This window comes from Bacteroides sp. D1 (genome assembly GCF_000157095.2).
GTDB lineage: Bacteria > Bacteroidota > Bacteroidia > Bacteroidales > Bacteroidaceae > Bacteroides > Bacteroides xylanisolvens.
The window spans coordinates 11,954-69,624 of the sequence record NZ_JH114343.1; the positions used below are offsets into that span (position 1 = coordinate 11,954).

Below are 57,671 nucleotides of genomic sequence, written 5' to 3' on the forward strand. Positions count from 1 at the left end.
AAAGGGATGGTAGATTTACTCTTTATCCCACCCAGAATATGTGGACTTTTATTCTACTAGACCAAATTGATGGTAGAATGTGGCAGGTTCAATGGTCAATGAAGGAAGATTCTCGATTTGTCATTCAGATATAAAATAAAAGCTCCAGACCACTAATAAGTTTGGAGCTTTATTCTTGTCCTGTTCTGTCATATTGGTAGATTCTTATTCAAAGGTAAATACCATCTTGCCAAGTTCATACCCACTAACAGTTTTTCCATCTATCTTCCTGCTTGCCTTCTCCACATTGTAAAGAGTACAATTCTCTATCAGAGTAGCTTTGGGGGATAATTTGATTCCCAATCTGCCAAATTCATCCTTCAACTTGCCTTTCAAGTCCTGATTGCTGATAAAGCCAGGCTGATATATAGCCAAGAAAACTTTATCAACTTGTTTCTTGTCCTCTACAGCTTTTAGCATCTTCTCCCTGTTCCATCTAAGAGTATTCATTTCAGATTCCTTCAAATACCTTTTGATTAGTGGAAATTCTGGATATTCCTGTTCATAAGATTCAGAAGGGGAATCCAGATAATCTTTTAGTAATTGCTCATAACTGACAGTCATAGCCTTTGCCAGTTTTATGTTGAAATCCTTCCATTTATTCTGGTTGGTAAGCTCAAATTTTTCTGATTGCATAAAACTGTCCCTGATGCTGATTCCATCCTTGTATGTCTTCCTTAGTGCCTGCTTATAAATGAAGGATTGTTTTTTCAGATTGTTATATACCATCCTGCCATTAATGATGGAGACTAGTTCAGTGTCTAAGTTCATCCTCTTAATATAGGTCTGTCTCTCTTCCTTATCCAACTTGCTCCATCCGCTTAGCAACTTGTCAGCTTCCTTCTCTTTATCCTGCATCACCATTTCAAACTCTTCATCGCTCATAACATTCTTATTGGTGGAGAACAGATGGACTATCACATTCCTAAAGATATTCTGGTATTCGTCATTGATTCTGATTCTGCCTGCTATCTGTTCCATAGTAGTACTTATATCCACCAAAGTCTGTGTTCTGTATGCGTCACTGGCTACTATTATCAGCCCGTTATTGGTGAAAAGGTTGCATCCCTGAAAGCATTTCTTTGTAAAGAAATTAATCTTCTTATTGGGACTACTGACTGATTCAATCTGGTATTCGCCCAACAGTTTGTTATTTCTAATCCTGTCAGCACAGCATATCTTCACATCATCTGGATTCAGCTTCAACGTATCTGCTATCTGCTTGATACTAGTCACAGAATTGATGAAAATATATAGTTCTTCCACTTTGCTGACATTGCCGTTTATGTCTGGGAGTGATATGCCTTCATCCAAAAATATCTGTATGAATCTAGCCAGTCCTTTGGTTAATTGCGTGACCTTATATCTGATAGGGGTTATTTTCGTCACTCCATTCCATTGGACTTTGTAATGTGGAAGCCGTTTCAGGAAATCTATCTCAAAGTCAAGGTCAATTGGAGTGGCAGACAAAAAAGAATAATACTTGAACTTCTGTATTTCTTCCATCAAGCCATTAATTGCATCATATCTGAAATCCATGTCTTCCAAGATTAAATGGTATTCATCTATCAATACCTTCCACCCTTCTGTACCGCTCAACCATCCAATTAATTTGGGCAGACTGTCATAGGTCACGGCTATCTTATATGTGGTATTGTTTTTGATATATTTCCTGAACTGGTATTCTCTTATACCACCATAACATTTGAATACTTCATACCTGTTATTCTTATCTGCTGCTATGCTATCTACCAAGTCTTTGAACGGACATACGATAATATAGTTACTACTGCAATTTGCAGCCACATAAGTACCACCTACATCTGTCTTTGTCTTGTTTACGATTCCAAAAGGAATACCGTCTTTAAATCTTTCTAATTCACCCAAATATCGGGCATTGCCACCATTAATGATTTCTTGTTTCATTGTGTTTAGATTAGCTTTGATTTATAAAATTGCAATCTGTGTATTTAAAATATCTGACTTTAGATTAAGTTTAAGTAGGGTTATTTTTTTCTTCCTATATAGGGACGCTTTGAAGAAAAACTCGTCCATAAGAATAAAATAATAAGCGTATTACTACGCCTATTACTTTACAGTTGACTTAGCATAGTCAAGCAATCTAAATGTTATGTCTTGTATTATATAGTTTATGGCGGAAGCGTCTTTTAAAACTTTAGTTTAAAAGTTTTATGAAGAAAATACCTCTTATTATGTTAGCTTGGCGACAGGTTTGGAACTAAAAAATCATTCCTGTTCTGATTTATGATGCGGCAGGTAGATTGTGTATGTCTTGCCTTGAACCATTTTGCGCTTTTTGATGTATCGGTCAGTAGCCCAAAGCCCGACGTGAAGCCTTGTGTCCTTAATACCGTGCTCCAGTGCTATTTTACGAATGTCTGCGTAGGTCAGTTCTTTCATTTGAAGTAGATTTAGGTTTGTAGTGGTGAATCTGGGGGATGAGAAACTCGGTCATTTCTGACTTTCAATCACGTTGCAAAGGTATAAAGTCCCGACAGCATCACCAAACAACAAGTCGAAATTGTGGAATATTTGAGTTGAGGATGCGATAAAGCAAAAATTCTCCCCTTAACCGTAGCTGTTCGGGGAGAATATGATGTTCAGGCTTACCAGAAGCCTTGATTTCCTAAAAAGCTCGTCAGCCCTGATTCCTTTTATCCAATAAGGCTGTAGTGATTTCTTTTATATTGGTGAATCTTTCCTTATCCAACAAGCCTATTTCCAATGCCTTATTGATAAACTGCATAATTGCATCCTTACTGATACCAATCTTGACACACTTGATAATCATTTCTCTAAAACTGTCATACAAATCAGACTGCTTCCAGACAGATAACTGTTTCACATATTGTTTTGCCACATCTGAATCAGAAGTGGAAGATTGGGAGAATTTTTCTATCTCGCTTATAAGAGACGTGATTTCATTGTCATAACTACACAGTTTCCCATTTTTCAAATGACCTACCTGTGATTGTAGTTCAGCAGCCTTATTGATTTTAGACGCAAAAAATTGAGTGTCCAACAGAGTATCGAAGGTGATATTATTAGTCACATCATTCATAGGCTTCGCTTCATTGAGAGAATATGTTTCCACCTTGCCCATATTGAAAATGCCATTATTTAAACTTTTGAAAGCATTAGAGACTTTCTTTGCTTTATCTTTACTGTTTAAATGAGAATAAACTTTGTCTATCATTTTTGTATCTTCATGTCCTGTCGCTATAATAACAGTTTCCTTGGGGATGCCTTTTCTACACAATATTGTGATAAAAGTATGCCTTGCTGTATGTGTATGCAGTAATTTATAAAGAGGTTGGGTTTGTTTAATCCCGTTTTCTTCATAAGTGATAGGCTCATCTAATCCTGCTTGTTCTGCTACTTCTTTTAAGGCTTCATTGACAATGGACTTTCTTTCTTTATAATATAATAATTCTTTATTCTCATATTTGGATATAATTTCTTTGGCTAATGGCAATAGTGGAATTATAGCTCTGGCTTTTGTCTTTTGTTGTATAATGGAGATGGTTCCTGCTTCTTCGTCCATTTCATTATCTCCATTAAAGAATTTTTGCATATCTCCAATTCGTTGCCCAACTAAACATTGTAGTATGAATAAGTCTCTGATTTCTGTGTATTTCTTTATTTGTCTTTCTGTTCCTGTTATGATATGCTTGTAGAATTTATTCAGTTGCTCTTCTGTTAATGAAACTTTTTTGTTGTCTGCTAATTCTTTGTTGGATTTATCTTTCACGAACTCAAAACTGTTTAAATTGCTGTCAGACCATTTGAAAGGAATATCCAGTCTTTTATCTGCTATTCCTAGTAAATTAAAAATAGTTCCTTTAATTATGTTACGCAAAGTGTTATGAGGATGTAATGGATTTTCTTTTATGATTTGCTTTTGGTAGCGATTAATGGTATCTAAATTCATGCTCTCCCATGTATTGGGGATTTCATTCTCTTTGAGAAAACGCTCGAATTTGTCTATGTTAGAACGATATTGTTTCTTGCTGCTTTCTGCACAAGTCTTTGCTTCTATAATTTGTTTCATTATAAAAGTTGCGGGTTTCTGTAATTCTTTCTTCATCCTATCTTTATATATGTGTTGTTTTAATAGTTTCATACTTTCTCCAATCTCGTCTGGATGCATACAAAGATAATGCTTAAATTCGATGAAATATTCTTTTAGTTTTGTGATTTTCTTGTTCACTATAGTGTTATTTATATTATCTAACTCTGATAGGCGTACGCTGATATATGCTTCTTGTCTTTTTTCATTCCAGTGGTCTGGATATATCTTTACCCCTGTAGATAGTTTAACCTGTTTGTTGTTTATTCTGCATACTAAATAGAGATTGGTTGGCTTCTCGCTACGTGGTTTTCTTAAATTGAAACGAGCTTGCATCTCATTAATAAAAATCTGCCTTTCCATAATCTTGTTCTTTAAAGTTGTTCTTTAATTCGGTTCTTTGAATGTGTTCTTTTAAGGCAATTCTTTCTGATAAGTATTAATTAGTCCCCCTTCATTAAATATTCTGGTACACAGTTTGCGCATTTTGAATAAAAACCGTATATTTGCACGCAATAATTTTTAAACGCATAGCCCTATGTCATTTATTGCTGATAAGATTGTAATGGATGGGTTAACTTACGACGACGTATTGTTGATCCCCGCTTATTCTGAAGTTTTACCGCGCACTGTCGATCTCTCGACTAAGTTTTCAAAAAACATTGAGTTAAAAATTCCTTTTGTGACGGCTGCCATGGATACGGTTACCGAAGCGAAAATGGCTATTGCCATTGCTCGTGAGGGTGGTATCGGCGTGATTCACAAAAATATGTCTATCGAAGAACAGGCAAGACAAGTTGCTATTGTAAAACGTGCCGAAAATGGTATGATTTATGATCCCGTAACTATTAAAAGAGGTTCTACTGTGCAGGATGCACTGGACATCATGGCGGAATACAAAATCGGTGGTATCCCTGTGGTAGATGATGAAGGTTATTTGGTGGGTATTGTTACTAACAGAGATTTGCGTTTCGAAAGAGACATGGCTAAACATATTGATCTTGTCATGACTCCGAAAGAAAGATTGGTAACTACAAACCAGTCTACTGATCTGGAATCTGCTGCACAGATTCTTCAGAAACATAAGATCGAGAAACTTCCGATTGTCGGAATGGACGGAAAGTTGATCGGTCTTGTTACTTATAAAGATATTACAAAAGCAAAAGATAAACCGATGGCTTGTAAAGATGCCAAAGGTCGTTTGCGTGTAGCTGCCGGTGTAGGTGTGACTGCCGATACGCTGGATCGTATGCAGGCATTGGTAGATGCCGGTGCGGATGCAATTGTGATTGATACGGCTCACGGACACTCTATGTTTGTGATTGAAAAACTGAAAGAAGCTAAGCAACGCTTCCCGAACATTGATATCGTAGTGGGTAATATTGCTACCGGAGAAGCTGCAAAAGCGTTGGTAGAAGCAGGAGCGGATGCAGTGAAAGTCGGTATCGGTCCGGGTTCTATCTGTACCACTCGTGTGGTTGCCGGTGTAGGTGTTCCACAGTTGTCTGCTGTCTATGATGTAGCAAAAGCCTTGAAGGGTACAGGTATTCCTTTGATTGCCGATGGTGGTTTGCGCTATTCGGGCGATGTAGTGAAAGCGTTGGCTGCCGGTGGATATTGTGTAATGATCGGATCGTTGGTTGCCGGAACAGAAGAGTCTCCGGGCGACACAATCATTTTCAATGGACGTAAATTTAAATCCTATCGTGGTATGGGATCGTTGGAAGCGATGGAGAACGGTTCGAAAGACCGTTACTTCCAGAGCGGAACTGCTGATGTGAAGAAGCTGGTTCCGGAAGGAATTGCTGCCCGTGTTCCTTATAAAGGTACACTTTTCGAGGTTGTCTATCAGTTGTCAGGTGGTTTGCGTGCAGGTATGGGATACTGCGGTGCTGCCAATATTGATAAACTTCATGATGCTAAGTTTACCCGCATTACCAATGCAGGTGTAATGGAAAGCCATCCGCACGACGTGACGATTACTAGTGAATCGCCTAACTATAGCCGTCCGGAATAATAGATAGATACGGTGAACTATTAACGGTGAACGGTGAACAGGCTGTGTTGTCAGCAAGGTGTTCACTGCTCACCGTTTGTTGTTTATCTGTTATTGCCTCTGTGATGTTTGTTGTTTATTGTTTGGAAAATAAAAAATGATGATGAAAAGAAGCCTGTTGTTGGGATGTATTTCTCTCTTTGTTGTCGCGGTCTTTGCGCAAGAAGATCCGGTATTGATGCGTGTTAACGGAAGAGAGGTACTCCGTTCGGAATTTGAAAATGCATACCGCCGTTATGCAGAACGCTCAAATGCCCGGCTTTCACCAAAAGAGTATGCGGCACTTTTCGCTCAATCAAAGTTGAAGGTGGAAGCAGCCAGGGCTGCCGGGCTTGATACGACTACAGTTTTCCGTAAACAACACGAGAAATGTTGGACAGAATTGGTAGAATCTTATCTGATTGACAAACAAGTGATGGATAGTTGTGCCCGTGTCTTGTATCAGAAGATGGGACTGAAAGCACGTAGCGGCCGGGTGCAAGTCATGCAAATATTTAAACGTTTACCGCAGACGGTGACTTCCCGTCATTTGGAAGAAGAAAAAGCCCGGATGGATTCTATATACCGGGTGATACAGAATCAGCCGGATTTGAATTTTAACCGTTTGGTGGAAATCTATTCGGATGATAAGCAGAGTAGATGGATAGAAGGTCTGGAGACAACGAGTGAATTTGAGGATGTCGCTTTCTCTTTGGCGAAAGGTACGGTATCACAGCCATTCTTCACTCCTGAAGGGATTCATATCTTGAAAGTGATTGACCGGGAGGAAGCATTTGCTTATGAAGATGTCAGTGGTAGGTTGATAGAGCGGTTACGGCGTAAGGAAATTTTAGACAAAGGCACGGCAGCGATGCTCGACCGATTAAAAAGGTCATGGCAGTATACCCCGAATCAGGCAGCAATGGAAGAACTGTTAACGAAAGGCCGGACAGAACAAAATCTCTTTACGATTGATGGACAGGCATATACCGGAGCTATGTTCACGCAGTTTGCCTCTTCTCATCCTCAAGCTGCCAAACGCCAGTTGGAAGGGTTTATAGCTAAATCATTATTGGATTATGAAAGTCGGAATATAGATAAAAAGCATCCGGAAATTCGTATTGCCTTGCGGGAATCTGACGAAAACTATTTGGTAAAAGAGATCACACGGCAGAAAATAGAGTTGCCTGCCATTAATGACCGGGCCGGATTGGCTACCTATTTTAAATTTCATTCGTCGGATTATCGGTGGGAGAGTCCCCGGTATAGAGGAGTCGTGCTTCATTGCGTTGATAAAAAGACGGCAAAGCAAGCTAAAAAAATGCTGAAGAAAGTGCCGGAAAAAGAGTGGGTGGACCAGCTTCGGCAAACTTTTAATACATCCGGGACGGAAAAGATACAGGTTGAACAAGGTATTTTTGCCGACGGAGACAATAAATATATAGATAAACTGGTCTTTAAGAAGGGTGGTTTCGAACCCGTGATGTCTTATCCTTTTACCATTGTGGTAGGCGAAAAAATGAAAGGACCGGATGATTATCGGGAAGTAATTGAACAGGTGCGAAAGGATTATCGAAGCTATCTTGACACGTGCTGGGCGCGGGAATTGAGGGAGTTTGGTAAGGTTGAAATAAACCAAGAGGTTTTAAAAACAGTTAATAATAACTGATGTAACCGATTATTCACTATCTTCGTACCTTAAATAAGTAGATTTTAGTTGCCAATGCGAATATTAGTCCTCTTACTGATTACCCTTCTTGGTTGTGGAGCGTGCAAGGAACAGCGCGACCACAAAGGAAAGACTCCTTTGGTAGAGGTGGACGGTAACTTTTTATATAAAGAAGATTTGATGTCCGTGCTTCCGGTCGGATTGTCAGAAGATGATAGTATTCTCTTCACCGAACATTATATTCGTAGTTGGGCGGAAGAGATTTTATTATATGAGAAAGCTGCGAACAATATTCCCGATAATGTGGATGTAGACAAACTAGTGGAGAATTATCGGAAAGCGTTGATTATGCATACTTATCAGCAGGAGTTGATAAACCAGAAGCTGTCGAATGATATTTCCGAACAAGAGATCGCAGAATATTACGGAAAAAACAAAGAACTGTTTAAGCTGGAAACCCCGTTGATTAAGGGATTGTTTATCAAAGTGCCGTTGACGGCTCCCCAGCTGAACAATGTGCGCAGGTGGTATAAGTCGGAAAAACAGGATGCTGTCGAGAGCCTGGAAAAATATAGCTTGCAGAATGCAGTGAAATACGAATACTTCTATGACAAATGGGTGTCCGTGACTGATGTACTGGATATGATTCCATTAAAAGTAGAGGCACCGGAAGAGTACGTAGACAAACACCGTCAGGTAGAATTGAAAGATACGGCCTATTATTATTTCCTGAATGTGAGCGATTATCGCGGAATTGGTGAAGAGAAACCGTATGAGTTTGCCCGTTCGGAAGTGAAAGACTTACTGGTTAATCAGAAACGGGTGAGCTTTATGGAACAGGTAAAGAACGACTTGTATCAGCAGGCAGTAAGTAAGAAGAAGATTATATATAATTATTAAATACAAAGAATGAAGAAGTTTGTGAACTTTAGATTTGTTGTTACCCTTGTCCTGGCAATATTTGCTAATGTGGCAACCTATGCACAAGATAATGTGGTTGATGAAGTAGTTTGGGTAGTAGGTGACGAAGCTATTTTGAAATCAGATGTAGAAGAGGCCCGTATGGATGCCTTGTATAATGGACGCAGATTTGACGGCGATCCTTATTGTGTAATTCCTGAAGAGATTGCTGTGCAGAAGTTGTTCCTGCATCAGGCAAAGTTGGACAGTATCGAGGTTTCCGAAGCGGAAATCATCCAGCGTGTGGATATGATGACCAACATGTACATCCAGCAGATCGGTTCCAGAGAGAAGATGGAGGAGTATTTCAATAAAACTTCCACCCAGATTCGTGAGACGCTGCGTGATAATGCACGTGACGGATTGACCGTTCAGAAGATGCAGCAGAAACTGGTAGGAGAAATCAAAGTGACTCCGGCAGAAGTACGCCGTTACTTCAAAGACCTTCCACAAGATAGTATTCCTTACATTCCGACACAGGTAGAAGTGCAGATCATTACTTTACAACCGAAAATTCCTATCTCGGAGATTGAGGATGTAAAAAAGACGTTGCGTGATTATACGGATCGTGTGACAAAAGGAGAAATTGACTTCTCTACATTGGCGCGTTTGTATTCGGAAGACAAGGCATCTGCTATTAAAGGTGGTGAATGTGGATTCATGGGACGTGGTATGATGGACCCTGCTTATGCGAATGTAGCGTTCAGTTTGCAAGATCCGAAGAAAGTTTCTAAGATTGTGGAGTCGGAATTTGGTTTCCACATTATCCAGTTGATTGAAAAACGTGGTGACCGTGTCAACACTCGCCATATTTTGTTACGTCCGAAAGTATCGGAAAAAGAACTGACCGAGGCTTGTGCCCGTCTGGATTCTATTGCCGATGATATTCGTGCCAACAAATTTACATTTGATGATGCGGCTGCCGTTATCTCACAGGATAAAGATACTCGTAACAACCATGGTATTATGGTGAACATCAATGAAAATTCAGGTGTGACTACTTCTAAGTTCCAGATGCAGGATCTTCCTCAAGACGTTGCTAAGGTAGTGGATAAGATGAATGTAGGCGAAATTTCCAAAGCCTTTACAATGATTAATGAGAAGGATGGAAAAGAAGTATGTGCTATCGTGAAGTTGAAAGCAAAAATCAACGGTCATAAAGCAACCATTGCAGAAGACTATCAGGACTTGAAAGAAATTGTGATGGACAAACGCCGTGAAGAGATGTTGCAGAAATGGATTCTGGACAAACAGAAACATACTTATGTACGCATCAACGAAAACTGGCAGAAGTGTGACTTCAAGTATCCGGGTTGGGTCAAGAAGGACTGATGTAACCTTGCTTTGATTTTATATGCTGAAAACAAATAAGAAAAATAAACAACAAGACAGGCATAGATGGCTCCTTATAGGCTTTCTATGCCTGTTTGGTGTATGTCTTGTAGCACAAGTGAGGCCAACGGGACAGAAACCTGTGACAGGGGATTCAATTAAATCGGCTGCGGATACGTCTAAGTCGGCTTCAAAAGCCAAAACACCGGCAGGCAATAAGAAACAATCGGACAATAAGAAACAACCGGAGAATAAAAAGACCAAAGTTTATCTGCTTCATGCTGATGAAGGTCAGGCGGATAAGTTGGCGCGTCCGGATGTGCAGGTGTTGATTGGTAACGTGAAATTGCGGCATGACAGTATGTATATGTACTGTGACAGTGCACTGATTTTTGAGAAAACCAACTCTGTGGAGGCCTTCAGTAATGTGCGTATGGAACAGGGAGACACTTTGTTCATTTACGGTGATTATCTTTATTATGACGGAATGACGCAAATAGCGCAGCTTCGTGAAAATGTGAAGATGATTAATCGGAACACCACCCTGTTGACAGATAGCTTGAACTACGACCGTCTCTACGACCTCGGATATTATTTCGAGGGAGGAACCTTGATGGATGAAGAGAATGTATTGACTTCCGATTGGGGAGAATACAGTCCTGCAACAAAACAGTCGGTATTCAACCATGATGTGAAGTTGGTAAACCCTAAGTTTGTGTTGACTTCCGATACATTAAGGTATAATACGGAAAGCAAAATCGCAGTTATTCTCGGACCTTCCAATATCGTCAGTGATAATAATCATATCTATTCGGAACGGGGATTTTATAACACAATGACCGAACAAGCCGAACTGTTGGACCGTTCGGTACTGACCAATCAGGGAAAGAAACTGGTAGGCGACAGTCTGTTCTATGACCGTATCATCGGTTATGGCGAGGCGTTCGATAATGTGAAGATGACAGATTCCATTAATAAGAATATGCTGACGGGTGATTATTGTTTCTATAATGAATTGACAGACTCCGCGTTTGCGACGAAACGTGCGGTGGCAATCGACTACTCGCAAGGGCCTGACAGTCTTTTTATGCATGGCGATACATTGCAGTTGGTGTCTTACAACCTGAATACCGATTCCGTTTTCCGGTTGATGAAAGCTTATCACAAGGTACGTATGTATCGTACGGATGTTCAGGGAGTATGTGACTCACTGGTCTATAATTCGAAGGATTCCTGTATGACCATGTATACCGACCCTATTCTTTGGAATGAAGGGCAGCAACTACTTGGCGAGCAGATCAAGATTTATATGAATGACAGCACGATTGATTGGGCGCACATCATCAACCAGGCGTTGACGGTGGAAATGAAAGATTCTATTCATTATAACCAAGTGTCCGGCAAAGAGATGAAAGCCTATTTCATTAATGGAGATATGCGTCATATTGAAGTGATTGGTAATGTGTTGACCGCTTTCTATCCGGAAGAAAAAGACAGTACGATGACCGGATTTAATTGTCTGGAAGGTAGTGTGCTTCATCTTTATATGAAGGATAAGAAGATGGAAAAAGGACTGTTTATCGGTAAATCCAACGGAACGATGTATCCGATGGACCAGATACCGCCTGATAAATTACGTCTTCCCACTTTTGCCTGGTTCGACTATGTCCGTCCGCTGAATAAGGATGATATCTTTAACTGGCGTGGTAAGCGTGCGGGTGATACACTGAAACCGACCACCGACCGGCGACCCAAAACAGAAAAGCGAAACTTAATAAATATGAAGTAGTATGGGAATGTTTAACTCAATGAGAAAGCCCCGTGGCTTTAATCATCAATACATTTATGTAGACGAGCGGAAAGAAAAGCTCGCAAAGATGGAGGAGAACGCCAAACGTGACTTGGGGATGCTTCCGGAAAAGGAATTTAATCCGGAGGATATTCGCGGTAAGTTCATCGAAGGTACTACGCATTTGAAAAGAAGAAAAGCGAGTGGCCGCAAACCGGTCTCTTTCGGAATCATACTGATAATCATTGCTTTCCTTCTTTATCTGTGGCATTATTTGGCGACAGGAAGCTGGAACTTTTAATTATTAATTTACGAAGAATGAGCGATATAATTCATTTGTTACCTGATTCGGTAGCTAACCAGATTGCTGCCGGTGAAGTGATACAACGTCCCGCGTCTGTCATCAAGGAGCTAGTGGAGAATGCGATTGATGCAGATGCACAAAATATACATGTATTGGTGACTGATGCAGGTAAAACCAGCATTCAGGTGATTGATGATGGAAAAGGAATGTCCGAAACGGATGCCCGTCTTTCTTTTGAGCGACATGCCACTTCCAAGATACGTCAAGCGGCGGATCTGTTTGCTTTGCGTACAATGGGATTTCGCGGAGAGGCATTGGCTTCCATCGCTGCTGTGGCACAGGTAGAGTTAAAGACACGTCCGGAATCGGAAGAGTTGGGCACGAGGCTGGTGATTGCAGGTTCTCAAGTGGAAAGTCAGGAAGCTGTGTCCTGTTCTAAAGGAAGTAACTTCTCTGTAAAGAACCTATTCTTTAATGTACCTGCCCGTCGTAAATTTCTAAAGGCTAATTCAACGGAATTGAGTAACATCCTTGCCGAATTTGAACGGATCGCTTTGGTGCATCCGGAGGTTGCCTTTTCGCTTTATAGTAATGATTCGGAGTTATTTAATCTTCCGGTATCACAATTACGTCAACGTATCCTTGCTATTTTCGGTAAGAAGCTCAATCAGCAGTTACTGAATATAGAGGTCAATACTACCATGGTGAAAATCTCCGGATACGTAGCCAAGCCGGAGACTGCCCGTAAGAAAGGGGCACATCAGTATTTCTTTGTCAACGGGCGTTATATGCGTCATCCTTATTTTCATAAGGCAGTCATGGAGGCTTATGAACAGTTGATTCCCACTGGTGAACAGATTTCCTACTTTATCTATTTTGATGTAGATCCGGCTAATATTGACGTGAATATCCATCCGACAAAGACTGAAATCAAGTTTGAAAATGAACAGGCCATCTGGCAGATACTTTCAGCATCCGTGAAGGAGTCGTTGGGTAAATTCAGTGCGATCCCTTCTATTGATTTTGATACGGAAGACATGCCTGACATTCCGGCATTTGAGGAGAAAATGTCTTCCGAGCCTCCGAAGATACATTATAATACAGATTATAATCCGTTTAAAGTTTCTGCCGGTGGCGGTGGTGGCGGATCGTACAGCCGTTCGAAAGTGGAATGGGAAGATTTGTACGGAGGGCTGACGAAAGCCAGTAAGATGAATAACCCGCAACCGGAACCAGAAATGGATTGGGAAGACTCTTCTATTGGCGGCCAACCCACTTTCGTTGAAGAAAAGATGGAGACGGTCACCTCTGCCGCTTCTTCTACTTTGTATGCCAGTGAACCGGTGATAGAGAAAGGAAATCAGCATTTGCAGTTTAAAGGGCGGTTTATCCTGACTTCAGTTAAATCCGGTTTGATGCTAATCGATCAGCACCGGGCACACATACGGGTGCTTTTTGATCGTTATATGGTACAGATCCAACAGAAACAGGGGGTATCACAAGGCGTCCTGTTCCCGGAAATCTTACAGTTGCCGGCTTCGGAAGCTGCTGTACTGCAAAGTATTATGGATGATTTGTCTGCAGTCGGTTTCGATTTGAGTAATCTGGGAGGCGGTAGCTATGCCATTAATGGTATTCCTTCGGGGATTGAAGGTCTGAATCCGGTGGAACTGGTGCGTAATATGCTGCATACGGCGATGGAAAAAGGAAGTGACGTCAAGGAAGAAATCCAAAGTATTCTGGCATTAACATTGGCTCGCGCGGCGGCTATTGTTTACGGACAGGTGTTGAGTAATGAAGAAATGGTAAGCCTTGTAGACAACCTTTTTGCCTGTCCCTCACCGAATTACACCCCTGATGGGAAAACTGTTTTGACAACAATCAAGGAGGAAGACATCGAAAGATTATTCAAATAAAACAAATAATTTCATCTTTTTCTAAAACCTTTTAGTTCGGTTCGTGTTATTTAAATAGTTCAACAAAGAAAAAGATTTAAATAACCACTTAACTATTAGGTATATGAAAAAGATTCTGATGTTGCTGGCATTTGCCGGCGTTGCGTCTGTCGCTTCTGCGCAGCAGACAATGACTGTAACTGAATACGAAGTGATTCAGGTACAAGATAAATATCAAGTAATAACTAATCCTTTCTGGAGTAACTGGTTCTTCTCTGTAGGAGGCGGCGCCCAGGTGCTATATGGAAACAATGACCATATCGGCAAATTCAGAGACCGTGTTGCTCCTACATTTAACGTGTCTGTCGGCAAATGGGTAACTCCTGGATTCGGACTGCGTTTGCAATACAGCGGATTGCAGGCAAAAGGATTCACTACCAGCGAAACTGCTAATTATGTAGTGGGTGGTCCGAGAGAAGACGGTTCTTACAAACAAAGATGGGACTACATGAACTTGCATGGTGATTTGATGATTAACCTGAACGCACTTTTCGGTGGATATAATCCGAACCGCGTATATGAAATTATCCCTTATATAGGTGCCGGTTGGGCTCATGCTTATTCTCGTCCTCACACTAACTCCGCTACTTTCAATGCAGGTATTATCAACCGCTTCCGTTTGTCGAATGCTGTTGACTTGAATCTGGAGTTGAGTGCAACAGGTCTGGAAGGCAAGTTTGACGGAGAACATGGAGGTAGACCCGATTATGATGGTATCTTAGGTGCTACCCTCGGTGTGACTTATTACTTCCCTACCCGCGGATTCCAACGTCCTACTCCACAGATTATCTCTGAACTCGAATTGAACCAGATGCGTAATCAGATGAATGCAATGGCAGCAGCTAATATGCAATTGCAACAACAGTTGGCAAATGCACAACAACCGGTAGAAGTAGAAGATACTGAAGAAGTTGTTATCACAGATACTAACATTGCTCCGCGTACCGTATTCTTCAAGATCGGTTCTGATAAATTATCTCCGCAAGAAGAAATGAACTTGTCATATCTTGCCAGCAAGATAAAAGAATCTCCGAATGCTACATACACAATCAACGGATATGCTGACTCTGCAACCGGTACTCCTGCTTTCAATCAGAAGTTAAGTTTGGAACGTGCACAGGTTGTTAAAGACTTGTTGGTTAAGAAGTATGGCATCTCTGCCGATAGACTGAAAGTTGCAGCCGGTGGTGGCGTTGACAAATTCGGTCAACCGATTCTGAACCGTGTAGTATTGGTAGAATCTGCACAGTAATAAAAAGTAAAAAAAGCGATTTCAGCATTCAGCGATTCTCTGTAATCGCTTGCTGGAAAGAGATAGCGGCTGAAAGCGAACCTTGAAAAGAGAGGTTCATGCTTTCAGCCGCCTTTTTTATATCTGTTATTTGGGGGTATCTCCTCTGGTATTTTATTTTGTTTTAGTTTATTTGACAGGCTGATAATCTCTGGACTTTCCATAAAATCCTGGGGCCGGCACATAAATAGGTTGACTGGGAATGCCGATATTCTGCGGCTTGCCTTCCTGACGGAGTCGGCGAATATGAATCATGGCTGTGGAACGTACCATCCCCGTGATGCCTTGAAAGTCGGAACGTTGCATAATCTGATGATCGCTGAAATACTCTTTTAGCCGCATGTCTATCTCTATTTCCGATAATTTGGCAGAGTGCTTGACCCGCTTCATTTGCTTTATTTTTATATATCCGACAGATTGTTTCAACTTCTTGTCCGAACGAAACTGTATCGCTTTTAATTTTACTTTTGAATTTCTGCGGGGAGTATCTGCAGAGATCTGTTCTCTGTTCAATCGGATTTGTAATCCGATTGCTTTGAGCATCAGGATTTTCAATCCGAACTATATAAAGTATAGGTGTATTGCGGATTATAAATCCTGATACTCGGAGAACGGCGGATTGCAAATCCGCCGGGACGCCGGGACGCATAATGTTTGGTAACTAGCTAACCTTCCGCTGTTATTTTTTCTAAGTATATGTCCTTCTTTAGCTAAATATCGGCAATGAGACTTTCAAATTAGGATATTTGTCACCCAATTGTTTCAAGAAGTCATTGCCAATGATAATATCCTGTATTGTTTCTTGTGGATCTGTCGGAATCTCCGGGATATTTGTAAATATCAGACAGGAGTAGATAATGAGTTCAACAGGTTTCTCGTCGGTTTGCAATGAAAGTTTGTATGCTTTCACGTTGTTTCCTCTGGCTTGTGCCTGTGCTTGTACTTGTCCCTCCATAGGAATTGCGATGAGACGGGAATTTTCAAGACGCGCCTGATTGAATACAAAATGATTGTCGATTTCTCCATCTGTGTCTGTATCGAATAGGTGCAGATTGTCTCCGCTCAATACCAGATATTTGGGAGTTTGTACGGTATTGAAACGTACAGTTCCTAAAGTGGCCATTCCTTTCAGCTTATCTTTCATCCCGTCTTTGAGTGCGGATGCTACACCATACTCATTGCTGGCATAATTGAAAGCGTCAATTTTTTCTTCTCCCATAGCTTCTTTCAGGAAAGATAAATCAGAGTTTAAGCAGAGTTTTTTATACTGTTCTGCATTTGCAAATTCAGCTTTGAAATCGGTGTTGTTCACTACTTGTGCCTGTTGCGAGTTTTTGTTTTTCATGTAAAACCAGTATCCTAGATATAGAACAATGAAAATGACCGGAATAAAGGTGTAAATAGACATAGTTTGTACTTTTTAATGTTATTAATAATGGTTTGTTTTATACTTCCACGGGTTTCACTTCTTTCTTTTTTCCAGGAATACATCCCCAAATGATAAGGGCAATTATAAGAAGTCCGACAGCTTTACCGCCATAACGGGAATAGAAGCTGACCTTGTTCAACTTCTCTCCATCCAAATTATTTTCTTTTAGGATGGTAGCCAGTTGTTCTTCCGTCAGTTCATAGTAAGTGTCTTCCTTTTCGCAATAGCCGACCAGGCGAGGCTCTTTCTCTATGTATAGAGGGAGAAGGTAAGCGATGTTGAACTCCTGATGGAAAGTTGCCAGATCAATGTAGTTTCCATCGTCTGTTTGGTACTCTTCGGTATCAGGCAAATCTGCTACTTTGGTTAATACTTCGCGGTCGCCGAAAGGGATTTTTAAACCACGTGCGGATACTGTTTGGCAAGATAAGAAAAGAATGCCGCCAAGTGCAAATAGAAATTTAAGGTGCTTCATGCTTCTTGTGTTTAAGTGAATAATTTGTGTGATTTTTATTGATATTGTGGCAAAGATAGGAAAAAGAAGAATAAAAGCCGTATAATTGTTTGAAATTTGTAAGCTCTATTCTTTTTTATAAAATGAGGAGATTTTTTTCCTGATTTAGAGGATTTGTATCCTGATTTATGCAATTGATGTAAAATTGCATTGTTGGGATAATCCAAATAATTTAATAACAATTGATTGGAGCTATTAATAATTATCTATATTTGTGCTATAGAACTCAAATCTGGAATATTATGGACGACTTTAATACCGTATATGCACTACTCGTTTTAGTTATGTTATTTATTTTATTGAGTAGGTTGGACAATCGCTTCGGAAAAATAGAGAAAGAGTTGAATGAGATAAAGAAACGGATGGAAGATTATCTCAAGGTTCAGCAAAATTCTGTTGCTGAAGCCTCCAAGCCGAAAGAGGAAATATCAGAAAAAGAAACAAAAGATATTCCTGTGATGCCTCAAGCGGTAGAGCATGTTAAGGCAGTAAAGACCGGACAACGAGAAGAGGCTGTTCAGGAAAAACACGAACCGGTTGTTGAAGCAGTTGTCCGTGAGACATTGGAAAAGACGCCTGAAAAGACGCTTGAAACAAGAATGGAGGAAGTTTGTGTAGAGGCTGTTCGGAAGGAATCCGCTGAATCTTCGACTGTGCCAGTTGTACCGGTTACTCCGGCTACTCCGGTTGTTCCGGTTGCCCCGACTGTTCCGAAACAAAAGAAGCAGGTGAACTATGAAAAATTCATCGGTGAGAATCTTTTCGGGAAGATTGGTATCCTTATATTTGTAATCGGTGTAGGTTTCTTTGTAAAGTATGCCATTGATAAAAACTGGATTAATGAAACCTTCCGTACCGTGCTTGGTTTCTTGACGGGAGCTGTATTGCTGGCTGTTGCCGAACGGTTGCAAAAGAAATACCGAACCTTCAGTTCGCTGCTTGCGGGTGGTGCTTTCGCTGTGTTCTATCTTACAGTTGCCATTGCTTTCCATTATTATCATATTTTCTCGCAGACTATGGCATTTATCATTCTGATTGGTGTCACAGTGTTTATGTCTATTCTGTCTGTGGTATATAATCGGCGTGAGTTGGCTATCATTTCTCTTGTAGGAGGATTCCTTGCGCCATTCATAGTGAGTAGCGGGGAAGGAAGTTATTTGGTACTGTTCACTTACGTGAGCATATTAAACCTGGGTATGTTCGGACTTTCCATTTATAAAAAGTGGAGTGAACTTCCAATGATTTCATTTGTCTTTACTTGCCTGATAATGGGAATCTTTCTTTTGTTTAACTATACCTCTAGTTCTACGGTTATTTCGAGCCATCTGTTTTGGTTTGCTACTCTGTTCTATTTTATCTTTCTACTTCCGGTGTTCTCTATCCTTCGTGGAGAGAATATGCGGACGATGAGCCGGGGATTAGTATTCGTCATTATAACGAATAATTTTATCTATTTACTTTCAGGAGCCTTATTCTTGCGGAATATGGGATTATCTTTCAAAGCAAGCGGCTTGTTGAGCCTGTTTATCGCACTCGTTAATTTAGGACTGGTGCTTTGGCTCTGGAAGAACCGCAAAGAGTATAAATTTCTGGTTCATACCACACTGGGACTTGTATTGACATTTGTCTCTATCACTATTCCGATTCAACTGGACGGAAACTATATAACCTTGCTTTGGGCATCGGAAATGGTATTGCTGTTGTGGCTCTATGTTAAGTCGAAACTTAGAGTATATGAGTATGCGGCTAAAGTTCTGGTAGGACTCACTTTCGTTTCTTACTTGATGGATGTGTATAGTGTGATGTTTGAACATCATTCCTTAGATACAATTTTTCTGAATAGTTCATTTGCCACCTCTTTGTTTGTGGGATTAGCGACAGGAGCATTTGCTTTATTAATGGAATATTATCATTCCTTCTTCTCTACGGCACGCCGGTTGAAATACAGCTTCTGGAATCCTTTTATGCTTATCGTCTCCGTAATCATACTTTATTATACATTTATGATGGAATTCAATTTGTATTTTGAAGGGGCGACGAGAAGCGGAGCTATGTTCTTGTTTACAGCCATATCCATTTCGAGTGTTTGCTATGCTTTCAGAAAACGATTCCCGATAACGAAACATCTCACTTCTTATATCTTGACTATCGGGGCAAACGTACTTGTATATATTATAAATATATGGGGCGACCAGAGAATATGGACTTCCCCTCCTGTTGTACTACCATGGCTGACAGCTGTGTTCGTAATAGCGAATTTGTATTATGTAGCACGTATGTACTATACATCAATCGGCATAAAATCCCGTTTCACCGTATATCTGAATATTCTTGCCACGCTCCTTTGGCTGACAATGGTACGCTCTTTCCTTTGGCAAGTAGGAGTGGACGATTTCAGTGCCGGGCTGTCACTCTCATTAAGCATTGCCGGGTTCGTCCAAATGGGGTTGGGCATGCGCCTGCATCAGAAACTACTCCGCATGGTGAGCCTTGCGACTTTCGGATTAGTCCTGCTCAAACTCGTCTTTGATGATTTATGGGCTATGCCGACCATTGGCAAGATTATTGTATTTATCATTCTGGGATTGATATTGCTGATACTTTCATTCCTTTATCAGAAATTAAAGGATGTGTTGTTCAAGAATGACGAGGAAGAAACAAACTGAATCTTTGAAAAATATCCGATAAGAAAGGCTGCCTGTTCTACAAAAGAAGGGCAGCCTTTACCTTATAATTATGTTTATTCCCAGACGAAATCTTTTACTCTTGCGAGAAACGTTTCACCTGCTCTTCGATTAATTCCTTATCATCAAAATAATTAATCTTCATCGCCTTCTTCACGTCAGCCAAAGTCTCGGCAGCCGCAGCCCTTGCCACTTCGCAGCCTTGCTGAAGCATCTCGTAGATAGCAGGGATATCCTTGCTGAACTCCTTGCGACGATTGCGAATCGGTTCCAAAGTCTCCTGCATGATGGAATTTAGGAAACGTTTTACTTTCACGTCACCCAATCCGCCGCGTTGATAATGCGCTTTCAGTTCTGCCAGATTCGGATAATCCGGTAAATAACGTTCGAAATGTTCGGGGAGGCAGAAAGCATCTAGGTAAGTAAATACCGTATTACCTTCAATTTTTCCCGGATCTTGTACGCGGAGATGTCCCGGGTCGGTATACATACTCATAATTTTCTTTTGGATTTCTTCCGGTTCTTCCGAAAGGTAGATGCAGTTTCCGAGCGATTTACTCATTTTAGCTTTACCGTCAGTTCCCGGAAGACGCAGACAAGCTGCATTGTCCGGCAACAGGATTTCCGGTTCTACCAATGTCTCACCATATATATAGTTGAAACGGCGAACGATTTCGCGAGCCTGTTCGAGCATCGGTTCCTGGTCTTCACCCACAGGGACAGTTGTTGCGCGGAATGCTGTAATGTCTGCTGCCTGGCTGATAGGATAAGTGAAGAAACCTACGGGAATACTTGCTTCAAAGTTACGCATCTGGATTTCCGATTTCACAGTCGGGTTACGTTGCAGGCGGGATACGCTGACAAGGTCCATATAATAGAAACTAAGTTCGCATAGTTCCGGTATTTGCGACTGGATGAAAATCGTAGCTTTAGTCGGATCAATACCACAAGCCAGATAATCAAGAGCAACTTCGATTACATTCTGACGCACCTTTTCCGGATTGTCTATATTGTCTGTCAATGCCTGTGAATCGGCAATGAAGATAAACATCTTACTATAATCACCTGCGTTTTGCAGGTCAACTCTGCGTTTCAACGAACCTACATAGTGACCGATATGAAGTCTTCCGGTAGGACGGTCGCCCGTCAATATGATTTTTTCTTTTCCCATATTTATTACCTTATTATATAATGGCGACAAAGATAAGGATAAAAACTGAAAGAAACATCAAAATGCAGTTACTTCATGATTTGTGCCTGCTTAAGATAAGAATGTAATCATTAAAAGCCAATGGAAAAACGACTGTTTCATTAACGCGGTAAATTATTTCAGTAAAAAAGTGAACATATCTTTTTGTCATGTGCAAAATATGTCGTTACTTTGCACAAATTTTGAAGTCAACAATGAATCAACAGGAAATTAGAAGCAAGTATTATTTACATTCGGATGTTTTGCACCCGGAAACGGCAGGCTTCTTCTTTTATTTCCAAAAACGATATTTTAGTTCTTTGGTAATGCGTTAATCCTTTTTTGAGGGTAACGCATTTTTTTTATGAACGAACTTAGAAATAACAACTTATTATAACAACAAAAGAAATGGAAAAGGAAATCAAGAAAGTTCTCGTTTTGGGTTCTGGAGCACTCAAAATCGGACAAGCCGGAGAGTTCGACTACTCAGGCTCACAAGCACTGAAAGCTTTGAAAGAAGAAGGTATCAGCTCAGTATTGGTAAACCCGAACATCGCAACCATTCAGACTTCTGAAGGTATTGCCGATAAAGTGTATTTCCTTCCCGTGAATACTTATTTCGTAGAAGAAATTATCAAGAAAGAACGTCCCGATGGTATCCTTTTGGCATTCGGCGGACAGACTGCATTGAACTGTGGTGCTGAACTTTACACACAAGGTGTTCTTGATAAGTATGGAGTAAAGGTACTTGGAACTTCGGTAGAAGCTATCATGTATACAGAAGACCGTGACTTGTTTGTGAAGAAACTGGACGAGATAGAAATGAAGACTCCGGTCAGCCAGGCAGTAGAAAACATGGAAGATGCCATTGCTGCTGCACGCAGAATTGGTTATCCTGTCATGGTGCGTTCTGCTTATGCACTGGGTGGTCTTGGTAGCGGTATCTGTGCCAATGAGGAAGAATTCCTGAAATTGGCAGAGAGCTCATTTGCTTTCTCCAAACAAATTCTGGTAGAAGAGTCTTTGAAAGGCTGGAAAGAAATCGAATTTGAAGTGATCCGTGACGCTAACGACCATTGCTTTACAGTAGCCAGCATGGAAAACTTCGATCCGCTGGGTATTCATACCGGCGAATCAATTGTAGTAGCTCCCACCTGCTCGCTGGATGATAAAGAACTGGCTTTGTTGAAAGAACTTTCTACCAAATGTATCCGTCACCTCGGTATCGTGGGTGAATGTAACATTCAGTATGCTTTCAACTCTGAAACGGATGACTACCGTGTGATTGAAGTAAATGCCCGTTTGAGCCGTTCTTCTGCATTGGCTTCTAAGGCTACCGGTTATCCGTTGGCATTCGTGGCTGCTAAAGTGGCACTTGGTTACACACTCGACCAGATTGGTGAGATGGGAACCCCGAACTCTGCATACGTAGCTCCGCAACTTGACTACTATATCTGTAAAATCCCTCGTTGGGACTTGACGAAGTTTGCCGGTGTATCCCGTGAAATCGGTTCAAGCATGAAATCAGTAGGTGAAATCATGTCTATCGGTCGCTCTTTCGAAGAAATCATCCAGAAAGGCCTTCGTATGATCGGTCAGGGAATGCACGGTTTCGTAGGTAATGACGAACTGCACTTTGATGATCTTGATAAAGAGCTTTCTCGCCCGACTGACTTGCGTGTTTTCGCCATTGCACAAGCAATGGAAGAAGGTTACACCATCGAACGTATCCATGACCTGACAAAGATCGACCCATGGTTCCTTGGCAAACTGAAAAATATCGTAGACTACAAAGCGAAACTGTCTACCTATAATAAGGTGGAAGATATACCTGCCGATGTAATGCGTGAAGCTAAAGTGTTAGGTTTTTCTGACTTCCAGATTGCCCGTTTCGTACTGAATCCAACCGGAAACATGGAGAAAGAAAACCTGGCAGTGCGTGCTCATCGTAAGTCTATGGGTATCCTCCCGGCTGTAAAACGTATTAATACAGTTGCTTCCGAACATCCGGAACTGACTAACTATCTGTATATGACTTATGCAGTGGAAGGCTACGATGTAAACTATTATAAGAATGAAAAATCAGTAGTCGTACTGGGTTCGGGTGCTTACCGTATCGGTAGCTCTGTAGAATTTGACTGGTGCTCGGTGAATGCAGTTCAGACTGCCCGCAAACTGGGTTACAAGTCTATCATGATTAACTACAACCCTGAAACGGTTTCTACTGACTATGATATGTGCGACCGTCTCTACTTCGACGAACTTTCGTTCGAACGTGTACTTGATGTAATCGACCTCGAACAACCTCGTGGTGTGATCGTCTCGGTAGGCGGACAAATCCCGAACAACTTGGCTATGAAACTTTACCGTCAGTCGGTTCCTGTATTGGGTACTTCTCCGATTTCTATCGACCGTGCTGAAAACCGTAACAAGTTCTCTGCTATGCTCGACCAACTGGGTATCGACCAACCGGCTTGGATGGAACTGACCAGTCTTGAAGAAGTGAAGGGATTTGTAGAAAAAGTAGGCTACCCGGTATTGGTTCGTCCTTCTTACGTCCTTTCAGGAGCAGCAATGAATGTTTGCTATGACGATGAAGAATTGGAAAACTTCCTGAAGATGGCTGCCGAAGTTTCTAAAGAATATCCGGTTGTTGTTTCCCAGTTCCTTGAAAATACGAAAGAAATTGAATTTGATGCCGTTGCGCAGAATGGTGAAGTGGTAGAATACGCAATCTCCGAACATGTAGAGTTTGCCGGTGTTCACTCCGGTGATGCTACTTTGGTATTCCCGGCACAGAAGATTTACTTTGCAACAGCTCGTCGCATCAAGAAGATCAGCCGTCAGATTGCTAAAGAACTCAATATCTCCGGTCCGTTCAATATCCAGTTCCTGGCTCGTAACAACGAAGTGAAAGTAATCGAATGTAACTTGCGTGCTTCTCGTAGCTTCCCGTTTGTTTCTAAAGTTCTGAAACGTAACTTTATCGAAACTGCTACCCGCATCATGCTGGATGCTCCATACTCACGTCCGGATAAGTCAGCATTCGATATCGACTGGATTGGTGTAAAAGCTTCTCAATTCTCTTTCTCTCGTCTGCACAAGGCTGACCCGGTATTGGGCGTAGACATGTCTTCTACTGGTGAAGTGGGATGTATCGGTGACGATTTCTCTGAAGCATTGCTGAATTCAATGATTGCTACCGGATTCAAGATTCCTGAAAAAGCTGTGATGTTCTCTTCCGGTGCAATGAAGTCGAAAGTAGATTTGCTGGATGCCAGCCGTATGCTGTTTGCTAAGGGATATCAAATTTACGCAACTGCCGGAACTGCTGCCTTCCTGAACGCTCACGGTGTAGAAACGACTCCAGTTTACTGGCCGGATGAAAAGCCGGGTGCAGAGAACAACGTCATGAAGATGATTGCTGACCATAAGTTTGATTTGATCGTTAACATTCCGAAGAATCACAGCAAGCGTGAGTTGACGAACGGTTATCGTATCCGTCGCGGTGCAATCGATCATAACATTCCGTTGATTACCAATGCTCGTTTGGCAAGCGCCTTTATCGAAGCATTCTGCGAATTGAAACTGAATGATATTCAGATTAAGAGCTGGCAGGAATATAAATAAAAACAGCTTTAGCTGTCTATTAGATAAGGAGAACTCTCTCTTTGGCTTGTCCAAAGGGGGAGTTTCTTTTTTTATTAGTAAATATAGCACATCAGAGTGTGGTCTATATAGGGAGTGTTTTGTTATTAATAAATGATTAAAGTTAATTATTGGTTGAAACTAAGTAGAATCTGTCTATCCATCAGCAAGAGAAGCGATTTATTTTTTATTTTTGTTTCTTGAAAAGATAAAATCAGATAAAACAATGTTAGTACTTCTATCTTGTGCCAAGACTATGAGTGAGACTTCAAAGGTGAAAGTACCTTTGAAGACAGTTCCACAATTTCAAAAAGAAGCTTCCGGGATTGCTTTGCAGATGTCACAGTTTTCGGTGGATGAACTGGAACGCCTGTTGCGTATAAATGCCAGGATGGCGGTGGAGAATTATAAGCGTTATCAGGCTTTTCATGCAGAAGACACATCGGAACTGCCCGCTTTGCTGGCTTATACCGGAATTGTATTCAAGCGACTGAATGCAAAGGATTTCTCGAAAGAAGAATTTGAATATGCGCAGGAACATCTGCGGTTGACTTCTTTCTGTTATGGGTTGTTGAGGCCTTTAGATGTCATTCGTTCCTACCGCTTGGAAGGAGATGTAGTGTTGCCGGAACCGGGTAATCAGACCATGTTCTCTTATTGGAAATCCCGTCTGACGGATGTCTTCATCGAAGATATAAAGAAAGCGGGAGGCATACTCTGCAATCTGGCTAGCGATGAGATGAAAAGTTTGTTCGATTGGAAGCGTGTGGAGAGAGAAGTACGTGTCGTTACTCCCGAATTTCAGGTGTGGAAGAACGGGAAATTAGCTTCGATAGTGATCTATATCAAGATGTCCCGTGGTGAAATGACGCGGTTTATTCTGAAGAACAGAATCGAAAATCCGGAGGATTTGAAAAGCTTCTCCTGGGAAGGATTCGAATTTAACGAATCTCTTTCGGATGAAAAGAAGTTTGTATTTACTAACGGTAAAGAAATATAAAGTATGACGGAAGTAGAAAAGATGCGTAGTAGCCAGTTGGCTGATATGGCTGCGCCGGAATTGCAGGTGCGTTTTGAACATGCCAAGAAGCTGCTGGCGCGTATGCGGGGAATGAGTACTTATGATGAGGGGTATCGGGAATTATTGGAAGAACTGGTACCGGAGATTCCTGAAACTTCAATAATCTGCCCGCCTTTCCATTGCGATCATGGAGACGGAATCAAATTGGGTGAACATGTATTTGTGAATGCCAATTGCACTTTCCTGGATGGAGGATATATCACGATAGGCGCCCATACGCTGGTTGGACCTTGTGTGCAGATTTATACGCCGCATCATCCGATGGATTATCTGGAAAGAAGAGGCTCTAAGGAATATGCTTATCCGGTGACGATTGGCGAAGACTGCTGGATTGGTGGCGGTGCTATTATCTGTCCCGGCGTGACGATTGGCAATCGCTGTGTGATAGGGGCGGGGAGCGTTGTGACGAAAGATATTCCCGACGACAGTGTGGCAGTCGGGAATCCGGCACGTGTTGTTCGCAAACAGGTTGTTTAACGTTTGACCGGAAAAGTTATTTCCCGGATTTAAGCGTTCCTGCGTTACTATCTTTGTTGGGAATTCGTTTTCCTGCAGATTTTATTTTAATTATTAATGATAGAAAAAGAGGCGCGACTATCTTTATTTTGTTCTGTTTATTAGATGAACCGGAAGAAGTGAAAGTGGCAAGAAAAAAGTTTTTATTATTATTTGCTGATAATCAGAGTGTTTCTTTATTTGATAAAAACTTTCTTGAAAAATAATACATGAAATGTTTGCAGAATTCAAAAAATGCCGTACCTTTGCATCGCTTTTGAAACGGAAGTGTACGGGCGTTTAGCTCAGCTGGTTCAGAGCATCTGCCTTACAAGCAGAGGGTCGGCGGTTCGAATCCGTCAACGCCCACACAAAAAACGAAACACTTCCGGCTCATTAACAAGGGCGTTTAGCTCAGCTGGTTCAGAGCATCTGCCTTACAAGCAGAGGGTCGGCGGTTCGAATCCGTCAACGCCCACACCAAAAAGGAAGTCTTACGAAGAAATTCGTGAGACTTTTTTTATTTCTTACCTCTTTTATACAAACTTTCTTTCTCCTTTTATCTTATAACTCAGGAAAAAGAGTTAATTTTGCAGTCTGATAATTATCTAAGAAAACGTATGGAACTTGATGTATTAACGGCCATATCCCCGATTGATGGTCGATATAGAGGCAAAACTAAAGCTTTGGCAGCTTATTTCTCTGAATTTGCACTGATTAAATACCGTGTACAGGTAGAGGTGGAGTATTTTATCACCTTGTGCGAACTTCCTTTGCCGCAATTGAAAGGAATCGATAGTAGCGTGTTTGAAACTTTACGGAATATCTACCGTAACTTCTCCGAAGCAGACGCACAACGCATTAAAGATATCGAAAGTGTAACTAACCACGATGTGAAAGCCGTAGAATACTTCCTGAAAGAAGAGTTTGACAAGATGGGCGGAATGGATGACTATAAAGAGTTTATCCACTTCGGACTGACTTCTCAGGATATTAACAATACGTCTGTTCCTCTTTCTATCAAAGAGGCATTGGAGCAGGTTTATTACCCGTTGATTGAAGAGCTGATTGCACAGTTGAACACCTATGCGACAGAATGGGCTAACATTCCGATGCTTGCCAAAACTCACGGTCAGCCGGCTTCTCCTACCCGTCTGGGTAAAGAAGTGATGGTATTTGTTTACCGTCTCGAACGTCAGTTGGCTATGTTGAAAGCATGTCCGCTTACCGCTAAGTTTGGCGGTGCTACCGGAAACTACAATGCGCATCACGTGGCTTATCCTCAATATGACTGGAAACAATTCGGCAATCGGTTTGTTGCAGAAAAACTGGGACTGGAACGCGAAGAATATACAACGCAGATTTCGAACTATGATAACCTCTCTGCTGTTTTTGATGCTATGAAGCGTATCAATACCATCATGGTGGATATGAATCGTGACTTCTGGCAGTACATCTCTATGGAGTACTTCAAGCAGAAGATCAAAGCCGGAGAAGTGGGCTCGAGCGCTATGCCGCATAAAGTGAATCCGATTGACTTTGAAAATGCAGAAGGTAACCTGGGCATAGCAACGTCTATTCTGGAACATTTGGCTGTGAAGCTTCCTGTTTCCCGTTTGCAGCGTGACTTGACAGACTCAACAGTGTTGCGTAATGTCGGTGTACCTTTCGGTCATATCGTGATTGCCATCCAGAGCTCTTTGAAGGGATTGCGCAAACTGTTATTGAACGAACCGGCTATTTATCGTGATTTGGATAATTGTTGGAGTGTAGTGGCAGAAGCTATTCAGACCATCCTGCGCCGTGAGGCTTATCCGCATCCGTATGAAGCTTTGAAAGCGTTAACCCGCACCAACCAAGCTATTACAGAAAGTTCTATTAAAGAGTTTATCGAAGAATTGAATGTAAGCGAAGATATTAAAAAAGAGTTAAGAGCAATCACTCCCCATACATATACGGGGCTTTAATTGTTTACTTATATAATAAACGTGTTTTTTAAATAGGCCGTGAGGCCAAAGTCTAATTTTATTCGAATAAAAAAATGAGCACAGAAAACGAAGAATGGCGCGAAAATTCTTTCAATGAAGAGAATACAGGTGCCGGCCGTGATGGTAACAGGTCTTACAACAGAGAAGGTGGAGAACGTCCGTATCGCCCTTCTTACAACCGTGAAGGCGGGGATCGTCCGTATCGCCCGCGATTTAATGCCAACAATGAAGGAGGCGAACGCCCGCAGCGTTCGTACGGTGACCGCTCTTATGGCGACCGTCCCCAACGTCCTTCTTACAATCGTGAAGGTGGAGATCGTCCGTATCGTCCTCGCTTCAATAACAATAATGAAGGAGGTGAACGCCCGCAACGTCCTTACAACCGCGAAGGTGGTTCTTATGACCGTCCTCAACGTCCTTCTTACAACCGTGAAGGTGGTGACCGTCCTTACCGTCCCCGCTTCAATAGCGGCGAAGGTGGTGAGCGTCCGTCTTATGGCGACCGTCCTCAACGTCCTTCTTACAACCGTGAAGGTGGCGACCGTCCTTACCGTCCCCGCTTTAATAACGGCGAAGGTGGCGACCGTCCTCAACGTCCTTCTTACAACCGTGAAGGTGGTGACCGTCCGTATCGTCCCCGTTTCAATAACGGCGAAGGTGGCGGCTATCGCAGCAACAACGGCGGTGGAGGTTATCGTCCGAGATATAATAACGACCGTCAAGGAGGATATCGTCCTCGTCCGCGTACCGGCGATTATGATCCGAACGCTAAGTATAGCGTAAAGAAACAGATCGAGTACAAGGAACAGTTCGTTGATCCGAATGAACCGATTCGTCTGAATAAGTTCCTGGCTAACGCAGGTGTTTGCTCCCGTCGTGAGGCTGATGAATTTATCACAGCAGGTGTGGTTTCTGTAAACGGTGAAGTGGTAACGGAATTGGGTACGAAGATCAAACGTTCGGATGTGGTTAAGTTCCACGACGAACCGGTAAGCATCGAACGCAAGGTATACGTATTGCTGAATAAACCGAAAGATACCGTTACTACATCGGACGATCCGCAGGAACGCCGTACAGTAATGGATTTGGTGAAAGGCGCTTGCAACGAACGTATTTATCCGGTAGGACGTCTGGACCGTAACACGACTGGTGTACTGTTACTGACGAATGACGGTGATCTGGCTTCCAAGCTGACACACCCGAAATTCCTGAAGAAGAAAATTTATCATGTTCATCTGGACAAGAACCTGACTAAAGCAGATATGGAGCAGATTGCAGCTGGTATCCAGTTGGAAGATGGCGAAATCCATGCAGATGCGATCAGCTATACAGATGATTTCAAGAAAGACCAGGTAGGTATCGAAATTCACTCCGGTAAGAACCGTATTGTTCGTCGTATTTTCGAATCACTGGGTTATAAAGTAGTAAAACTCGACCGTGTGTTCTTCGCCGGACTGACCAAAAAAGGTCTGCGTCGCGGAGACTGGCGTTACCTGTCGGAAGCAGAAGTAAACTACCTCCGCATGGGTTCGTTTGAGTAATAAGTCAATAAATAACAACTTGACAGAGGACGGGGAAAGAAAGCAGGAAAGAATTCATCCTGCATTTGAAACCTCGTCTTCTTGTATCTAAAAAGAAAAAGTTAAATGGAAAAGATTGGTAGAACAAAAATTGTTGACCTGTTGAAGCGCACAGACATTGGCGCTATGGTCAATGTGAAAGGATGGGTTCGCACCCGTAGAGGTAGCAAACAAGTAAACTTTATCGCACTGAATGACGGTTCTACAATAAATAATTTGCAGATCGTAGTAGATTTGGCTAATTTCGATGAAGAGATGCTGAAATTGATTACTACCGGCGCTTGTATCAGCGTGAACGGAGAAATGGTAGAATCAGTGGGTTCCGGACAGAAAGTGGAAGTACAGGCTCGTGAAATCGAAGTGCTGGGTACTTGCGATAATACATATCCATTACAGAAGAAAGGCCACTCTATGGAATTCTTGCGCGAGATTGCTCACTTGCGTCCGCGTACCAATACATTCGGTGCTGTGTTCCGCATCCGTCACAACATGGCGATTGCTATTCACAAGTTCTTCCATGAAAAGGGCTTCTTCTATTTCCATACGCCGATCATTACGGCTTCCGATTGTGAAGGTGCCGGACAGATGTTCCAAGTGACTACCATGAACCTGTATGACTTGAAGAAAGACGAGAGAGGTTCTATCTCTTATGAAGATGATTTCTTCGGTAAGCAGGCAAGTCTGACTGTTTCCGGTCAGCTGGAAGGTGAGTTGGCGGCTACTGCTTTGGGAGCTATCTACACATTCGGTCCTACGTTCCGTGCCGAAAACTCCAACACTCCCCGCCACTTGGCAGAGTTCTGGATGATTGAGCCGGAAGTGGCTTTCAACGACATTACAGACAACATGGACTTGGCAGAAGAGTTCATCAAATATTGTGTGAAATGGGCGTTGGATAACTGTGCGGATGATGTGAAGTTCCTGAACGATATGTTCGACAAAGGCTTGATTGAACGTCTGCAAGGTGTATTGAAAGATGATTTCGTACGTTTGCCTTATACAGACGGTATCAAGATTCTTGAAGAAGCTGTTGCGAAAGGACATAAGTTCGAATTCCCGGTTTACTGGGGCGTGGACCTGGCTTCCGAACACGAACGTTTCTTAGTGGAAGAACACTTCAAACGTCCGGTGATTCTGACTGACTATCCGAAGGAAATCAAGGCCTTCTATATGAAGCAGAACGAAGACGGTAAGACAGTACGTGCCATGGACGTTCTTTTCCCGAAAATTGGTGAAATTATCGGTGGTTCCGAACGTGAAGCCGACTATAACAAGCTGATGACCCGTATTGAAGAAATGCACATCCCGATGAAGGATATGTGGTGGTATCTGGATACCCGTAAGTTCGGTACTTGTCCTCACTCCGGTTTCGGATTAGGGTTCGAACGTCTGTTATTGTTTGTAACAGGTATGGCGAATATCCGTGACGTGATACCGTTCCCGCGTACACCAAGAAATGCTGATTTCTAATATTTCGGTATATTTATGTAAAACTCGCATAATCTTCAGGTTATGCGAGTTTTTTTATGCTCTGAATTGCTGTATTCTCAAAATAAATCTTTATATTTGGAAATACGCATTCGAGAGTGTTAACTAAAATAATACAACAATGAAAAAGCTCTATTTCTTTACCATGCTTTCAATAATGTTGTTAGCGGTAACAGGTGCGACGGCCCAGAAGAAAACCAAATTCAAAGCGGCCGATTTGAAAGGTATTTGGCAGCTCTGCCATTATGTATCCGAGTCTCCCGATGTTCCGGGAGCGTTGAAACCCAGTAATACATTTAAAGTATTGAGTGATGACGGACAAATTGTTAACTTTACCATTATTCCCGGTGCGGATGCGATTATTACTGGATATGGTACTTATAAACAACTCACGGACGATTCTTATAAGGAAAGTATCGAGAAGAACATTCATCTCCCGATGCTGGATAATCAGGACAATATTTTGGAGTTTGAGATTAAAGACAATGATTATCTCCATCTGAAATATTTTATCAAGAATGATTTGAATGGAAATGAGTTGAACACCTGGTATTATGAAACCTGGAAGAGGGTGGAGATGCCGGCTAAATTTCCGGAAGATATTGTGAGATAGAAGAGCGCGTACTTTTTGGTGGAGGCACGGATTTTGCAAAAGGCTGCATAGTTGTTTGGTTATGCCTGACAACAGCTTATTTGGTAAAATCCGTGCCTGTTTTTCTATAAAAGATAAAAACAAAGCACTTTTGGACAAAATCAAAGTCCGTAGAAATAGAAACAAAAATGAAAAAATAGATTTGCAAAGGGGCTGTCCGCGACTTGCTCTAACTTTGTTGCCAGTAATAGAATACAGTAACAAAATAAAGTGGAACAATGAAAAACAAACTTTTACTGGCGGTAGGGAGTATGGCGCTCCTGACTGCTTGCGATGCTTCAAAAGGAAATGAGATGGCATGGTTTGACCATGCAGTGAAAACATCGGGACATCAGTTGCTCTATATGGCAGAACAATTGAAGAATGAACCGGATACCGCCTGTTTTCCCCGTTCTATTAAAGAAGGAAAGTACAGACTGGAGCACCCCACAGATTGGACGAGTGGTTTCTATCCCGGTTCCATGTGGCTGGCATACGAGTTGACTGGTGATGAGGCTCTCGCAAAAGAGGCGCGTAAATATACGGACCGTCTGCAGGATATGCAATATTATACGGGTAATCATGATTTGGGCTTTATGATGTTTTGCAGTTATGGGCAGGGCATCCGTTTGAAACCGGAGCCAACGGACAGTTTGATTTTGATTCATTCTTCTGAAAGCTTGTGCTCCCGTTTTCGTCCGGAAGTCGGACTGATTCGTTCGTGGGATTTCGGTGAGTGGAGCTATCCGGTGATTATTGATAATATGATGAATCTTGAAATGCTCTTCTGGGCTTCGGAGCAAACCAATAATCCGAAATATCGTGAAATAGCCATCTCTCATGCCGACAAAACGTTGAAGAATCACTTTCGGGAGGACATGACCTCCTACCATGTGGTGAGCTATCTGGCAGATAGCGGTGAGGTAGAGTCGAAAGGAACTTTTCAGGGATATGCCGATTCTTCCGCTTGGGCGCGTGGACAGGCTTGGGGAGTGTATGGTTATACCATGTGTTATCGCTTCACCAAGCAACAGAGCTATCTGGATGCCGCTCATAAAATAGCGCGGTTCATTATCGATCACCGTCCGTCCGAAAATGACTATGTACCTTATTGGGATTATGATGCTCCCAATATTCCGAATGAACCGCGGGATGCTTCTGCAGCTGCCGTAACAGCTTCTGCATTGCTGGAGTTGAGTGGTTATGGCGACAAGAAACAAGGGGAAGAATATTTCCGTTATGCGGAGCATATCCTGAAACAGTTATCCTCTGATGATTATTTGGCCAAGGAAGGAGAAAATCATGGCTTCATCCTGTTACATTCGGTTGGCAGTTTCCCGCACGACAGTGAAATTGATACTCCGCTCAATTATGCTGATTATTATTATCTGGAAGCCTTGAAACGTTATAAAGATCTGAAAGAAAAATCAGAAAATCCGTCTTACTAACTTGAAGAGAAACCGTAAAAAATTTAAAGTTCAGGGCAACCGCATCTAAAATATGAATTTATAACTGTCGGACTTTGGCGCAGTTGTCCTGTTTTGAGCCGATGCCGGTCCTTTATATGAGTTAAAAAACGGGATTCATTTATCAGATTGAATTGAAAATACTTATCTTTACGATAAATTCTTCAATATTAGCTCATGAAAGACCGACATTTGCTATTTAGATACCTATTCGGATTAACCGTTTGCATTTTATTTTTTCCTTTGGCTGTATCGGCCGCCGACAGCTTCATCCATTTTAAGCGATTATCCGTGGATGACGGGTTGTCGCAAAATACTGTGCTCGCTCTGACACAAGATCATAATAATAAGCTTTGGGTAGGCACCATAGACGGGTTGAACTGGTATGAAGGTTCCCGTTTCGTTTCGTATTATAAAGCGCCGGATGATACGACCAGTCTGGCAAACAATCATGTCTATTCACTTCATACCGATTCGAAAGGTACGGTATGGGTAGGCACACAGGTCGGTTTATCCCGTTATAATATAGTAGGGAATAATTTTACCAATTATTCGTCACCGGACAATCAGCCGATGCAAGTATTGGCTATCGGAGAACCGGAGGAAGGCGACCGGCTTTTGCTTGCTACCAATATCGGTCTGCTGGTTTTTGATAAAAAGACCGGGCGGATGAAAGTGCAGCCGGAACTTGCCGGAAAAACGATCTATTCTGTTTGCCGGATGAATGACGGTTTCCTGTTGGGTACTTCGGAAGGTGTTTATTTCTATTATGTACGCAACGAAAACGTGACCCGGCTTCTTCTCCAGTTGAAAGGAGAAACCATCTCCGATATGCTCTATGACGACAAAACCGGCAACTGTTGGCTGGCTTCATTGACAAACGGGGTGTATTGTGTGGATAACAACTTTCAAATAAAACATCATTATAACAAGCAAAATACTCCTGCTTATTTCCTTACGAACTCGGTCAGGACATTGTCCGGAGATGATAAAGGAAGGGTTTGGATAGGAACCATGGAAGGTTTGCTTATCCTTGAACCGGAGACGGGAACTTTCCGTATCTGCCGTTTTTCTCCTGAAGATCCGACTACCTTGGGGCATAATTCCATCCGCTCTATCTTGAAAGATAATCAAGGGGGAATGTGGATCGGTACATTTTATGGCGGGCTTAATTATTATCATCCTCTCGCTCCGTCATTCGGGCGCTTGCAACATTCCGCCTGGAGGAATTCGTTAAGTGATAACACGGTGAGCTGTATTGCCGAAGACCCGGATAATGGCAATCTCTGGATTGGCACGAACGACGGCGGATTAAATTATTATAACCGGAAAACCGGAGTCTTTTCATATTACCGGACGGGTACTTCCACCAATGCTTTAAAGTCGGACAATATAAAATGTATATGGACGGACAAGGATGGAAGTGTCTATATCGGCACTCATGGAGGGGGAATGAGTCGTCTGTATCACCGGAGTGGCAGGATAGAAACATATTCCTTTCCCCATTCTACTTCCCTGACTAACAGTTGTTATTCCTTATTGGACGGAACGGATGGAACGCTTTGGGTAGGCGGCATGAGCGGGCTTTACCTTTTCGACAAACAGACCGGCGAACTTTCACAGCATCCGTTGGCTAAAAAGCATAAAAAGTTGGAGAATGTATTGATATATACCTTGTTTCGCGATTCAAAAGGAAGAATCTGGATTGGTACGGAAGAGAGCTTGTTTTTGTATGCCGGCGGGAAACTGGAAGAACTGCATCTTTCCTCTTCGGCTTATCTGCATGGGTTGATACAGGCTTTCTGTGTACAGGAGGATAGCCGTCATGAAATCTGGATCGGTTCTTCCACAGGATTATATTGCTATAAGGAAGGAGCACCGACTGCCTGGAAACACTATACGATGAAAGACGGTTTGCCAAACGATTTTATTTATAATATACTGGAAGATGAACGGGGGCGTTTATGGTTGACAACTAACAAGGGACTGGCTTGCTTCAATACGGAGGAGGGTACTTTCCTCAACTATACGAAGCAGGACGGATTGCCTCACGATCAGTTTAACTATTTCGGAGCTTGCAAAGCGCACGATGGTACATTCTTTCTGGGGTCTCTTGGGGGCGTTGCCTATTTCAAGCCATACGAATTGGGTGATAATCCATATTCCCCGGATGCGGTAGTGACAGGAGCCGTTGTCTTAAATCAGGTGATTACGGATATGAAAAGTGAACGGGTACGTTATTATCAGGACGAGCAAGGGCGGATGCTGGGTATGTCGTTCCCTTCCGATCAGAAACTTTTTAATATCCGGTTTGCCGTTATCAACTATTTGGCTGGCAAACGGAACCAGTTCGTTTACAAATTGGAAGGCTTTGAAACCGAGTGGAACTACTCCCGTCATGTTTCCTTTGCACGGGCAAGTTATTCCAATCTCCCGCCCGGTGAGTATGTATTCAAGGTGAAGGCATGTAACAACAATGGAAAGTGGAGCGAGGCGACCACTGAATTTTTTGTGCATATCATTCCGATGTGGTATCAGACCTGGTGGGCAAAGACACTTTTCATCTTCTTTTCTGTAGGGCTTCTCGTCTTTGTGATCTATTTTTTTATTGCCCGTGCCAAAATGAAGATGCAAGTCCGGATCGAACAGATAGAACGAAACAAGATAGAAGAAATCAGTCAGGAGAAAGTACGTTTTTACATGAATATGTCTCATGAGTTGCGTACTCCGTTGAGTCTGATACTGGCTCCGTTGGAGGAACTCTTGGGGCAGAGCAATCTGAAAGGAACTCCGGTACAGCAGAAGCTGGATTACGTTTATAAGAACGGTCGTAAGTTGTTGCACATTGTCAACCAGTTGCTGGATTTCCGTAAAGCCGAAGCAGGTGCAATGCCTATTCATGTTGCGCAGGTGGATGTAGAAGAACTGTTGCAAGATGCTTTTGCCCTGTTTAAAGAAAATGCGCAGAAGCGTGCTATCAGCTTTCATATAAAATCCGATCTGGAAGGACGATTGTTTCCGGCGGACCGGACGTATGTAGAGACTATCTTGATGAACCTGTTGTCTAACGCCTTTAAGTTTACACCGGACGGTGGAAGTATTTCGCTTTCCTTATGGACAGAGGGAGATACCTATGGCTTCACGGTAAGAGATAGCGGAATCGGTATGTCTCCGGAACAGCTAACCCACATTTTCGAACGTTTCTATCAGGTAGACGGTCAGCGAAAAGGGACGGGTATCGGGCTGTCATTGGTGAAGATGCTGGTAGAAAAGCATCACGGCACTATTACGGTAGCAAGCGAACCTGCTCAATATACCGAATTTAAAGTCACGCTACCTGCTGATATGGCTGCCTTCACGGAGAAAGAGCGTGAATTGCCGGCACATGAAGTCGAAACATCTGCTTCTCTCCGGGAGCTTCCGGTGGCTGATGAATATTTCTCTGGTGATGCGTCGGCTATAGTTGCAGAAGAACTATCGGACGGTGATCAGATAGAAGCCGGCAGTGAGGAAGAGCGTCCTACTATCTTGTTGGTAGATGACAATAAAGAGATGGTGGATTACCTGAAAGATAATTTCCGGCAGAACTATGTGACGCTGACCGCCGGAAACGGCGAAGAAGCATTGGCTATTATGAAAGAGCATCGTGTGGATATTGTCCTTTCCGACGTGATGATGCCGGGTATTGACGGTATCAAACTTTGCCAGCTTATTAAACGAAATCTGCAAACCTGCCATATTCCCGTCCTGCTGTTGTCTGCCAAAGGAAGTGTCGATGCACAGACGGAAGGCATTCAGGCTGGGGCGGATGATTACATTGCCAAACCGTTCTCGATTCATTTATTGAAAGGAAAAATCGCTAATCAACTGAAATCACGCCAGCGGTTGAAACACTATTATTCGAATACGATTGATATAGATACTGCTAAAATGACTTCGAATAATCTGGATGAAGAATTCATGAGCAAAGCTATTCAGGTGGTAGAAGAAAATATCAGTAATGAAGACTTCACCTCTGATGAGTTGGCAAGCCAGCTTTGTATGAGCCGTTCATCACTGTATCTCAAGATGAATTCCATATCCGGTGAACCGCCTGCCAACTTTATCCGGCGCATCCGTTTTAATAAAGCGTGTAAATTGTTGCTTGAAGGGCGCTACTCCATTTCGGAGATTAGCGGAATGGTAGGGTTCGGATCTTCTTCTTACTTCTCTACCAGTTTCAAGAAGTATGTCGGTTGTCTGCCATCGGAGTATGTGAAGCAGCATACAAAGTAATTGTTTTGCGGTTATGCATTTGTTCACCACAGAGGACGCGGAGGAAACAGAGGTGAATCTTGTTCATGCGGGTGCAGAAATGAATGAGAGTTTTTTGTCTACTATAAAGTTGAAAAACATAAAAAAATCTGCCACCTGCAACCAAACGCGTGTAATACACTAGTTAATAAATAGTTGGAACGTGGCAGATACTGTGGCAGATAGGTTGCAGATAAAGTATCTGCAACGCGTTATATAATCAAAGAAAAAGCCTTGATTCCTTTATGCAAAGCTATGGGATAATTGGGGTGACTCTATGGATAATTTGTGGTGTCTCTACGGGGAAACGACAGTATCCTTACGTAGAAACTGTAGTGTCCCGCCTTAGAAACTCTCGTTTCCTGCCGTGGAAACTGTAATTTCTAATGCCGGAAACGACAGTTCCCCGCCTGGAAACGGGAAGTTAATGCATACAATAAACTTTTGCCCTCCTGGAGAATTGGCTTATGCAAGGCTTATACTGTGTTGCAGATACTTTGATCTGCAACCTATCTGCAACAGTATCTGCCACGCTCCAACTGCTTATCAGCTAGCGCATTACACGCGTTTGGTTGCAGGTGGCAGATGTTTTTATGTTTTTTCAACTTTATAGAGGAAGGATTACGCATCAAAATTAGGGTCACCACCGTAAGTCATAAACCAAATTCACCTCTGTGTCCTCCGCGTCCTCTGTGGTGAAAACCTAAACAAGAACTAATAACCTTCATCTTTCTATCAATTCCAGTCATTCCGTTTTGGGGGCTATTTTACCCTTTTACCCTCTTTGTAGCTTCCTGTAACGCTTGTTTTGGACGAATTTTAAGTTGAAATGAACGAAAACAAAGTCCTGTTAGACAGTATCAGAGAAGGAAGAAATGAATTGAAAGTTCCGTTTCGGACAGTTTATCTACATTTGCCTACAGAAAAACCAATCATTTGATATCATGAAAAAAGTATTATTGATTTCATTCGTAATCTTGTCTGTGGCTGCACAGATGACACATGCGCAAAAACAAGCAGTCATCAAGTTGACGGAAACAACGTTGATGCATGAAATGCGTGCCACTCCTTATCCTCTTGATAAAGCGGTGGTAAATGATCGTGCGGTTTCTTTTCAATGGCCGCTCCGTTCGGACATGAACTCGCAGGACAGTCCGTTGGATGGATTCGAACACAAAGTAAAGAAGGTAGATAAAACGAAGATTACCTATCGGTTACGTTATTCGCAGGATGCCGGATTGAAGTCCGGAGTTGTTCAGGTGGAAACTCGTTGGCCGTTCTATAATCCGGAACAACCGCTTGCGCCGGGGGTATGGTACTGGCAGTTCGGTTATGTAGAAAACGGACAAGTGACTTGGGGAAGCACACAGCAAGTCACCGTAGAAGATCGTTCGGGCAAATTCTGTCCGCCTTCATTGAAAACAGTGTTGGCAAAACTACCTGCCGACCATCCGCGTGTGTGGATCATGAAGAACGAATGGAAGGACTTTATAAATCACAGCAAACAAAAGGCAGAAAGGCAATGGTATCTTGAACGTGCAGATCAGGTACTTCAGACTCCAATGAAATCAGTGAAAGATATTAATGTCTCGCAGGTGAAGAATCTGAAGAACGAGATGCAGATAAATTCATACCTCACTCGTGAAAGCCGTCGCATCATCGATGCGGAAGAGGGAAATACCGAAGCATTGATACGGGCCTGGTTGCTGACGCAGGATACTAAATATGCTGACGAAGCCATCAAACGGGTATTTATCATGGCCGACTGGGATAAAGATAAGAATGTGAAAGGAGATTTTAATGCTTCTAGCTTATTGTCTCTCTGCTCTATGGCTTATGATTCTTTTTACGACCGGTTGAATACATCACAAAAGAAAGCATTGCTGGAAGCCATCAAAAATAAAGGTGGTGAAATGTATGAGAACTTTAATAACCGGATGGAGAACCACATCGCCGACAATCATGTGTGGCAGATGACACTTCGCATTCTTACAATGGCGGCATTCAGTGTATATGGCGATCTGCCCGAAGCCGATACATGGGTGGATTACTGTTATAACGTCTGGTTGGCACGTTTCCCCGGATTGAACAAAGACGGTGGCTGGCACAATGGCGATTCTTACTTTACGGTCAACACCCGTACATTAGTCGAAGTGCCTTACTATTATAGCAAACTGACTGGTTACGACTTCTTTTCCGATCCTTGGTATCAGGGAAATATCATGTATACCATCTTCCAGCAACCTCCTTTTTCCAAATCCGGAGGAAACGGAAGTTCACATCAGAATGTGGCACGTCCCAACAGCATCCGTATAGGCTATTTGGATGCGCTGGCACGCCTTACCGGAAACACTTATGCCGCTGATTTCGTACGCCGCACATTGAAAGTGGAACCGGATTATATGAAGAAAGCCTTATTGAGTAAGCCCGGTGATCTTGCCTGGTTCCGCCTGCAATGTGATAAACCTCTGCCGGAAGGTGAAGGATTGACAGCACTCCCTGCAGGATACGTCTTCCCCGCAACAGGACTTGCCTCTTTCCAGACGAACTGGGACAGAGTAGGTGGAAATGCGATGTGGAGTTTCCGGTCAAGCCCTTATGGTTCTACCTCTCATGCACTTGCCAATCAGAATGCTTTCAATACGTTCTATGGTGGAAAACCATTATTTTACAGTAGCGGACACCATATTGAGTTTACCGACGTACATAGTATGTTGTGCCACCGTGCCACGCGTGCTCACAATACAATTCTGGTGAACGGTATGGGACAACGTATCGGTACGGAAGGATATGGATGGATTCCCCGTTATTATGCCAGCGAGAAGATTGGTTATGTGCTAGGCGATGCTTCCAATGCTTACGGAAAAGTGATTTCACCGCTTTGGCTGACACGCGGCGAACAGTCGGAGGTGCATTATACGCCCGAAAATGGCTGGGATGAGAATCATGTGAAAACGTTCCGCCGTCACATTGTCAATTTGGGAAAGACTGGACTCATCTTTATCTATGACGAACTCGTGGCAGACGAACCTGTAAACTGGAGTTATTTGCTGCATACCACAGAAAATCCCATGACAGTGGATCAATCGAATCATCGCTTCGTGCATATTCAAGCCACGAACCGCGGAGGAGCATCAGACGCTTATCTTTTCTCCACCGGAACATTGCAGACAGATACGACGAGCCGTTTTTTCTATCCGGCAGTCAACTGGCTACGTGCTGATGACAAAGGGGTGTTCAAGAAGTATCCTAATCACTGGCATTTCACCGCTACATCGGAAAAGGCACAAGTATATCGTTTTGCCACTGTCATCAATACACATGCACTGAAATATCCTGCCAAAGATCCCGAAATCTTGTCCGACGGACGTATCAAAGTGGGCGGATGGCTGATCAGTGTTAACCTGAAATCCGACGGTGCTCCTTCATTCTTTATCCGCAGCACTCAAGAGAAGGTGAATATCACTTATAAAGGTGAAGCTACTGTCATCAATGAGGATGGGTACGAAACGGTAATGAGGGATACAGTGCCCGAACTGGAAATCTGATCAATGAACATGAAAGATACGAATATATGAGACACTCTACTTTTAATATGAGAACTATATGTCTGTTGGCTGCATTATCGGGCATAACCGTCTTGTCGGCACAGACTCCCGGTAAACCCCGTGTACAGACTTCGGCAGCTCCGGAGGAAACTACGGTTTACAAGCCCGGCGGGAAAAAACAGGAAACAGCAGTTGCGACTTCTTCAAAAAAGGAGGAGGATAAACGCCAATCCGGCAAAGAGAATGCAGGAAAGAAAGCGGCTGCCTTTGATGGTCAACGCTATCTGGCATTGAAAACGAATGTAATATATGATGCTTGTGCTTTGCTGAACCTTGCCGTGGAAATGCAGGTGCATAAAAAGATCACGGTAGAGTTGCCGTTGACTTGCAGTTTGTGGGACTTGGGGGATAAGCACGGCGTGCGTACGGTAGCATTGCAACCTGAAGCCCGCTGGTGGATAGGAAATGAAACAGGACGGGGACACTTTGTCGGACTGCACGCCCACGTGGCATGGTTTAACGTGAAGTGGAACGATGACCGTTATCAAGATACTGATCGTCCGCTGTTGGGAGCCGGAATAAGCTACGGTTACAAACTCCCTCTTTCCAGACACTGGGGAGCGGAATTTAATCTGGGAGTGGGATATGCCAACATGAAGTATAACACCTATTATAATGTAGACAACGGCGCACAGCTGGATACGCGTGTCCGTCATTACTGGGGGATAACCCGTGTGGGAGCATCGTTAGTCTACCGCTTCTAACCTTAGATAGGAACATACATATAAATAAGATAACAATATGAGAAGAAATTTATATATACTGGCACAGTGCACTTTCTTGTTGTTCATCACCTTGCTGGTGAATGGATGCAGCCTGCACGAAGAACCGGAAATGACTCCCGAAGGAGAACTGGGAGTGGACCCGACAGCTGTAACACTCAACCTTAATCTGGCAATGAATCTAAGTTTGGCAGAAAGAGCACCGGTGACCATCACCCGTGCGTCGGAAACCAACTATCTGCGTCGTTTCATCGTAGAAGCCTATCTGGATAGACAGGTGGCGGCACGGCAAACGGTATATGAAGAGGATTTTAACCGTGCCAGTCTGTCTGTTAGTATGAAGCTGCACGCCCGTAATTACCGCATCCTGGTGTGGGCCGATTATGTGAATGCGGAGACACCGGAACAGGGACTTGTTTACGATGCCAAGAATCTGGCTTTTATCCTTCCTGCCGGAAAGTATATAGGGAATAGCCGCTATAAAGATGTTTTTGCTGCTTCTGCTATGGCAGACCTGACTTCTTTCCGCAATCATTGGGGAGCTGAAACAAGTCTTGACGTTGAACTGTATCGCCCCGTCGCACGCTATGAACTGGTGGCTAAAGATGTGGCAACGTTTCTCAATAAACTGTCCACAGGCGGACTGAAAGGTGAAAGTTTTACCGCTCGTGTGAAGTACAGTGATTATTTGCCTACCGGCTACAATTTGTGGGACGATGTACCCAAGAACTCGCTCATGTACATGGAATATAAAGTGGCCTTTGAACGCCCTGCCGATGGTACGAAAGAACTGAAACTGGGATTCGACTATGTGTTGACCGATGCCGGAGAAACCGTTTCCATCCCTGTAGAGCTCGAAATCTTGAATGAGAAGAATGAAGTGCTGGCACGTACTGCTTTCCGTATTCCTTGTGAACGGGGCAAAAACACAACGGTACGCGGTAACTTCCTGACTTCCGATGCCAATGGAGGAATAGGGATCGACCCCGATTATGACGGTGATCTGGAAGTAGACCTTGGAGAATTATAAAATAGACAAATCAATTAAGAATTGCTTAACCATAAAACAATTAAGATCATGAAAAAGAACTTATTTTATTCGCTAATGGCTTTGTTCGTAGTGCTTTTCGCATCCTGTGGACAAGAAGAAATCGTTTCGGACAACGGAACAGAAATCAATGCTCCTGTTACTATCTCTGTACAGGCTCCTGTAAATAACGTCTTTAGCCGTGCGGTTACCATTCCTGACGGTTATACGATGCAATGTATCATGCAATTACTGAATGCTGATGGCAATAAGATAGGCGATCAGGTAACTAAACCGATTACGGATGGTAAGGTATCTTTCACCATTTCCGTAGATGAACAAAAAGAAGTGTCGAAAGCATTGTTTTGGGCTGAATACGTACCGGAAAGTGGTGCTGCTAATAAAGTATATAACACTGCTGATTTGAGAGCAGTAGGATATAATACTGTATCATTCGATCTGACAAATGATGCGTTGATGGCAGCCAGCGACGCTTTCTGCGGAAAATTGGAAACGATTGGCAATGCCAGTGTGACATTGAAGCGCCCGTTTGCTAATGTGAGCGTAAAACCGAAGAATCCGGAAGTAGCTGCGGCAGCTAATAAACTGGAAATAACATACAACGCTTTGAGTGGATATGATATTTTAGAGGGTAAATGTACTGCTACGACTCCTGTGACTTATACAAATGCAAGTTTTGCTTCTGCGGATGGCAATTGGTTCGCTAATTTCTTTTTTGCTCCTTCAAATGTAGGTAAATTTACAGAAGAAATAACCATGGCATTGAGTGGCGGATATAGTAAAGAGATTAAAATACCGGCAAATACATTACCTTTGGATGCTAATATGCAGATTATGGCTAAATTTGAAATCGGAGATGGAAACTTTGACATTGAAGTAGGAGTGGATCCGGATTATGAAGCATTGGAAATGAAAGTTGGTAGTTATATCAATGCAGAAGGTAAAGTGGTACGTGATGCAGCGGATGCTGTCGGTATTGTTTTCAAGATGGAGGCTATTGGTGATGATGTGCCAGCTAATTATCCTGTAGCACTTCAGAGCAAGACAATTGTCGGATATGCGGTAGCGATTGAGAATGTAGCGACTGGTCGTCAGGTTCTTAATAATGCCGCAATGAGCTCTTTAGTTACAACAGATGCAACTGTAACTAATGGAACACAGGCTACAGAGGCTTTACTTACAGGTATTGGAGAAGTTGCATTTATGACAACTTATAATAGCTGGGTGAATGAACATCCGCTTGATGGTGAAAGTTTGAGTTCATGGTATATTCCTACAGTGGATCAATTGGGTGAATTCGTGGGAATGTTATTTAAAATAGGAGAGGTAGAGCCCACTGGTGGACAAGCTTTCAGAGAAATGCCGGAATTTGCATTTGAAAATGGTGTAATGTTTGATCGGGATCCTATTGAGTCCGTATATTATGCCTCTTGTACGGTTAATGGAAGTAAAGATATTTCCGGTGTAATCATTAATGTGGATAAAACAACTAAGCAGGTGCTGGATGCAAAAGCAAGTAGTCTGAAAGTTACTGGTAGTTCGCAGAAAGCTCTTTGCCGCCCAATGATTACAATCTTTAAATAGTCATTGAATATTCGACCTTACTCAATAGAAATTCAAGGAAAGTGGGATCCCCCCGTCCCGCTTTACCTTCTTCTTACATTGAAACTTTTGAAAATAGCCCTCTAATCTTATACCAAGAAAAGAAAATAATATGCACACCACATTTCGCCTATCGGTTTTTCTTTTGTTCATGGTACAGCTGTTCTGTAACTGTACATCTGACTCGCTGCCCGAACCGGACGGTACGCAGCCAGAGACGCCTGCCGGAATTCCCGATGCCTATCAGGATAAAATACGAACGCAACCTTATCCCAAAGCAGATAATGAATTGTATTTGAATCCTGCTTCTCTTATTGTTCCTCAAGCCATGAAGACGGGCGAAAGACTACAATTTTCCCTTTCACGTACTGAAGATTTCAGCAGTTCCGAAACGCTACTTTCCGAACCGCAGGAATGGTGTATGTATAATCTTCATCGTCGTTTGGAGGTCGGCACATGGTATTGGCGCTTTCGTTCCACTAATCTTAATGGAACTACGCCCGGTGAATGGAGCTCTACCTATCGTTTTGAAGTAAAGAATGATACACCGAAATTCATAACACCTCCTTTTCAAACATTCTTAGCCAATGCTCCCCGCCAGCATCCCCGTATTTACTGTTTTTGGGACGAACGTATCGGGGAAGCTCGTAACCGTGTCACTTCACACCCTGAATATGCAGAACTACAAAGTCGTGCTTCTCAGGCATTGAAAGCAGAATACACCGGAATGACTGATTTATATAGCCGTGCAGAAGAACTCCGGCAACATGCCACTTATCTTTATCAGGCCTATCATCTAACCCAAAAAGAAATTTATGCCGAAAAGTTACGTCAGCTTCTCGAAGCGTTGATTGTCGCTCCCCCTGCTGACGGACAACTTTTTGCATCTAACTTTACTGCCAGCAACATCGCATGGTGTCTTGTTGCAGCCTACGATCTGCTTTATAATAATTTGTCTGCTTCCGATCGTACTGCTGCCGAAGAACTGATGATGCGTGTGGCGCGTTACTATTACAAGGTAAATTGCGGTTTTCAGGAAAACCATCTCTTTGATAATCATTTTTGGCAGCAGAATATGCGTGTCCTCTTTCAAGTGGCTTTGTCGCTTTACGACAAACCGGCCTATTCTTTCGAAGTGCTGCCCATGATGGAGTATTATTATGAATTGTGGACAGCCCGTGCTCCTGCTTCCGGTTTCAATCGCGACGGTATATGGCACAATGGTACCGGTTATTTCAGTGCCAATATCTTGACTTTGGCGTATATGCCGTCTCTTCTTTCATTCATCAGTCGGTACGATTTTCTATCACATCCGTGGTATCAGAATGCCGGACGTTCGTTGGTTTATACTTGCCCGCCGGGATCGAAAAGCAACGGCTTTGGTGACAGTAGTGAAAAGGGGAGTGAACCCAACCGTCTGATTGCCGCCTTTGCTGACTATCTGGCATGTGAAACGGGTAATTCCTATGCCGGATGGTATGCCGGAGAGTGTCGGGACCTGTTGCGTCGAGATTATGAATTGCGTCTTTACCGGATGTGTACCGATCAGGATTACAATACAACTTTTCCTGCCGGGGCTGATAAAATGGTATGGTATAAAGACGCTGGTGAAGTAGCCATGCACAGTGCTCCGGAAGATGCGGGAAAGGATCTTGCGCTCTCGTTCCGTTCCAGTACATTCGGGTCCGGCAGTCACACTACTGCCAGTCAGAATGCTTTTAACCTGTTGTATAAAGGTGTCGATGTGTATCGCAGTACGGGCTATTATCAGAATTTCAGCGATGCTCATAATCTGATGTCCTATCGCCATACGCGGGCACATAATTCTCTGTTGGTAAACGGCATCGGGCAACCTTATTCTACCGAAGGTTATGGCAGTGTGATGCGTGCTATGGGCGGACAGCATATCAGTTACTGTTTGGGAGATGCTTCACATGCTTACAGAGGTATCAGCAATGACCCGATGTGGGTTGGCTACTTCAAGCAGGCAGGTATTGAGCAGACGCCTGAAAATGGATTCGGTGCCACTCCGTTGACTAAATACCGCCGACATGTGTTGATGCTTCATCCTCATACGGTGATTGTGTATGATGAACTGGAAGCGTCAGAGGCTGTCCGCTGGGAGTGGCTGTTGCATAGTCCTACGGAATTTAAGATCGATACGGTAAAGAAAACGTTGTCTACAGATAATAAGACCAAAGGATGGATGGCTGTGACGCAGCTTTTTGGAGGACATGTTTTTACGCTGTCCCAAACGGACCGTTTTGTAGTGCCGCCCGCCATCACCGGAGCGGAGTATCCCAACCAGTGGCATTTGACTGCACGGGTTGACGGTTGTTCTGCCACCCGTTTCCTGGCTATTATTCAGGTAGGAGATGAGGCTGTTTCTATTATTAACCGTGACGGTGATACCTTTAACGTAGGCGACTGGACGATCAAAGCGGTTTTGGATGCTTCCAAGGCACCGGAACTGACAGTGAGTCATCGCACCGAACAAGCAGTATTTAGTTATGGAACAGACAATCCTGCGTTGAATGGCAATTTTTACTCTCGACAATATACGGGTTCCTCGTTGCTTTACGACGAGATAGACGGGGCTTATCAGGTGGTAGAAATGACCGACCGGAGTCCTATATCTACCCGGGTAGTAAATCAATGATAAACAATGAAACATAGTGAATATAAATAACAAACAGAATATGATGAAAAGTAGAATTATTTGCATTTTGTTGCTTCTTGTCGGTGTATCCGGCATTTATGCCCAGAGTTTGACCGTTACCGGTAAGGTGGTGGACAACGAAGGCTTGGAAGTGATTGGAGGAAATGTAACCGTGAAAGGAAAACAAAACACGGGTACCATTACTGATATCAATGGTAAATACACCATTACCGTTAGTGATCCGCAGAAAGATGTCTTGGTTTTCTCTTTTATCGGATTGGAAAATATGGAAGTACCCGTGAAAGGAAGAAAACAGATTGATGTGACCATGAAAGCAGCGTCGGTATTGTTGGATGAGGTGGTAGCTATCGGTTATGCAACAGTAAAGCGTAAAGACCTGACCGGTTCTGTGGCTTCTGTGAGAAGCGACGATTTGCTCAAAGTTCCTTCGTCTGATGTAACCCAAGCTTTAGCGGGACGTATGGCGGGTGTGCAGATTATACAAACAGACGGTCAGCCCGGTGCTACGATGTCAGTGCGTGTTCGTGGCGGTATATCAATTACGCAAAGCAACGAACCGCTTTATATTATCGACGGATTTCCGACGGAAGATGGCATGTCCAGCCTTGATCCTGCCGATATTGAAAGTATCGACGTGTTGAAAGATGCTTCGGCAACAGCCATCTACGGCGCCCGGGGAGCGAATGGCGTAGTGGTAATCACCACCAAAAGCGGTGCGAAAAGTGAAGGGAAAGCGACTCTTACTTTCGATTCTTATGTCGGTGTGCGTACGCTTGCCAAGCGGTTAGATGTATTAAGTGTGGAGGAATTTGTGTTGGCGGATTATGAAAGAACATTAGGAGATGCTACTGATCCCGAGGAAAGTATGCGGTCATGGCAGAATCGTTACGGTGGTTTTGTCGATCTTCATGAGAACTATGGCAATCGTAAAGGTATCGACTGGCTGGACCGTACGATGGGACGCACTACCGTTACGCAAAATTACCGGGTAGGCGTCAACGGTGGCAATGATAAGTTGAACTACAATATGTCTTATGGTTACTTCAAGGATGAAGGTGCGATGGTATATAGCGGCAGCGACAAACATAACATTGCGCTTAGCGTGAAAAGCGAAGTGAATAAGCGGCTCTCCGTTACAGGACGTATCAACTTCGATTATCTGAAAGTGTATGGAGCAGGTGTTGCCGGAAATGGTACGAATGAAGGCGGAAGCAATGTAGATGCAAAGTTTAATAAAATGGTTCAGATTTTGCAATACCGTCCTACCATTGGTATACGTGGTAATGACTCGGATTTGTTGGCAGGAGAAGACCCTGTATTAAGCGATGCAGACGGAAACGTGATGCAGAATCCGTTGATTGCCGCCGCTGAAGAAAAAGATAATAAGGAAACACGTACTTTGCAAGCCAATGGCGGACTGACTTTCAAAATCATCAAAGGATTGACTTTCCGCAACAATACGGGTATGCGTTATCAGCTTTACCGCCGGGAGCTTTTCTATGGCGACCAATCTATTATGGGAAGACGCAGCGGTATTTACGGCTCTATCAGGAATACGGAGACCGGAAGTTTTCAGACCTCTAACGTCTTGACTTATGATAAACGTTTTCAGAAGAAGCATAAAGTGGTAGTACAATTGGGACAGGAATTTGTAAAACGCTGGACTCGTGTGCTCGAATCCGGTGTCAGTGGGTTGCCTACCGATGAGTTCATTTTGGGAGATATGAGTCTGGGTACTCCATCCGTTGCTTCGTCCGATGAAAACTATGATGATAATCTGCTCTCTTTCTTCGCTCGTCTCAACTATGACTTTACCGATAAGTATTTGTTTTCCGCAACTTTCCGTGCGGATGGCTCTTCTAAATTCGGTAAGAATAATAAATGGGGATATTTTCCTGCCGTATCAGCAGCATGGCGTGTGGGTGAAGAGGATTTTATAAAGAAACTGAATGTTTTCTCCGACTTGAAATTCCGTATCGGATACGGTTTGGCGGGTAACAACAGAATCGGTAGTTATAACAGCCTTGCTTTGATGTCTTCCATCATCACAGCTATGGGAGATCAGCTTACTCCCGGTTATGCTTCCAAGCAGATACCGAATCCCGATCTGAAGTGGGAAGCGAACAAGACTTTTAATATGGGGGTCGATTTAGGATTTCTGAATCAACGTATTACCATTTCACCCGAATTCTATATAAATAGGAGTAGTAACTTGCTGCTTAACGCCCAGTTGCCTTATTCTTCCGGTTATCAGAGTATGTTGATTAATGCCGGAGAAACGAAGAATGTAGGTGTGGAACTGACTGTGAATACTGTGAATTTCTCTACAAAGAAGTTTAGTTGGAACACTACACTGACGCTGTCGCACAATAAAAATTCCGTGAAAGCATTGACCGGTGAGGCGGTGCAACTCTATGAAGCTAGGTTCGGCTTTAACCAAAACACTCATCGTATTGCTGTCGGAGAACCATTAGGACAGTTCTATGGTTACATCACCGAAGGGCTGTATCAGGTAGATGATTTCAATTATGATGCTTCTACGCAGACCTATACCCTGAAAGATGGGATACCTTATCATGGTGATAAAAGCCGGATTCGTCCGGGTATGTGGAAGTTTAAGAACTTGACCGGAGACGATAATGTGATTGATGAAAATGATAAAACGGTCATTGGTAACGCTCAACCGAAATTCTACGGAGGATTGAACAACTCTTTTACTTACAAAGGATTTGATTTAAGTATATTCCTGACTTTCAGCTATGGCAACGAAGTGCTGAATGCGACCAAACTGGTTACCAGTAAGGTGGGTAGCTTGAACTACAACGCATTGGACGTGATGAATAGCTCTAATCGCTGGATGACCATCAATTCGGATGGACAGAAAGTGACAGATCCCGGAGAACTGGCTGCTTTGAATGCTGGTAAAACCGTAGCCGCTTATCATGATGCTCAACAAGGAGACAATTATATTCATTCATGGGCAGTGGAGGATGCTTCCTATTTGAAACTAAGTAATGTGACTTTGGGATATACATTCCCTAAAAACCTGATTGCAAGGGTAGGATTGAAGAACTTGCGTTTGTATGCCACCGGTAATAATCTCTTGACTTGGACTAAGTATTCAGGTTTCGATCCGGAAGTCTCTACGATGAAAAGCGGTTTGACACCGGGTGTTGACTTTGGGGCATATCCGCTTAGCCGTTCTTTTATTTTTGGTCTCAACGTAGCATTTTAATTCTTTAAATACATAGTAATCATGAAAAAGATACATCTATTATATGCCGTATTCGCCCTATTGGCAACAGGATTTTCTTCTTGTGAGGATTTGCTGACGGAAGAACCTAACTCAAAATATGACCGGGACCGCTATTTCGATTCGGAAGATAAAGCGGAAATGGCAGTGATGGGAATATATAGTTCATTGTCGGACTTTAATCATTATGGTTGGTACGAAATGGCTTCTCCTGCATCAGACGATACCTATTATACGGCTCGTACGCAGTCTGACAATCAGGTTCACGATATTGCACATTATCAGCTAAACTCCACGAATACGTGGATTGAAAGTATCTGGAAACTGAAATATGAGGGAATCGACCGGGCTAACCTCACCATTGACGGAATCTGTGGCATGACAGGATACGCAGAAAATACCCGTCTGAAAGCATTGGAAGCGGAAGCTCGTTTTCTGCGTGCTTTCCTCGCATTTGATTTGGTGAGATATTGGGGAGATGTGCCTTTCAAAACATCTTATTCATCATCCTACGAATCTGCTTTTGGTGAACGTGTGGACAGGGAAGTGATTTATGATGAGATTATATCTGACCTTACTTTCGCTAAAAACAATCTGGATTGGGCAACTGCTTCTTCCAGTCCCGAACGGGTGACGCAAGGGGCTGCCCGTGCATTGCTGATGCGTGTATATTTGCAACGTGCAGGATATAGCCTTCAATCGAATGGACAGTTGAAACGTCCGGAGGACAGTAAGCGGATGGAATATTTCGATGCAGTGATAAAAGAGTGGGAGGCTTTTGAAAAGAAAGGGTACCATGATTTTTATGATGGTGGTTATGAGGCACTCTTTAAAAGCTACTCGCAGGGGGTACTGAATAATAAGGAGAGTCTTTGGGAGATTGCTTTCTATCATTCACAAGGACGTCGTAACGGTGGAGCATGGGGGATTTATAACGGTCCGCAGGTGGCGGAACCTACCGGAATTTCTGCATCTGAATCTAGTCAGTATATGGGACGTGCCAATGGTTTCTTTATAGTCGTTCCCGAATGGCGTAACTTCTTCGAAGCGAGCGATAAACGCCGTGATGTGGCGATTTGCACCTATCGTTATACCTGGAATGGTACTAAAAAAGAGCATGTAAAAGAAGAAAGAAGTGCAGGTAGCTGGTATGTAGGAAAATGGCGCCGGGAATGGATGCCGAAAGAGTCATGGAACAAGAATATCAATTATGCGGATGTGAACTATTGCCCTTTGCGTTATGCTGATGTGGTATTGATGGCTGCCGAAGCGTATAATGAAACAGGAACAGATAGACAAAAAGCATGGGATTTGTTGAATAGCGTACGTACACGTGCTGAAGCAACTTCTATTACAGAAGCGAATTATGATGAAATGATGAGCGCACGGAAAAAGACACATAACCTGACTTTCATTGACGACTCTACACCGGAAGGAAAGTTCCGTACGGCTCTCTACTGGGAACGTGGCTTTGAACTGGCTTTTGAAGGACAACGCAAATATGATCTGATACGTTGGGGAGTGTTGGGAAAGGCTCTGAAACTGTTTGGTGAGATCAGTTCCGTCAATCAGAAAGAGAACAAACCATATCCGGCTTACCGGAATTTTATGGAGGGTAAACATGAACTTTTCCCTATCCCTCTGAAAGAGATACAAAGTAATCCGAAACTCAATGGAATGAATAATAACGGGTATTGAGAAGACTCTCAATAGAATAGGCGACTGGAAAAATATACAAAAATAGTTTGCCAATTCAAAGAAAAGCCGTACTTTTGCAAGCCGATTATTATCACAAAATGATAAGAGATTAATTCATAGCAAGTTAGTATTCCTTTGTCCGGGGAAGACTAATGAGTGGTGAAGAAATTTTTAGTAGTAACATTTAAAAAACAAAATTAGAGTGGATACTTTAAGTTACAAGACCATTTCTGCAAACAAAGCGACTGTAACCAAAGAATGGGTTATCGTTGACGCTACAGACCAAACATTAGGCCGTCTGGGAGCAAAAGTTGCAAAATTGCTGAGAGGAAAGTACAAACCAAACTTTACTCCTCACGTAGACTGCGGTGATAACGTTATCATCATCAATGCAGACAAAGTAAAACTGACTGGTAACAAATGGAATGACAGAGTTTATTTGTCATATACAGGTTATCCTGGTGGTCAGAGAGAAATGACTCCTGCCCGTTTGATTGCAAAACCGAACGGTGAAGAGAGATTACTGAAAAAAGTAGTGAAGGGCATGCTTCCTAAGAATATCCTGGGAGCTAAATTGCTGAATAACTTGTATGTTTACGCTGGTAGCGAACACAAACAAGCTGCTCAGAACCCGAAAATGATTGATATTAATTCATATAAATAAGATATAATGGAAGTAGTAAATGCATTAGGCAGACGTAAACGTGCTATTGCACGCATATTCGTAAGCGAAGGTACAGGAAAGATTACTATTAACAAGAGAGACCTTGCAGAGTACTTTCCATCAACTATTCTTCAGTATGTTGTAAAACAACCATTGAACAAGCTGGGTGCTGCTGAGAAGTATGACATCAAGGTGAACTTGTGTGGTGGTGGTTTCACTGGTCAGTCTCAGGCATTGCGTTTGGCAATTGCTCGTGCACTGGTTAAGATGAACGCTGAAGATAAAGCTGCTCTTCGTGCAGAAGGCTTCATGACTCGTGACCCTCGTTCTGTTGAACGTAAGAAACCGGGACAGCCGAAAGCTCGTAGAAGATTCCAGTTCAGCAAGCGTTAATGTGCTGCCTGATAGAGGAATATGTTTAGTATCTAAACTACTGGGACTCTGCTCATAGACTACCCAGCGGTTGGTTTAAGAAAAAACAAAAAAGAAAGTAAACGATTTAAAGAAAAAACAAGATGTCAAGAACAAATTTTGATACATTATTGGAGGCTGGTTGCCACTTCGGACACCTTAAGAGAAAGTGGAACCCTGCAATGGCTCCTTATATTTTCATGGAACGCAATGGTATTCATATCATTGACCTCCACAAAACAGTTGCAAAAGTAGACGAAGCTGCTGAAGCTTTGAAACAGATTGCCAAATCTGGCAAGAAAGTTCTTTTTGTTGCTACTAAAAAACAAGCTAAACAAGTTGTAGCTGAGAAAGCTCAATCTGTTAATATGCCTTATGTAATCGAACGCTGGCCGGGTGGTATGTTGACTAACTTCCCGACTATCCGTAAGGCTGTGAAGAAAATGGCTACTATCGATAAATTGACTAACGATGGTACTTACTCTAACCTTTCTAAGAGAGAAGTTCTTCAGATTTCTCGTCAACGTGCAAAATTGGACAAGACTTTGGGATCTATCGCTGACCTGACTCGTCTGCCGTCTGCATTGTTCGTTATCGACGTAATGAAAGAAAACATCGCAGTTCGCGAAGCTAACCGTCTGGGTATCCCTGTATTTGGTATCGTTGATACTAACTCTGATCCTTCAAACGTTGATTTCGTAATTCCTGCTAACGATGACGCTACTAAATCAGTAGAAGTTATCTTGGATGCTTGCTGCGCTGCAATGATCGAAGGTTTGGAAGAAAGAAAAGCTGAAAAGATCGATATGGAAGCTGCTGGTGAAGCTCCTGCTAACAAAGGCAAGAAGAAATCAGTGAAAGCTAGACTCGACAAGTCTGACGAAGAAGCTATCAACGCAGCTAAAGCTGCTGCTTTCATCAAGGAAGACGAAGAGGCTTAATATATAAAATGTGCCAATTTGCTAATGTGCAAGAGTATATTTATACGCTTGTATCTTGATTGGCAGATTGGCACATTTTTTGTTTCGAAAATTATTATTCATTTAAATAAAGGAAATTATTATGGCTGTAAGTATGGCTGATATTACCAAGCTGCGCAAAATGACCGGAGCTGGTATGATGGATTGCAAAAACGCGTTGACTGAAGCTGAAGGCGATTTCGACAAGGCAATGGAAATTATCCGTAAGAAAGGACAAGCTGTTGCTGCTAAGCGTTCGGAACGTGAAGCTTCTGAAGGTTGCGTTTTGGCTAAAACTACCGGTGACCGTGCTGTTATCGTTGCTTTGAAGTGTGAAACTGACTTTGTGGCTCAGAATGCTGATTTCGTGAAACTGACTCAGGATATTCTTGATCTTGCTGTGGCTAATAAATGCGCTACTTTGGACGAAGTAAAAGCATTGCCGATGGGTAACGGTACTGTACAGGATGCAGTGACTGACCGTAGCGGTATCACAGGTGAGAAAATGGAACTGGATGGTTACATGACTGTAGAAGGTGTATGCACTGCTGTTTATAATCACATGAACAGAAATGGTCTTTGCACGATTGTTGCTTTCAACAAGGAAGTGAACGAGCAGTTGGCTAAGCAAATAGCTATGCAGATTGCTGCCATGAACCCGATTGCTATTGATGAAGATGGCGTTTCTGAAGAAGTAAAACAGAAAGAAATTGAAGTTGCTATTGAGAAGACAAAAGCAGAACAGGTACAGAAAGCTGTAGAAGCTGCTCTGAAGAAAGCTAACATCAACCCGGCTCATGTGGACAGCGAAGAACACATGGATAGCAACATGGCTAAAGGATGGATTACAGCTGAAGATGTAGCTAAAGCAAAAGAAATTATTGCTACTGTTTCTGCAGAGAAGGCTGCACACCTGCCTGAACAAATGATTCAGAACATCGCGAAAGGTCGTCTGGGCAAGTTCTTGAAAGAAGTTTGCTTATTGAACCAGGAAGATATCATGGACGGTAAGAAAACTGTAAGAGAAGTGTTGGCTGCTGCTGACCCTGAACTGAAGATTGTTGATTTCAAGCGTTTCACTTTGAAAGCTGAATAATCAATCAGATTCAAATTCTATGATGTGTCCTTAAAAACGGAACACGTTAACTTAATAGAGGTATTCATTAAGACTCTCTATTTGAAGATACAAGAATGGCAACTAATTCATAACGAGTTAGTTGCCTTTTCTTTTGATTTGATCTTATCATTCCTTTCCTCAAGAAACTGCCATGTATAACATGAGGCACATTCTTGGGGAGGATTATTTCAATGCTTTGTCTATTTCCTTCATCAGCTTGTCCATTTCTTCTTTTTTATAACCGACAGTGGCGGATATCACTTTCCCGTCTTTGTCGATTAAGTAACTTCTGGGAATGTATTGACTGGCAAACTTACCTGTGACTTCCCGTTTCGGGTCCGGGTAGAGAGGAAATGTAAACCCTTTGCGCTTGTTGTATTCCGTTAATTGATTGTCGGTATGTTCGCGTCCGATTACTAACATGCAGAAATCTTTGTTGTCCTTATATTTAGGCCAGAGTGTTTTTTGAACTTCAGCCAGTTCGCTTTGGCAAGGACCACACCAAGTAGCGAAAATATTGATTAATACAACTTTTCCTTTCAGGTCCTCGGAGTTTACAGTACCGTTCACTGTTGAATGAAGGGTGAAAGCAGGCATACTATCGCCTACCTTGACGATATCAGCATTGTTGTCTTGTGCAAATGACAACAGTGAGAATAACGCTGCTGCACAGAATAATGTTACTTTTCTCATATCTTTAAAATTTCTAGTTACAAAATGCTATTTAGTTTAACCTCCTATACCTTTTGTTTTAGAGTATCCTTCTTTAATGAGCAGCTCTATGATTTTGGTTTTGAAATCTCCTTGTACCATAATCTCTCCGTCTTTAGCCGATCCGCCTACTCCGCATTTGCTTTTCAGTAGCTTACCCAGCTCTTTCAAGTCGTTTTCTGTACCTATAAATCCGGTAATTAATGTGACCACTTTACCGCCCCGGTTCTTTTTGTCAATGGAAACTCGCAGGCTTTGTTTGTTTTTGTCGAGAGTAACTTGCTCTTCATCGTTATCCATTTCATAGCCGAAGTCCGGATTCGTGGAATACACTACGTTTAATCTATCTTTCCAATCATTATTTTTCATACTCGTCATTTTTAATCCTTTTCAAAAGTATTAAACTTATGGAAAAGAGCAAAATTTGAACCTCTTTTCATTGTTTTGTTTAATCTCTATTAAGGTTTTCTGTTATAGGGTTGTCAGTCTCAAAAAAGATTGTACTTTTGCAAAATACCAAATTTAGTAAGAAGTATGAGCACATCTATACGAAAAGAGGCGGATAAAGTGCCGGAGCCTACCTTGCGCAGACTTCCCTGGTATCTGTCCAACATAAAACTAATGAAAGAAAAAGGAGAACAGTACGTCTCTTCTACACAAATCTCTAAGGAAATAAATATTGATGCTTCTCAAATCGCCAAGGATTTATCCTACGTCAATATCTCCGGGCGCACGAGAGTAGGGTATAACATTGATGCGCTGATTGAAGTGTTGGAGAGTTTTCTTGGATTTACCAATATGCACAAAGCCTTCTTGTTTGGTGTAGGTAGCCTGGGGGCTGCTTTGCTTCGGGATTCAGGTTTGCATCATTTCGGGCTGGAGATTGTGGCAGCTTTTGATGTGAATCCGGAATTGGTGGGAAAAGACCTGAATGGTATTCCTATTTTTCACTCCGATGATTTTGAGGCAAAGATGAAAGAATACGATGTAAATATCGGTGTGTTGACCGTGCCTATTAATATTGCTCAGGAAATTACAGATAAGATGGTAGACGGAGGTATAAAAGCCGTATGGAACTTTACTCCTTTCCGAATCCGTGTACCCGAGAATATTGTGGTGCAGAATACGTCTTTATATGCTCATTTGGCTGTTATGTTTAACCGATTGAATTTTAACGAGAAATAATGAAGATTATTGCAGTAGGCATGAACTACGCCCAGCATAACAAAGAACTGGGACATACACAAG

At 42.6% G+C, this 57,671-nt stretch carries 40 protein-coding genes and 2 tRNA genes (1 of these 42 cut by a window edge); 33 read left to right on the plus strand and 9 right to left on the minus strand.

Annotated elements, in window-relative coordinates; translation table 11 throughout:
* Positions 1 to 204: 204 nt before the first annotated feature.
* From BSAG_RS10765 to BSAG_RS10760, 3 genes are all read right to left on the minus strand, one after another.
* Positions 205 to 1,965: a DEAD/DEAH box helicase family protein gene (locus BSAG_RS10765; RefSeq protein ID WP_008771050.1), complete on the minus strand. Its 1,761-nt coding sequence runs from the start codon at positions 1,963 to 1,965 to the stop codon at positions 205 to 207.
* Positions 1,966 to 2,286: 321 nt separating this feature from the next.
* Entirely contained in the window at positions 2,287 to 2,460 is a 174-nt protein-coding gene (locus BSAG_RS25295) for a hypothetical protein (protein ID WP_008771051.1), read from the minus strand.
* A 238-nt stretch (positions 2,461 to 2,698) separates the two neighbouring features.
* Positions 2,699 to 4,492 (minus strand): site-specific integrase, encoded by a 1,794-nt coding sequence (locus BSAG_RS10760; protein WP_008771052.1) that lies wholly within the window; start codon positions 4,490 to 4,492, stop codon positions 2,699 to 2,701.
* 175 nt (positions 4,493 to 4,667) lie between these two features.
* On the opposite strand from BSAG_RS10760, the gene guaB reads away from it, so the two are divergent.
* From guaB to BSAG_RS10720, 8 genes are all read left to right on the plus strand, one after another.
* Complete coding sequence (gene guaB, locus BSAG_RS10755; RefSeq protein ID WP_004314391.1) at positions 4,668 to 6,146, plus strand: IMP dehydrogenase; 1,479 nt, start codon at positions 4,668 to 4,670, stop codon at positions 6,144 to 6,146.
* Between the two features lie 142 nt (positions 6,147 to 6,288).
* Positions 6,289 to 7,833 (plus strand): peptidylprolyl isomerase, encoded by a 1,545-nt coding sequence (locus BSAG_RS10750; protein ID WP_008997565.1) that lies wholly within the window; start codon positions 6,289 to 6,291, stop codon positions 7,831 to 7,833.
* Positions 7,834 to 7,887: 54 nt separating this feature from the next.
* Positions 7,888 to 8,733, plus strand: a complete 846-nt coding sequence (locus BSAG_RS10745; protein WP_004314389.1) for a hypothetical protein — start codon at positions 7,888 to 7,890, stop codon at positions 8,731 to 8,733.
* Positions 8,734 to 8,742: 9 nt separating this feature from the next.
* Positions 8,743 to 10,125 carry a peptidylprolyl isomerase gene (locus BSAG_RS10740; RefSeq protein WP_004314388.1) on the plus strand — a complete coding sequence of 461 codons (1,383 nt, stop codon included), beginning with the start codon at positions 8,743 to 8,745 and terminating at the stop codon, positions 10,123 to 10,125.
* 22 nt (positions 10,126 to 10,147) lie between these two features.
* Positions 10,148 to 11,914 (plus strand): OstA-like protein, encoded by a 1,767-nt coding sequence (locus BSAG_RS10735; protein ID WP_008020395.1) that lies wholly within the window; start codon positions 10,148 to 10,150, stop codon positions 11,912 to 11,914.
* 1 nt (position 11,915) lies between these two features.
* Positions 11,916 to 12,215 carry a hypothetical protein gene (locus BSAG_RS10730; RefSeq protein WP_004314386.1) on the plus strand — a complete coding sequence of 100 codons (300 nt, stop codon included), beginning with the start codon at positions 11,916 to 11,918 and terminating at the stop codon, positions 12,213 to 12,215.
* A 17-nt stretch (positions 12,216 to 12,232) separates the two neighbouring features.
* Positions 12,233 to 14,134, plus strand: a complete 1,902-nt coding sequence (gene mutL, locus BSAG_RS10725; RefSeq protein WP_004314385.1) for a DNA mismatch repair endonuclease MutL — start codon at positions 12,233 to 12,235, stop codon at positions 14,132 to 14,134.
* Between the two features lie 103 nt (positions 14,135 to 14,237).
* Entirely contained in the window at positions 14,238 to 15,425 is a 1,188-nt protein-coding gene (locus tag BSAG_RS10720) for an OmpA family protein (RefSeq protein ID WP_004314384.1), read from the plus strand.
* A 168-nt stretch (positions 15,426 to 15,593) separates the two neighbouring features.
* Here BSAG_RS10720 and BSAG_RS10715 read toward each other — a convergent pair whose 3' ends face one another.
* The 3 genes from BSAG_RS10715 to BSAG_RS10705 form a co-directional block, all read right to left on the minus strand.
* Entirely contained in the window at positions 15,594 to 16,007 is a 414-nt protein-coding gene (locus tag BSAG_RS10715; RefSeq protein WP_004314383.1) for a hypothetical protein, read from the minus strand.
* Positions 16,008 to 16,170: 163 nt separating this feature from the next.
* A complete protein-coding gene (locus tag BSAG_RS10710; protein ID WP_004314382.1) occupies positions 16,171 to 16,872 on the minus strand; it encodes a hypothetical protein in 702 nt (233 codons plus the stop codon).
* Between the two features lie 37 nt (positions 16,873 to 16,909).
* Positions 16,910 to 17,368 carry a hypothetical protein gene (locus BSAG_RS10705; protein WP_004314381.1) on the minus strand — a complete coding sequence of 153 codons (459 nt, stop codon included), beginning with the start codon at positions 17,366 to 17,368 and terminating at the stop codon, positions 16,910 to 16,912.
* A gap of 281 nt (positions 17,369 to 17,649) precedes the next feature.
* On the opposite strand from BSAG_RS10705, the gene BSAG_RS10700 reads away from it, so the two are divergent.
* Positions 17,650 to 20,073: a DUF2339 domain-containing protein gene (locus BSAG_RS10700; RefSeq protein WP_004314380.1), complete on the plus strand. Its 2,424-nt coding sequence runs from the start codon at positions 17,650 to 17,652 to the stop codon at positions 20,071 to 20,073.
* Positions 20,074 to 20,167: 94 nt separating this feature from the next.
* On the opposite strand, the gene trpS is transcribed toward BSAG_RS10700, so the two are convergent.
* Positions 20,168 to 21,262 carry a tryptophan--tRNA ligase gene (gene trpS, locus BSAG_RS10695; RefSeq protein ID WP_004314379.1) on the minus strand — a complete coding sequence of 365 codons (1,095 nt, stop codon included), beginning with the start codon at positions 21,260 to 21,262 and terminating at the stop codon, positions 20,168 to 20,170.
* 426 nt (positions 21,263 to 21,688) lie between these two features.
* On the opposite strand from trpS, the gene carB reads away from it, so the two are divergent.
* The 22 genes from carB to tsf all read left to right on the plus strand — a co-directional run bounded on the left by carB (position 21,689) and on the right by tsf (position 55,691).
* Positions 21,689 to 24,910, plus strand: a complete 3,222-nt coding sequence (gene carB / locus BSAG_RS10690) for a carbamoyl-phosphate synthase (glutamine-hydrolyzing) large subunit (RefSeq protein ID WP_004314378.1) — start codon at positions 21,689 to 21,691, stop codon at positions 24,908 to 24,910.
* Positions 24,911 to 25,154: 244 nt separating this feature from the next.
* Entirely contained in the window at positions 25,155 to 25,928 is a 774-nt protein-coding gene (gene yaaA, locus BSAG_RS10685) for a peroxide stress protein YaaA (RefSeq protein WP_004314377.1), read from the plus strand.
* A 3-nt stretch (positions 25,929 to 25,931) separates the two neighbouring features.
* Positions 25,932 to 26,486 (plus strand): sugar O-acetyltransferase, encoded by a 555-nt coding sequence (locus tag BSAG_RS10680; protein WP_004314376.1) that lies wholly within the window; start codon positions 25,932 to 25,934, stop codon positions 26,484 to 26,486.
* A 312-nt stretch (positions 26,487 to 26,798) separates the two neighbouring features.
* Positions 26,799 to 26,873 (plus strand) — tRNA-Val (locus tag BSAG_RS10675).
* 34 nt (positions 26,874 to 26,907) lie between these two features.
* Positions 26,908 to 26,982 (plus strand) — tRNA-Val (locus BSAG_RS10670).
* A gap of 142 nt (positions 26,983 to 27,124) precedes the next feature.
* Positions 27,125 to 28,471, plus strand: coding sequence for an adenylosuccinate lyase (purB, locus tag BSAG_RS10665; RefSeq protein WP_004314375.1), 1,347 nt, complete (start codon positions 27,125 to 27,127; stop codon positions 28,469 to 28,471).
* A gap of 74 nt (positions 28,472 to 28,545) precedes the next feature.
* Positions 28,546 to 30,033, plus strand: a complete 1,488-nt coding sequence (locus tag BSAG_RS10660; RefSeq protein WP_008641865.1) for a pseudouridine synthase — start codon at positions 28,546 to 28,548, stop codon at positions 30,031 to 30,033.
* 105 nt (positions 30,034 to 30,138) lie between these two features.
* Positions 30,139 to 31,542, plus strand: a complete 1,404-nt coding sequence (asnS, locus tag BSAG_RS10655; protein ID WP_004297192.1) for an asparagine--tRNA ligase — start codon at positions 30,139 to 30,141, stop codon at positions 31,540 to 31,542.
* 139 nt (positions 31,543 to 31,681) lie between these two features.
* Positions 31,682 to 32,173 carry a DUF4488 domain-containing protein gene (locus BSAG_RS10650; RefSeq protein ID WP_004305582.1) on the plus strand — a complete coding sequence of 164 codons (492 nt, stop codon included), beginning with the start codon at positions 31,682 to 31,684 and terminating at the stop codon, positions 32,171 to 32,173.
* A 257-nt stretch (positions 32,174 to 32,430) separates the two neighbouring features.
* Positions 32,431 to 33,639, plus strand: coding sequence for a glycoside hydrolase family 88 protein (locus BSAG_RS10645; protein ID WP_004314704.1), 1,209 nt, complete (start codon positions 32,431 to 32,433; stop codon positions 33,637 to 33,639).
* Between the two features lie 195 nt (positions 33,640 to 33,834).
* Positions 33,835 to 37,932, plus strand: coding sequence for a hybrid sensor histidine kinase/response regulator transcription factor (locus tag BSAG_RS10640; protein WP_008016505.1), 4,098 nt, complete (start codon positions 33,835 to 33,837; stop codon positions 37,930 to 37,932).
* A 962-nt stretch (positions 37,933 to 38,894) separates the two neighbouring features.
* Complete coding sequence (locus BSAG_RS10635; RefSeq protein WP_004314707.1) at positions 38,895 to 41,498, plus strand: DUF4962 domain-containing protein; 2,604 nt, start codon at positions 38,895 to 38,897, stop codon at positions 41,496 to 41,498.
* Positions 41,499 to 41,524: 26 nt separating this feature from the next.
* Positions 41,525 to 42,262: a DUF3575 domain-containing protein gene (locus BSAG_RS10630; RefSeq protein WP_004308646.1), complete on the plus strand. Its 738-nt coding sequence runs from the start codon at positions 41,525 to 41,527 to the stop codon at positions 42,260 to 42,262.
* 37 nt (positions 42,263 to 42,299) lie between these two features.
* Positions 42,300 to 43,310 (plus strand): DUF6562 domain-containing protein, encoded by a 1,011-nt coding sequence (locus BSAG_RS10625; RefSeq protein ID WP_004314710.1) that lies wholly within the window; start codon positions 42,300 to 42,302, stop codon positions 43,308 to 43,310.
* A gap of 48 nt (positions 43,311 to 43,358) precedes the next feature.
* Positions 43,359 to 44,912, plus strand: coding sequence for a hypothetical protein (locus BSAG_RS10620; RefSeq protein WP_004314711.1), 1,554 nt, complete (start codon positions 43,359 to 43,361; stop codon positions 44,910 to 44,912).
* 130 nt (positions 44,913 to 45,042) lie between these two features.
* Positions 45,043 to 47,589, plus strand: a complete 2,547-nt coding sequence (locus tag BSAG_RS10615) for a DUF4962 domain-containing protein (protein ID WP_008771058.1) — start codon at positions 45,043 to 45,045, stop codon at positions 47,587 to 47,589.
* Between the two features lie 40 nt (positions 47,590 to 47,629).
* Positions 47,630 to 50,845: a SusC/RagA family TonB-linked outer membrane protein gene (locus tag BSAG_RS10610; protein WP_008997568.1), complete on the plus strand. Its 3,216-nt coding sequence runs from the start codon at positions 47,630 to 47,632 to the stop codon at positions 50,843 to 50,845.
* A 21-nt stretch (positions 50,846 to 50,866) separates the two neighbouring features.
* Positions 50,867 to 52,561 carry a RagB/SusD family nutrient uptake outer membrane protein gene (locus BSAG_RS10605; RefSeq protein ID WP_004314715.1) on the plus strand — a complete coding sequence of 565 codons (1,695 nt, stop codon included), beginning with the start codon at positions 50,867 to 50,869 and terminating at the stop codon, positions 52,559 to 52,561.
* Positions 52,562 to 52,763: 202 nt separating this feature from the next.
* Entirely contained in the window at positions 52,764 to 53,225 is a 462-nt protein-coding gene (gene rplM / locus BSAG_RS10600; RefSeq protein ID WP_004314716.1) for a 50S ribosomal protein L13, read from the plus strand.
* Between the two features lie 6 nt (positions 53,226 to 53,231).
* Entirely contained in the window at positions 53,232 to 53,618 is a 387-nt protein-coding gene (gene rpsI, locus BSAG_RS10595) for a 30S ribosomal protein S9 (protein WP_004297203.1), read from the plus strand.
* A 122-nt stretch (positions 53,619 to 53,740) separates the two neighbouring features.
* Positions 53,741 to 54,577, plus strand: a complete 837-nt coding sequence (gene rpsB / locus BSAG_RS10590) for a 30S ribosomal protein S2 (RefSeq protein WP_004297204.1) — start codon at positions 53,741 to 53,743, stop codon at positions 54,575 to 54,577.
* 121 nt (positions 54,578 to 54,698) lie between these two features.
* Positions 54,699 to 55,691 carry a translation elongation factor Ts gene (gene tsf, locus BSAG_RS10585; RefSeq protein WP_004297205.1) on the plus strand — a complete coding sequence of 331 codons (993 nt, stop codon included), beginning with the start codon at positions 54,699 to 54,701 and terminating at the stop codon, positions 55,689 to 55,691.
* A gap of 204 nt (positions 55,692 to 55,895) precedes the next feature.
* Here the strand turns inward: tsf and BSAG_RS10580 are convergent, their stop codons facing one another.
* Entirely contained in the window at positions 55,896 to 56,405 is a 510-nt protein-coding gene (locus BSAG_RS10580) for a TlpA family protein disulfide reductase (protein ID WP_004314717.1), read from the minus strand.
* A gap of 36 nt (positions 56,406 to 56,441) precedes the next feature.
* On the minus strand, positions 56,442 to 56,792 hold the full coding sequence (locus BSAG_RS10575) for a translation initiation factor (protein WP_004314718.1): 351 nt from the start codon (positions 56,790 to 56,792) through the stop codon (positions 56,442 to 56,444).
* Positions 56,793 to 56,957: 165 nt separating this feature from the next.
* Between BSAG_RS10575 and BSAG_RS10570 the strand changes: the two genes are divergently transcribed.
* Complete coding sequence (locus BSAG_RS10570; protein WP_004297208.1) at positions 56,958 to 57,608, plus strand: redox-sensing transcriptional repressor Rex; 651 nt, start codon at positions 56,958 to 56,960, stop codon at positions 57,606 to 57,608.
* Positions 57,608 to 57,671: the 5' end (the start) of a fumarylacetoacetate hydrolase family protein gene (locus BSAG_RS10565; protein WP_004314720.1), read on the plus strand. The gene runs 551 nt beyond the window's last position; the window shows 64 of its 615 coding nt (coding positions 1-64); it begins with the start codon at positions 57,608 to 57,610; its stop codon lies beyond the right edge, outside the window. Before BSAG_RS10570 ends, BSAG_RS10565 begins: the two co-directional genes overlap by 1 nt.

Coding starts and splice junctions, on each gene's coding strand:
- BSAG_RS10765 (WP_008771050.1), bottom strand. CDS start 1,965: ATGAAACAAGAAATCATTAATGGTGGCAATGCCCGATATTTGGGTGAA.
- BSAG_RS25295 (WP_008771051.1), bottom strand. CDS start 2,460: ATGAAAGAACTGACCTACGCAGACATTCGTAAAATAGCACTGGAGCAC.
- BSAG_RS10760 (WP_008771052.1), bottom strand. CDS start 4,492: ATGGAAAGGCAGATTTTTATTAATGAGATGCAAGCTCGTTTCAATTTA.
- guaB (WP_004314391.1), top strand. CDS start 4,668: ATGTCATTTATTGCTGATAAGATTGTAATGGATGGGTTAACTTACGAC.
- BSAG_RS10750 (WP_008997565.1), top strand. CDS start 6,289: ATGAAAAGAAGCCTGTTGTTGGGATGTATTTCTCTCTTTGTTGTCGCG.
- BSAG_RS10745 (WP_004314389.1), top strand. CDS start 7,888: ATGCGAATATTAGTCCTCTTACTGATTACCCTTCTTGGTTGTGGAGCG.
- BSAG_RS10740 (WP_004314388.1), top strand. CDS start 8,743: ATGAAGAAGTTTGTGAACTTTAGATTTGTTGTTACCCTTGTCCTGGCA.
- BSAG_RS10735 (WP_008020395.1), top strand. CDS start 10,148: ATGCTGAAAACAAATAAGAAAAATAAACAACAAGACAGGCATAGATGG.
- BSAG_RS10730 (WP_004314386.1), top strand. CDS start 11,916: ATGGGAATGTTTAACTCAATGAGAAAGCCCCGTGGCTTTAATCATCAA.
- mutL (WP_004314385.1), top strand. CDS start 12,233: ATGAGCGATATAATTCATTTGTTACCTGATTCGGTAGCTAACCAGATT.
- BSAG_RS10720 (WP_004314384.1), top strand. CDS start 14,238: ATGAAAAAGATTCTGATGTTGCTGGCATTTGCCGGCGTTGCGTCTGTC.
- BSAG_RS10715 (WP_004314383.1), bottom strand. CDS start 16,007: ATGCTCAAAGCAATCGGATTACAAATCCGATTGAACAGAGAACAGATC.
- BSAG_RS10710 (WP_004314382.1), bottom strand. CDS start 16,872: ATGTCTATTTACACCTTTATTCCGGTCATTTTCATTGTTCTATATCTA.
- BSAG_RS10705 (WP_004314381.1), bottom strand. CDS start 17,368: ATGAAGCACCTTAAATTTCTATTTGCACTTGGCGGCATTCTTTTCTTA.
- BSAG_RS10700 (WP_004314380.1), top strand. CDS start 17,650: ATGGACGACTTTAATACCGTATATGCACTACTCGTTTTAGTTATGTTA.
- trpS (WP_004314379.1), bottom strand. CDS start 21,262: ATGGGAAAAGAAAAAATCATATTGACGGGCGACCGTCCTACCGGAAGA.
- carB (WP_004314378.1), top strand. CDS start 21,689: ATGGAAAAGGAAATCAAGAAAGTTCTCGTTTTGGGTTCTGGAGCACTC.
- yaaA (WP_004314377.1), top strand. CDS start 25,155: ATGTTAGTACTTCTATCTTGTGCCAAGACTATGAGTGAGACTTCAAAG.
- BSAG_RS10680 (WP_004314376.1), top strand. CDS start 25,932: ATGACGGAAGTAGAAAAGATGCGTAGTAGCCAGTTGGCTGATATGGCT.
- purB (WP_004314375.1), top strand. CDS start 27,125: ATGGAACTTGATGTATTAACGGCCATATCCCCGATTGATGGTCGATAT.
- BSAG_RS10660 (WP_008641865.1), top strand. CDS start 28,546: ATGAGCACAGAAAACGAAGAATGGCGCGAAAATTCTTTCAATGAAGAG.
- asnS (WP_004297192.1), top strand. CDS start 30,139: ATGGAAAAGATTGGTAGAACAAAAATTGTTGACCTGTTGAAGCGCACA.
- BSAG_RS10650 (WP_004305582.1), top strand. CDS start 31,682: ATGAAAAAGCTCTATTTCTTTACCATGCTTTCAATAATGTTGTTAGCG.
- BSAG_RS10645 (WP_004314704.1), top strand. CDS start 32,431: ATGAAAAACAAACTTTTACTGGCGGTAGGGAGTATGGCGCTCCTGACT.
- BSAG_RS10640 (WP_008016505.1), top strand. CDS start 33,835: ATGAAAGACCGACATTTGCTATTTAGATACCTATTCGGATTAACCGTT.
- BSAG_RS10635 (WP_004314707.1), top strand. CDS start 38,895: ATGAAAAAAGTATTATTGATTTCATTCGTAATCTTGTCTGTGGCTGCA.
- BSAG_RS10630 (WP_004308646.1), top strand. CDS start 41,525: ATGAGACACTCTACTTTTAATATGAGAACTATATGTCTGTTGGCTGCA.
- BSAG_RS10625 (WP_004314710.1), top strand. CDS start 42,300: ATGAGAAGAAATTTATATATACTGGCACAGTGCACTTTCTTGTTGTTC.
- BSAG_RS10620 (WP_004314711.1), top strand. CDS start 43,359: ATGAAAAAGAACTTATTTTATTCGCTAATGGCTTTGTTCGTAGTGCTT.
- BSAG_RS10615 (WP_008771058.1), top strand. CDS start 45,043: ATGCACACCACATTTCGCCTATCGGTTTTTCTTTTGTTCATGGTACAG.
- BSAG_RS10610 (WP_008997568.1), top strand. CDS start 47,630: ATGATGAAAAGTAGAATTATTTGCATTTTGTTGCTTCTTGTCGGTGTA.
- BSAG_RS10605 (WP_004314715.1), top strand. CDS start 50,867: ATGAAAAAGATACATCTATTATATGCCGTATTCGCCCTATTGGCAACA.
- rpsI (WP_004297203.1), top strand. CDS start 53,232: ATGGAAGTAGTAAATGCATTAGGCAGACGTAAACGTGCTATTGCACGC.
- rpsB (WP_004297204.1), top strand. CDS start 53,741: ATGTCAAGAACAAATTTTGATACATTATTGGAGGCTGGTTGCCACTTC.
- tsf (WP_004297205.1), top strand. CDS start 54,699: ATGGCTGTAAGTATGGCTGATATTACCAAGCTGCGCAAAATGACCGGA.
- BSAG_RS10580 (WP_004314717.1), bottom strand. CDS start 56,405: ATGAGAAAAGTAACATTATTCTGTGCAGCAGCGTTATTCTCACTGTTG.
- BSAG_RS10575 (WP_004314718.1), bottom strand. CDS start 56,792: ATGAAAAATAATGATTGGAAAGATAGATTAAACGTAGTGTATTCCACG.
- BSAG_RS10570 (WP_004297208.1), top strand. CDS start 56,958: ATGAGCACATCTATACGAAAAGAGGCGGATAAAGTGCCGGAGCCTACC.